53 protein-coding genes and 2 tRNA genes (1 of these 55 only partly in view) are annotated in these 57,671 nt (G+C 32.5%); 30 read left to right on the forward strand and 25 right to left on the reverse strand.

Translation table 11 applies throughout. The features are described 5' to 3' along the window. Positions 1-124: 124 nt before the first annotated feature. From ybeY to ACT53I_RS11030, 4 genes are read right to left on the reverse strand one after another with little or no spacing between them, the layout of a single operon-like run. On the reverse strand, positions 125-535 hold the full coding sequence (ybeY, locus tag ACT53I_RS11015; RefSeq protein ID WP_476079693.1) for an rRNA maturation RNase YbeY: 411 nt from the start codon (positions 533-535) through the stop codon (positions 125-127). A gap of 12 nt (positions 536-547) precedes the next feature. Beyond that, positions 548-2,704: a patatin-like phospholipase family protein gene (locus ACT53I_RS11020; RefSeq protein ID WP_476079695.1), complete on the reverse strand. Its 2,157-nt coding sequence runs from the start codon at positions 2,702-2,704 to the stop codon at positions 548-550. A gap of 35 nt (positions 2,705-2,739) precedes the next feature. Beyond that, complete coding sequence (locus ACT53I_RS11025) at positions 2,740-5,187, reverse strand: bifunctional UDP-N-acetylmuramoyl-tripeptide:D-alanyl-D-alanine ligase/alanine racemase (protein ID WP_476079696.1); 2,448 nt, start codon at positions 5,185-5,187, stop codon at positions 2,740-2,742. After that, entirely contained in the window at positions 5,187-5,771 is a 585-nt protein-coding gene (locus ACT53I_RS11030) for a thymidine kinase (RefSeq protein ID WP_069799881.1), read from the reverse strand. Before ACT53I_RS11030 ends, ACT53I_RS11025 begins: the two co-directional genes overlap by 1 nt. Before the next feature lie 59 nt (positions 5,772-5,830). Here ACT53I_RS11030 and ACT53I_RS11035 point away from each other — a divergent pair, with 59 nt between their 5' ends. The 9 genes from ACT53I_RS11035 to ACT53I_RS11075 all read left to right on the forward strand — a co-directional run bounded on the left by ACT53I_RS11035 (position 5,831) and on the right by ACT53I_RS11075 (position 13,221). Continuing rightward, complete coding sequence (locus tag ACT53I_RS11035; RefSeq protein ID WP_476079697.1) at positions 5,831-6,838, forward strand: hypothetical protein; 1,008 nt, start codon at positions 5,831-5,833, stop codon at positions 6,836-6,838. Between the two features lie 79 nt (positions 6,839-6,917). Further along, positions 6,918-8,285, forward strand: coding sequence for a UDP-N-acetylmuramate--L-alanine ligase (locus tag ACT53I_RS11040; RefSeq protein WP_476079698.1), 1,368 nt, complete (start codon positions 6,918-6,920; stop codon positions 8,283-8,285). Between the two features lie 9 nt (positions 8,286-8,294). After that, a complete protein-coding gene (locus tag ACT53I_RS11045; RefSeq protein WP_424307513.1) occupies positions 8,295-8,843 on the forward strand; it encodes a type II secretion system protein GspG in 549 nt (182 codons plus the stop codon). A 1-nt stretch (position 8,844) separates the two neighbouring features. Next, the gene (rsmI, locus tag ACT53I_RS11050) at positions 8,845-9,519 is read left to right on the forward strand and encodes a 16S rRNA (cytidine(1402)-2'-O)-methyltransferase (protein WP_476079699.1); all 675 of its coding nucleotides are present in this window, start codon (positions 8,845-8,847) and stop codon (positions 9,517-9,519) included. Between the two features lie 11 nt (positions 9,520-9,530). After that, positions 9,531-10,109, forward strand: a complete 579-nt coding sequence (locus ACT53I_RS11055) for a YdeI/OmpD-associated family protein (protein WP_476079700.1) — start codon at positions 9,531-9,533, stop codon at positions 10,107-10,109. Positions 10,110-10,112: 3 nt separating this feature from the next. Then, positions 10,113-10,502, forward strand: a complete 390-nt coding sequence (locus ACT53I_RS11060; RefSeq protein WP_476079701.1) for a DUF1398 domain-containing protein — start codon at positions 10,113-10,115, stop codon at positions 10,500-10,502. Between the two features lie 75 nt (positions 10,503-10,577). Next, positions 10,578-11,321, forward strand: coding sequence for a 3-oxoacyl-[acyl-carrier-protein] reductase (gene fabG / locus ACT53I_RS11065; protein ID WP_069799888.1), 744 nt, complete (start codon positions 10,578-10,580; stop codon positions 11,319-11,321). 1 nt (position 11,322) lies between these two features. Then, entirely contained in the window at positions 11,323-12,642 is a 1,320-nt protein-coding gene (locus ACT53I_RS11070; protein ID WP_476079702.1) for a DUF6056 family protein, read from the forward strand. A 6-nt stretch (positions 12,643-12,648) separates the two neighbouring features. After that, the gene (locus ACT53I_RS11075) at positions 12,649-13,221 is read left to right on the forward strand and encodes a 5'-methylthioadenosine/S-adenosylhomocysteine nucleosidase family protein (RefSeq protein ID WP_476079703.1); all 573 of its coding nucleotides are present in this window, start codon (positions 12,649-12,651) and stop codon (positions 13,219-13,221) included. Between the two features lie 226 nt (positions 13,222-13,447). Here the strand turns inward: ACT53I_RS11075 and ACT53I_RS11080 are convergent, their stop codons facing one another. The 4 genes from ACT53I_RS11080 to surE all read right to left on the reverse strand — a co-directional run bounded on the left by ACT53I_RS11080 (position 13,448) and on the right by surE (position 17,264). Beyond that, the gene (locus tag ACT53I_RS11080) at positions 13,448-14,491 is read right to left on the reverse strand and encodes a GMP reductase (RefSeq protein WP_104793001.1); all 1,044 of its coding nucleotides are present in this window, start codon (positions 14,489-14,491) and stop codon (positions 13,448-13,450) included. A 113-nt stretch (positions 14,492-14,604) separates the two neighbouring features. Further along, a complete protein-coding gene (locus ACT53I_RS11085) occupies positions 14,605-14,976 on the reverse strand; it encodes a hypothetical protein (protein ID WP_476079704.1) in 372 nt (123 codons plus the stop codon). Positions 14,977-15,722: 746 nt separating this feature from the next. Then, positions 15,723-16,265, reverse strand: coding sequence for a hypothetical protein (locus ACT53I_RS11090; RefSeq protein ID WP_476079705.1), 543 nt, complete (start codon positions 16,263-16,265; stop codon positions 15,723-15,725). A 231-nt stretch (positions 16,266-16,496) separates the two neighbouring features. Next, on the reverse strand, positions 16,497-17,264 hold the full coding sequence (gene surE, locus ACT53I_RS11095) for a 5'/3'-nucleotidase SurE (RefSeq protein WP_476079706.1): 768 nt from the start codon (positions 17,262-17,264) through the stop codon (positions 16,497-16,499). A gap of 475 nt (positions 17,265-17,739) precedes the next feature. Here surE and ACT53I_RS11100 point away from each other — a divergent pair, with 475 nt between their 5' ends. Next, positions 17,740-19,860 (forward strand): carboxy terminal-processing peptidase, encoded by a 2,121-nt coding sequence (locus tag ACT53I_RS11100; RefSeq protein WP_476079707.1) that lies wholly within the window; start codon positions 17,740-17,742, stop codon positions 19,858-19,860. 52 nt (positions 19,861-19,912) lie between these two features. Here the strand turns inward: ACT53I_RS11100 and ACT53I_RS11105 are convergent, their stop codons facing one another. Beyond that, the gene (locus ACT53I_RS11105) at positions 19,913-20,425 is read right to left on the reverse strand and encodes a methylated-DNA--[protein]-cysteine S-methyltransferase (RefSeq protein ID WP_476079708.1); all 513 of its coding nucleotides are present in this window, start codon (positions 20,423-20,425) and stop codon (positions 19,913-19,915) included. Positions 20,426-20,631: 206 nt separating this feature from the next. On the opposite strand from ACT53I_RS11105, the gene ACT53I_RS11110 reads away from it, so the two are divergent. Together ACT53I_RS11110 and feoB are read left to right on the forward strand one after the other, a co-directional pair. Continuing rightward, positions 20,632-20,886, forward strand: a complete 255-nt coding sequence (locus ACT53I_RS11110; protein ID WP_069799908.1) for a FeoA family protein — start codon at positions 20,632-20,634, stop codon at positions 20,884-20,886. A gap of 32 nt (positions 20,887-20,918) precedes the next feature. Then, positions 20,919-22,961 carry a ferrous iron transport protein B gene (gene feoB / locus ACT53I_RS11115; protein ID WP_476079710.1) on the forward strand — a complete coding sequence of 681 codons (2,043 nt, stop codon included), beginning with the start codon at positions 20,919-20,921 and terminating at the stop codon, positions 22,959-22,961. Positions 22,962-22,992: 31 nt separating this feature from the next. On the opposite strand, the gene ACT53I_RS11120 is transcribed toward feoB, so the two are convergent. Continuing rightward, positions 22,993-23,493: a ferritin gene (locus ACT53I_RS11120; protein ID WP_069799912.1), complete on the reverse strand. Its 501-nt coding sequence runs from the start codon at positions 23,491-23,493 to the stop codon at positions 22,993-22,995. Positions 23,494-24,051: 558 nt separating this feature from the next. After that, complete coding sequence (locus tag ACT53I_RS11125; RefSeq protein ID WP_476079711.1) at positions 24,052-25,764, reverse strand: M14 family metallopeptidase; 1,713 nt, start codon at positions 25,762-25,764, stop codon at positions 24,052-24,054. A gap of 55 nt (positions 25,765-25,819) precedes the next feature. Between ACT53I_RS11125 and ACT53I_RS11130 the strand changes: the two genes are divergently transcribed. Beyond that, positions 25,820-26,569, forward strand: a complete 750-nt coding sequence (locus ACT53I_RS11130; RefSeq protein WP_476079712.1) for a hypothetical protein — start codon at positions 25,820-25,822, stop codon at positions 26,567-26,569. Between the two features lie 4 nt (positions 26,570-26,573). Further along, positions 26,574-27,374: a hypothetical protein gene (locus tag ACT53I_RS11135; RefSeq protein WP_476079713.1), complete on the forward strand. Its 801-nt coding sequence runs from the start codon at positions 26,574-26,576 to the stop codon at positions 27,372-27,374. 38 nt (positions 27,375-27,412) lie between these two features. On the opposite strand, the gene ACT53I_RS11140 is transcribed toward ACT53I_RS11135, so the two are convergent. From ACT53I_RS11140 to ACT53I_RS11180, 9 genes are all read right to left on the reverse strand, one after another. Next, positions 27,413-28,903 (reverse strand): hypothetical protein, encoded by a 1,491-nt coding sequence (locus ACT53I_RS11140; protein WP_104792992.1) that lies wholly within the window; start codon positions 28,901-28,903, stop codon positions 27,413-27,415. A 104-nt stretch (positions 28,904-29,007) separates the two neighbouring features. After that, complete coding sequence (gene lepA / locus ACT53I_RS11145) at positions 29,008-30,804, reverse strand: translation elongation factor 4 (RefSeq protein WP_213190251.1); 1,797 nt, start codon at positions 30,802-30,804, stop codon at positions 29,008-29,010. Between the two features lie 96 nt (positions 30,805-30,900). Continuing rightward, positions 30,901-31,413, reverse strand: coding sequence for a hypothetical protein (locus tag ACT53I_RS11150; protein WP_476079714.1), 513 nt, complete (start codon positions 31,411-31,413; stop codon positions 30,901-30,903). Positions 31,414-31,420: 7 nt separating this feature from the next. Further along, positions 31,421-31,924: a hypothetical protein gene (locus ACT53I_RS11155; RefSeq protein WP_476079715.1), complete on the reverse strand. Its 504-nt coding sequence runs from the start codon at positions 31,922-31,924 to the stop codon at positions 31,421-31,423. A 22-nt stretch (positions 31,925-31,946) separates the two neighbouring features. Further along, a complete protein-coding gene (locus ACT53I_RS11160) occupies positions 31,947-32,498 on the reverse strand; it encodes an RNA polymerase sigma factor (protein ID WP_374450900.1) in 552 nt (183 codons plus the stop codon). Between the two features lie 136 nt (positions 32,499-32,634). Then, on the reverse strand, positions 32,635-33,276 hold the full coding sequence (locus tag ACT53I_RS11165; RefSeq protein WP_476079716.1) for a 50S ribosomal protein L25/general stress protein Ctc: 642 nt from the start codon (positions 33,274-33,276) through the stop codon (positions 32,635-32,637). Between the two features lie 55 nt (positions 33,277-33,331). After that, a complete protein-coding gene (locus ACT53I_RS11170; protein WP_213197173.1) occupies positions 33,332-34,270 on the reverse strand; it encodes a ribose-phosphate pyrophosphokinase in 939 nt (312 codons plus the stop codon). 87 nt (positions 34,271-34,357) lie between these two features. After that, complete coding sequence (locus ACT53I_RS11175; RefSeq protein ID WP_476079717.1) at positions 34,358-35,833, reverse strand: SGNH/GDSL hydrolase family protein; 1,476 nt, start codon at positions 35,831-35,833, stop codon at positions 34,358-34,360. Between the two features lie 11 nt (positions 35,834-35,844). Further along, positions 35,845-37,086 carry an OmpP1/FadL family transporter gene (locus ACT53I_RS11180; RefSeq protein WP_476079718.1) on the reverse strand — a complete coding sequence of 414 codons (1,242 nt, stop codon included), beginning with the start codon at positions 37,084-37,086 and terminating at the stop codon, positions 35,845-35,847. Positions 37,087-37,493: 407 nt separating this feature from the next. Here ACT53I_RS11180 and ACT53I_RS11185 point away from each other — a divergent pair, with 407 nt between their 5' ends. The 5 genes from ACT53I_RS11185 (at position 37,494) to ACT53I_RS11205 (ending at position 44,671) form a co-directional block, all read left to right on the forward strand. Next, positions 37,494-38,753 (forward strand): PSP1 domain-containing protein, encoded by a 1,260-nt coding sequence (locus ACT53I_RS11185; protein WP_476079719.1) that lies wholly within the window; start codon positions 37,494-37,496, stop codon positions 38,751-38,753. Further along, entirely contained in the window at positions 38,746-39,213 is a 468-nt protein-coding gene (locus ACT53I_RS11190) for a gliding motility lipoprotein GldH (RefSeq protein WP_104792984.1), read from the forward strand. Before ACT53I_RS11185 ends, ACT53I_RS11190 begins: the two co-directional genes overlap by 8 nt. 7 nt (positions 39,214-39,220) lie before the next feature. Continuing rightward, positions 39,221-41,584: a penicillin-binding protein 1A gene (locus tag ACT53I_RS11195; protein WP_476079720.1), complete on the forward strand. Its 2,364-nt coding sequence runs from the start codon at positions 39,221-39,223 to the stop codon at positions 41,582-41,584. 65 nt (positions 41,585-41,649) lie between these two features. Further along, the gene (locus ACT53I_RS11200) at positions 41,650-43,194 is read left to right on the forward strand and encodes a protein adenylyltransferase SelO (RefSeq protein ID WP_476079721.1); all 1,545 of its coding nucleotides are present in this window, start codon (positions 41,650-41,652) and stop codon (positions 43,192-43,194) included. 211 nt (positions 43,195-43,405) lie between these two features. Then, positions 43,406-44,671, forward strand: a complete 1,266-nt coding sequence (locus ACT53I_RS11205) for a DUF6080 domain-containing protein (protein WP_476079722.1) — start codon at positions 43,406-43,408, stop codon at positions 44,669-44,671. A 28-nt stretch (positions 44,672-44,699) separates the two neighbouring features. Here the strand turns inward: ACT53I_RS11205 and ACT53I_RS11210 are convergent, their stop codons facing one another. Further along, on the reverse strand, positions 44,700-46,070 hold the full coding sequence (locus ACT53I_RS11210) for a tetratricopeptide repeat protein (protein ID WP_476079723.1): 1,371 nt from the start codon (positions 46,068-46,070) through the stop codon (positions 44,700-44,702). A gap of 184 nt (positions 46,071-46,254) precedes the next feature. Beyond that, positions 46,255-47,637: a phosphoglucosamine mutase gene (glmM, locus tag ACT53I_RS11215; RefSeq protein ID WP_476079724.1), complete on the reverse strand. Its 1,383-nt coding sequence runs from the start codon at positions 47,635-47,637 to the stop codon at positions 46,255-46,257. A 216-nt stretch (positions 47,638-47,853) separates the two neighbouring features. Between glmM and ACT53I_RS11220 the strand changes: the two genes are divergently transcribed. From ACT53I_RS11220 to ACT53I_RS11240, 5 genes are all read left to right on the forward strand, one after another. Next, entirely contained in the window at positions 47,854-50,532 is a 2,679-nt protein-coding gene (locus ACT53I_RS11220; protein WP_476079725.1) for a carboxypeptidase regulatory-like domain-containing protein, read from the forward strand. Positions 50,533-50,685: 153 nt separating this feature from the next. Further along, positions 50,686-51,144 (forward strand): hypothetical protein, encoded by a 459-nt coding sequence (locus tag ACT53I_RS11225; protein ID WP_476079726.1) that lies wholly within the window; start codon positions 50,686-50,688, stop codon positions 51,142-51,144. Between the two features lie 160 nt (positions 51,145-51,304). Continuing rightward, positions 51,305-51,988, forward strand: coding sequence for a MotA/TolQ/ExbB proton channel family protein (locus ACT53I_RS11230; RefSeq protein WP_069797457.1), 684 nt, complete (start codon positions 51,305-51,307; stop codon positions 51,986-51,988). 34 nt (positions 51,989-52,022) lie between these two features. After that, complete coding sequence (locus ACT53I_RS11235; RefSeq protein ID WP_069797459.1) at positions 52,023-52,418, forward strand: ExbD/TolR family protein; 396 nt, start codon at positions 52,023-52,025, stop codon at positions 52,416-52,418. Between the two features lie 62 nt (positions 52,419-52,480). Further along, positions 52,481-53,350, forward strand: a complete 870-nt coding sequence (locus ACT53I_RS11240; RefSeq protein WP_476079727.1) for a ferric siderophore ABC transporter substrate-binding protein — start codon at positions 52,481-52,483, stop codon at positions 53,348-53,350. Positions 53,351-53,357: 7 nt separating this feature from the next. Here the strand turns inward: ACT53I_RS11240 and ACT53I_RS11245 are convergent, their stop codons facing one another. Together ACT53I_RS11245 and ACT53I_RS11250 are read right to left on the reverse strand one after the other, a co-directional pair. Beyond that, positions 53,358-53,573, reverse strand: a complete 216-nt coding sequence (locus ACT53I_RS11245) for a (4Fe-4S)-binding protein (protein WP_424307830.1) — start codon at positions 53,571-53,573, stop codon at positions 53,358-53,360. 18 nt (positions 53,574-53,591) lie between these two features. After that, entirely contained in the window at positions 53,592-53,873 is a 282-nt protein-coding gene (locus ACT53I_RS11250; RefSeq protein ID WP_476079728.1) for a GNAT family N-acetyltransferase, read from the reverse strand. A 179-nt stretch (positions 53,874-54,052) separates the two neighbouring features. On the opposite strand from ACT53I_RS11250, the gene ACT53I_RS11255 reads away from it, so the two are divergent. The 6 genes from ACT53I_RS11255 (at position 54,053) to ACT53I_RS11280 (ending at position 57,255) form a co-directional block, all read left to right on the forward strand. After that, the gene (locus ACT53I_RS11255; protein ID WP_476079892.1) at positions 54,053-55,237 is read left to right on the forward strand and encodes a bifunctional folylpolyglutamate synthase/dihydrofolate synthase; all 1,185 of its coding nucleotides are present in this window, start codon (positions 54,053-54,055) and stop codon (positions 55,235-55,237) included. A 53-nt stretch (positions 55,238-55,290) separates the two neighbouring features. Beyond that, a tRNA-Val gene (locus ACT53I_RS11260) sits at positions 55,291-55,365 on the forward strand. A gap of 32 nt (positions 55,366-55,397) precedes the next feature. Continuing rightward, a tRNA-Val gene (locus tag ACT53I_RS11265) sits at positions 55,398-55,472 on the forward strand. 123 nt (positions 55,473-55,595) lie between these two features. Continuing rightward, positions 55,596-56,216, forward strand: coding sequence for a hypothetical protein (locus ACT53I_RS11270; RefSeq protein WP_476079729.1), 621 nt, complete (start codon positions 55,596-55,598; stop codon positions 56,214-56,216). Between the two features lie 5 nt (positions 56,217-56,221). Next, entirely contained in the window at positions 56,222-56,824 is a 603-nt protein-coding gene (locus ACT53I_RS11275) for a hypothetical protein (RefSeq protein ID WP_476079730.1), read from the forward strand. Beyond that, on the forward strand, positions 56,824-57,255 hold the full coding sequence (locus tag ACT53I_RS11280) for a nucleoside deaminase (protein WP_461377214.1): 432 nt from the start codon (positions 56,824-56,826) through the stop codon (positions 57,253-57,255). The genes ACT53I_RS11275 and ACT53I_RS11280 overlap by 1 nt, the downstream gene beginning before the upstream one ends. 142 nt (positions 57,256-57,397) lie before the next feature. Here the strand turns inward: ACT53I_RS11280 and ACT53I_RS11285 are convergent, their stop codons facing one another. Then, a protein-coding gene (locus ACT53I_RS11285) for a type III pantothenate kinase (RefSeq protein WP_476079731.1) crosses the window boundary here: on the reverse strand, positions 57,398-57,671 show its final stretch. Its footprint extends 485 nt past the window's final position; 274 of the gene's 759 nt are visible here — the last part of the coding sequence; its start codon lies beyond the right edge, outside the window — the gene reads right to left on this strand; its stop codon occupies positions 57,398-57,400.

Here is a 57,671-nt window from a genome sequence, read left to right on the forward strand (position 1 = left end):
GGAGTGTAACTAGCCCCGATTATAGCATTTGTTTGAGCTCTTTTTATATTTTCTATATGGGCAAAAAGCGTCTGGAAAATATAAAAAAGCGAGTGCGGAAAGCGGGAATAGCTTCTAAAAATCTTTAGTTTATTTTTAATGACAAATAAAAATCTTCTTTTGCACGCATTGTTTTTTGTTCTTCTTCGGTTTTATCTTTATAACCACAAAGGTGAAGAATGCCATGTGCAATTACTCTTTTCTTTTCTTCTTCGTAATTTTTTGAAATAAGACTAGCATTGTCCTTAATTCGCTGCAAAGATACAAAAATCTCTCCTGAAATGGTTTTTCCACGAACTTGGTCGAAAGTAATGATATCTGTATAATAATCATGGTCTAAAAAATCTTGATTGATTTTGAGCAAATATTCATCATCACAGAAAATATAATTGATTTCTCCGAGTTTTTTTCCCTCAGAAACAATGATATTTTCGATCCAATTTTTAAGATTTTCGTCTATATTTTCGTCTATATTTTCGTAAAAAAAATGTATCATGAATGTATTATTTTAGAACCAGTGACCAAGAACTACAGTGAAAATTCCAGGTTTAGATTTGAAGGCGTGACTGTAATTAAGTTTCACCTGACCAAAAGGTGAATCGTATCCTAGTGTAATTGCGGCTGAATTATATTTCAAATCAATGAATTTAGAATCATCAAAGTTTTCAAAAATATTGGCCGAATTAATTCCTGCAATCACATAAAAATTTCTGTAAAAATTAAACTGAAAGTTATTAGAAACAGTAAAAATATTATTTCCTTTTTCTTCGCCAAGATTATATCCATTAAATCTTACAAAATTAACGATTCTTTGGTCAAAAACTCCTCCTAAATGATATTGGTAAAAATCATTAACAGGATTGATAGAAATTCCATAAAAAGTAGACAAACGATAAGTTAACCATTTTGTGATTGGAAAATTTCCTCGTAAATCTGCTTTGATTTGGAAAGCTCTTTTATTCTGTTCGTCATCAAATATGTTATAAATTTTTGCTTCTATGTTAGTATAAAATCCTCTTTTTGGGAAAGACTTACTGTCTTGATTATCCGCTCTCATAAACATGAAAGGATTGAAATAATTCCCGAATTTTTCATTATTGGTGATAATTTCTTTAGTAGAAAAATTATCATGACTTAAACCTAGACCAAAAGCAAATTTATCTTTCCAAATGGATTGAATAAATGCTTCATTTCTGTACCAATTCCATTTATTCACAGCAGTTCCATCTGCATTTTCTAAGTCAAAACTCATTCCAGAAGCATAGAAGCCAAATCCTGGAATATAACCGTTATCAATGAAATAATTGATGTAATATCTAGGTTTATCCCCGAAAACACCATCTATAGAGATATTAGAGTTCTTAAAAATAAGTCTTTTTATGGTAATATTGGCCAATAAACCAGATTTGAAAATCTCATCATAATGTAAACCGAATTTTAAGAAAAACCTTGTGTCATCTTCGCTAACATTAAGTTTAAGAATGTTCTTATTCTCGCGTTGTATTATATCGTAATTAATGATTTTATAATTGTTAGTAGCGTAGAGCTTGTCTACCATTTTATTAATCTTTCCATAGGTTTGTACTGATGGAATCAGGAGATTCATCTTTCCTTGAACGTAATATTTGCTGTAAATTTTGTTGTTTTCTAACTCTAATCCATCAATTTTATAAATATTAGAATAAATAGGGTTAACAGGAATTCTAAGATATTCAAAGCCTTTTTTAGGAAGTTTGTCAAAAACTTCTACATATTTCATCGCTTCTGTGTAGCCAGATTTTAGAATTTTGGCTTTATCATCAAAACTGGTTACTCCTAAACCTTCAAGATTAGGTTTTATATTTACGTCCGTAAATTTTATTTGATTTTTGGTTTCTTCTACAATCCCAAAATCAATGATTTGATTCAAAATATCTACAATGCTATTGATTTTATCCCTTTTATTAAGTCCTTGATTTAAATCTACACCTATCACAATGTCTATTCCTTTTTTCTTGAGAAATTCTGATGGATAATTCACCGTCATTGCTCCGTCTACATAAATACTATCGCCTATTTTCACAGGATCCATTAATGAGGGAAACGCAGAACTTGCCAAAATAGATTCTGAGAGATCTCCGTTTTCAAAAATTTTGATTTTTCCAGTTTCTAAATTGGTCGCTACACACATGAAAGGTATTGGTAACTTACTGAAATCGTTTATATTAGATACATTTTTGAATAATTCTTTGAGCAAGTATAGATTTTTTTGACCAGAAGAAATAGAAGTGGGAAGTGTAGCTTTTCCATTTTTTATGGGAACTTTTAGTAGATATTTATCAACGGATTTATTGAAAAAAGAACTTTCGGCGCGGTTATTTTGATTAGAAATCAAATTATAAAAATCGGTGTCTAAAATAATTTTTTCAATATCTTTTCCGGTGTAACCAGAAGCGTATAAACCGCCTACAATCGCTCCCATACTAGTTCCAGAGATGTAATCTACTTTTACACCTAGAGAATCCAGCACTTTTAGAACGCCTACATGCGCAAATCCTTTTGCTCCGCCTCCAGAAAGTGACAATCCAATTTTAGGATTTTTGGGAATTTTTAGATTTTCTTTCACTTGAGCATTTGCATGTAAAGTGAAGAAAATCAATAATATATAAAATATTAATTTTTTCATTTGTGAGAAATATTTGGGTGTTTTGGTGTGGTGTTTTAATCTTTTATGTAGATTCTTTTGACTCTTCTAGAAATAGAAGTAAGAACTTCATAAGGAATGGTCTGGCAATATCCAGAAAATTCTTCCAAAGTAGGATTACCGTTAAAAATAATCACTTCATCTCCTTCTTTGGCTTTAATATTCTGTAAATCAACCATTAACATATCCATGCAAATATTTCCTACGATGGATACTTTTTGGTTTTGAATGCCTACAAATCCTTTTTTGTTGCCAATTAATCTTGGAATTCCGTCTGCATAACCTACAGGAATAGTAGCAATTCTGGTGTCTTTTTCTGCTTTGTATTTTCTGTTGTAACCTATTGATTCTCCTTGTTTTACCTCAGAAATTTGTGAAATTACGGTTTTAAAAGTTACAGCACTTTGTAATTGTTTTTTCACTTTTGGATTAGCAGAAATTCCTACCATTCCTATTCCAATTCTTACCATTTCAAACTGATAATCAGAATAATAGGTAATTCCAGCAGTATTTAAAATGTGTCTGATGGGTTGATAACCCAAAGCTTCAGAAATTTTAGAAGAAACTCTTTGGAACGTGTGAATTTGCTCCATCGTGTAATCATCTTCTTCAGGAACGTCTGCAGAAGAAAGATGACTGAAAATACTGGCAACTTTTACATTGTATTTTTTAAGATTTTCAACCAATTCATCTATTTCATGTTCCTTAAATCCAAGACGATGCATCCCCGTTTCTACTTTGATATGAATAGGATATTTCTGCTGAATTCCCTTTAATTGCAATTGATTGGTAAAAAGTTCTAATACTCTTAAACTGTAAATTTCTGGCTCGAGATTATAATCTATAATCACATCATAACTACCTTGTTCAGGATTCATGACCAAAATGGGTGTAGTGATTCCATTTTTTCTAAGGTCTACTCCTTCATCTGCGTATGCAACTCCCAGATAATCAATATGATGATGTTGTAAAAATTCTGCAATTTCATAACCACCAAGTCCATAAGAATAGGCTTTTACCATTGCACACATTTTGGTTTCTGGTTTTAGTAATGATTTATGAACGTTAATATTATGCAGAATGGCATTGAGATTTATTTCTAAAACAGTATCATGTTTTTGAAGTTCTAAATGCGATTTTATTTTCTCAAATTCAAAAATTCTTGCTCCTTTAAGTAGAATCAATTGATTTTCAAGAGAATTGAGCTGTTGGCTTTCTAATAATTCTTTTGTGGTAGAAAAAGTATAGGTTTTAGCATTAAATTTTTCTTGAAATCTAGAAATTTGATTGCCAACTAAAAATATCTGTTTGAAATTTTGCTGATTGGTAATTTCTGCGACTTTATGATAAAGTGAAATATCATCATTTTTTACATCAAAAATATCCGAAAGAACTAAGGTTTTTTCTTCTCTATTATACTGATTAATAAACTGATATGCAATAATGAGCGAGTCTAAATCTAAGTTAAAAGAGTCATTGATAATCAAATTATTACGAACTCCATTTACACTTTCTAAGCGCATTTCTACCGCTTTCAGGTTGTTGATTTTTTCAACTATTTTTTCGTTGGTAAAACCAAATTCTTTTAAAATACATATTACCGCCAAAGCATTGGTCAATGTAGCTTCGTCTCTTTGGTTCGCAGGAAAACTCAATTTTTCCGAGAAATACTGAACTAAAATTTCTTGATTTCTATCTTTATAATCACAGATAATTTTTACATCATTATGAGTTTTTAGACCAAAGCTAATCAGTTTTTTATCAGAATATTGTGTTTTTATTTCTTTACAAACTTGCTCATTATCACCATTATAGATAATAATTTCTGAATTTTTAAAAAGAATCAGTTTTTCTTTAATCAGCTGAAGTTCATTTTCGAAATTAGAGGAGTGCGCAGTTCCAATATGAGTCAAAATTCCAATTTTAGGAGAAAAAATCTCTTCTAAAGTCTTCATTTCTTGTGGTTTAGAAATTCCCACTTCGAAAATTCCTACTTGATGTTTTTCCGAAGTTTGCAATAGAGAAATCGGTAAACCAATCTGTGAATTAAAACTTTTTGGGGATTTCACGGTGGGGAATTCATTCCACAAACATTGGTATAACCATTCTTTTACAATGGTTTTTCCGTTACTTCCCGTAATTCCTATGGTTTTAATAGGATGATTTTCAATATGATAATGCGCTAAATCTTGTAGAAATTTTACAGAATTTTCTACAATAATCCATGTAATTCCGTCGTATTCTGAATAAAAATTTTCAGAAATAATGACTTTAATTCCTTTTTCTATCGCTTGCGAAATGTATTTCTCACCAGAATTTTTGTGAGTATTGATGGCGATAAAAGCAGTTTTGAGGGTAGAATAAATATTTCTGCTGTCAAAAGCAATATGATGAATTTGCAGATTTTTATCCCCAATAATTTGAGATTGAGTAATTTCTGCTATTTCTTTTGTGGTGTAATTCATTATTTTTTATTCAAAACTTCGTCTATAAAAATTCTTCTGCTTACGGCTTCGTAACTATCGGTTTCCCCAAGTTGTACCAAGTCTTTGCTGCTAGAAGTTCTCATAGAATAGTTGGCCAAGTTTCCTGTGGTTTTACAAATGGCGTGCACTTTTGTCACGTATTCTGCGGTTGCCATTAAAAAAGGCATCGGTCCGAAAGGTCTTCCTAAGAAATCCATATCTAGACCTGCAATTACTACTCGTATTCCGTTATTAGCCAATTGATTAGCTACTTCTACAATTCCATCATCGAAAAACTGTGCTTCATCTATTCCTACCACATCACAAGTAGAACCCAGTAGTAAAATTTCGTTTGAACTTTCTACAGGAGTACTTCTAATTTTGTTGTGATTATGAGAAACAACTTCTTCCTCATCATAGCGAGTATCTATCTTCGGTTTGAAAATTTCTACTTTTTGTCCAGCCATTTCAGCTCTGCGCAATCTGCGAATCAGTTCTTCGGTTTTCCCCGAAAACATTGAGCCACAAATTACTTCCATCCATCCACTTTGTTTTGCGTGGTTTATTGTATTTTCTAAAAACATTGTCTAAATTAGCAGATATAAATAAGTTTCAAATTTACGCAAAAATTAAAAGATTTGCCATGCAAAAATTACAAGAAACACAAGAAAGATTATTCGCTGAAATTAAAGAATTGATTTCAAAGATTTCATCTTTTTCTAATGAAGAAGATTTTATAGCAGAAGTAGGAGTTTTCACAGAACTTCATGAAAAGGTTATTTCTTTGAAAAATTATTCAGAGATGCTTTCTGTTATTCGTACCGAAGAAAATGTAGAACAAGATGTTGAAAGACAGGTGATAAACTTTGAAATTGATACTAAAAAAGTAGATGATTTCAGTCAACCTGCTGCAGAAATTGAAGAAGAACTAGAGGAGGAACCAGCAGTTGAAGAAAATGCAGTGTCAGAAAAACTTGACGAAGAATATTTCATTGAAAAAGAACAGAATATCAATGAATTAGCTGAAAATATAGAAAAAGAAAAAGAGCAAGAAATTTCTGAAATTACTTTGGCTAAAGAAGAAATGGAGAAAAAAGATGAAGAAGAAAGACTTCATGAGGAAAGAAGAAAAATTATAGATATTCCTGCTCCTGTTCATCATCACGAAGAAAAATCTGAGCTAACTTCTGAAGAAAAAACCGTGAGCCAAGAAGAGTCTCATCACGAAACCAAAGAACATCACGAGAAAAAATTTAAATTGGCGCATATTAAAGGACTGAAAGCTACTGTTCAAAGCCTTTTTGATGATGATCCTTTAGAACATATTCAAGAAAAAATAGATGTTACTCATCTTCCAGAAGAGAAAAAAGCACCAAGTTTACTGAAAACTAATCTTCCTACAGATTATATGGAAGCCGAAAAAACACTTCCAGATTTTAAGTTAGATATTAATGACAGAATTGCTTTTACCAAAGTTCTTTTTAACGGAAGTCAGGTAGAACTGAATCAAGTGGTGAATCGTCTGAATTCTTATGCTACTCTAGAACAAGCGAAGGAATATCTCAGTGAAGTTTATTATGAAAAAGGTTGGGAAAAAGTAGATGAATACGCACAGAGATTGTGGAGCTTAGTAGAAAATAAATTTATGTAAAATTGGTTGTCTGTTGAAGGTTGTTAGTTGATAGAAGAATTCCAACAACCATCAACCATTAACCATCAACTAAAAAATAATGAATATTTCAGATTTTAAAAATCCTTTTTTCATAGGTGTTGCAGGAGTTGGGATGAGTGCAATTGCTCAATACTTGCAGGGAATTGGCAAAAATGTATCGGGAAGCGACCGATATTTTCATCCTGATGAATACAATAAAACCAAGGAACAACTTGAAAATGAAGGAATAAAGTGTTTTCTACAAGACGGAAGTGGAATTACAGCTGAAACCGATTTGGTAGTGGTTTCTACCGCGATTGAAGACACCGTTTACGAAGTAAAAAAAGCCAAAGAACTCGGAATTCCGATTATTAAAAGAAGCCAACTTCTCGCGATGATTGCGAAAAGTAAAAAAACGGTTGCAGTTGCGGGAACTTCTGGAAAATCAACTACTTCGGCAATGCTTTTTCAAATTTTGTTGGATGCAGGTTTAGAGCCGTCTATTATTTCTGGAGCGGGTTTAACGAGCATTATCAAACAAGGAAAAATTGGCAATGCTTACGTTGGGAAAGGAGATTGGCTGATTATAGAAGCTGATGAAAGCGATGGTTCGGTTGTTCAATACGAACCAGAAATTGGTTTGCTTTTGAATATTGATAAAGACCATCAAGAAATTGATGAATTGATAGAACTTTTTACCATTTTTAAAAATAATACTAAAGGTTTATTTGTTGTAAATCAATCGAATGCATTAGCAAAAACTTTGTCGGCGAATATAAATAACGATTTCGGTTTTGAAACTGAGGCAGGTTTTACAGCTAAAAACTTCAAACAAGAAGGTTTTAAATTAAGCTTTGAAATTGATAATCAAGAATTTACAATGAACGCAATCGGACAGCACACTGTAGAAAATGCTACAGCTGCAGTTGCGGTTGCCAATCAAATTGGGGTTGATTTAAAAACTTGTGCCGAAAGCTTATCAAAATATGAAGGAATTTATCGTCGTCATCAGATTCTAGGTCAAAAAAATGGAGTTTGGGTGATTGATGATTATGCTCACAATCCTGCAAAATGTGCTGCAAGTATTAAGGCTTGTCAACCTTTGGCAGAAAAAGTGGTGGCTTGGTTTCAACCGCATGGTTATGGACCGACAAGATTTTTGAGAAATGATTTTGTAGAAGAAATCTCGAATACACTTCGTGAAAATGATGAAATCTGGATGAGCGAAATTTTTTACGCAGGCGGAACCGCTGTGAAAGATATTTCTGCAAACGATTTAATTGAAGACATAAAAGCGAAAGGCAAAAAAGCCTACTTCGTAGAAGATAGAAATCTATTTTTAGAAAAAGGAAGACCTTCATTATCAAAAAATTCGGTTTTACTATTGATGGGAGCGAGAGATCCTAGCTTGGAGGAATTTTGTAAGGATTTGTATGAGAAATTGTAAAATTTTGATATGTTAGAATTTGAAAATGCAAATCCAAAGAATGTTTCAAAAGAAATGAATAAACCTCCTTATTTGTTAGGTTTATTAGGTTTTATTCCTTTAGTTGGTTTTTTTGTTGGAATTGGTTTAACTCTTTATGGATTAATTAAATACAAAGACAAAAAGCTAATTATTATCGGAGTTTTATGCATGGTTTTTACCGTTTTCGTGTATTCTTTCATGTATTTCGGAATTGAAAAGTCTAGTAAAGTAAGAGAAAGTTGGGCAGAATTATCACAATATCAAGTTAATGAATTAGTTAAAGATATTGAATATTTTAAGTTAGAAAATGGAAAATATCCAGATAGTTTAAAACAGCTTCAAAATGGTGATACTCTTGTTAATATTCAGGATCCCATAAAAGGCTTAAATTCAAGTGAAAAAGATATCTTTATTTATGAAAATTTGGGAGATAAATATTCACTTTATTCTGTTGGGTTAGATGGAGTTGCTAAAACAAAAGATGATATTTTTCCGAATGTGAAGAGTGATAGTAAAGTAGGCTGGATAAAAAAATAAAATGAGCGGAATCCTATATTTTGTTCCAACACCGATTGGAAACCTAGAAGATATGACTTTCAGAGCGATAAAAGTACTGAAAGAAGTAGATTATATACTTTGTGAAGACACCAGAACTTCGGGAATTTTGTTAAAGCACTACGAAATTTCTAAACCTCTAAAATCGTATCATCTTCATAATGAACATACTGCAACGGAAAAAGTAATTTCAGATTTGAAATCCGGACAAAATATTGCGATTATTACCGATGCAGGAACTCCAGGAATTTCAGATCCTGGATATTTGCTTGGGAAAGCTTGTGCAGATGAAGATTTGGAGATGATTTGTCTTCCTGGTGCAACTGCTTTTGTTCCAGCTTTGGTGGTTTCTGGTTTACCGAATCACGATTTTTATTTCGCAGGGTTTTTACCTCAAAAAAAAGGCAGACAAACCAAACTAAAACAACTTGCTGAAGAGAAAAAAACCATTGTTTTATACGAAAGTCCGCATAAAATTAATACCACTTTAGAACAGATTAAAGAATTTTTCGGAGAAAATACCAAAGTAAGTTTAAGCCGAGAAATCTCTAAAAAATTCGAGGAAACCAAGCGCGGAACAATTGATGAACTCATTGCTTTTTCTAAAAGTAAAACACTAAAAGGCGAAATTGTTTTGATTGTGAATAACACTTTGTAAATTTTTCTGACATGAAACCCACCGTAGAAGAACTTATTGGCAAAAATAAAAACTGGAAAGAAGAACTTGCAAAACTTCGTTCCATTGTTTTGGATTGTGGTTTAACGGAGGAGGTAAAATGGTATCAACCGTGTTATTCTTTTAATGGAAGCAATCTCATTATTTTGGGTAGTTTCAAAGACTTTTGTACATTGAGTTTTTTCAAAGGAGTTTTGCTGAAAGACGAACATAAAATCTTAGAATTTGCAGGTCAAAACACTCAATCAGCAAAAATCGTAAAGTTTACTAATCTACATCAAATCATTGGATTAGAATCTATTTTGAAAGACTACATCAAAGAAATGATTGCCCTCGAAAAATCTGGAGCAAAAGTTACTTTCAAAACAATAGAAGAACAAAAATTACCCGAAGAATTAGAAGAAATTTTTAGCCAAGATAAAGATTTTGAAAAGACGTTTAAATCTCTAACTCCTGGAAGACAACGCGCATATTTACTGCATTTTTCTTCAGCAAAACAATCGGCGACTAGAATTTCAAGAATAGAAAAACTAAAACCAAAAATATTTGAAGGAAAAGGTTTAAATGATTAAAAAATGTTTACAGTACAACAAATAGAATTAGCCCTCGAAAAAGTAAAAACTGGTGCGGATTTTCCTAAATATATCCAAGACATTAAAGAATTGGGAGTGATTGCTTTTGAAACTTTTGTAAAAGATAGCCATACTCAATATTTTGGAGAGAATAATTTTAGCATAAATTCTCATCCTCAATATGAGGAATTATACATTGCAGAAATTACAGATGCACATAAATTTATGGCACAACTAAAATTGCATCAACAAGGAAAAACGGATTATTTTACCTTCTGTAAAGATTGTGCAGAAGCGGGAATTGAGAAGTGGAAAGTAGATTTAAATCAGATGACTTGTACTTACTATGATCAATCTGACCATGAAATTTTAGTGGAGGAAATTCCAAATTAATTATCTTTGACAAATTATTTATGAATTAAGCGAAAGCGAAATCCATAGCACAAATTAAAAAAATAAACAATTGTTATGAAACTACTTGAAGGAAAGGTGGCTCTTATCACAGGAGGAACTCGCGGAATCGGAAAAGGAATTGTAGAAGTTTTTGCAGCACAAGGTGCGAAAGTGGCTTTTACTTATGCAGGTTCTGTAGAAAAAGCACAGGAATTAGAAAAATCATTAAGTTCTGTTACCCAAATCAAAGGTTATCAATCAGATGCTTCAGACCATGAAGCAGCTCAGAAATTGGTAGATGATGTAATGGCAGAATTTGGAAAAATCGATATTTTAATCAATAACGCCGGAATTACCAGAGATAATTTAATGCTCAGAATGTCAAAAGAAGATTGGGATACGATTATCAAAGTAAATCTAGATTCTGTTTTCAACTTGACTAAAGCCGTGATTAAACCAATGATGAAAGCAAGAAGCGGTTCTATTATTAACATGACTTCTGTAGTTGGGGTAAAAGGTAACGCAGGACAAGCGAATTATGCAGCTTCTAAAGCTGGAGTAATTGGTTTCACGAAATCTGTAGCTTTGGAATTGGGTTCTAGAAATATCAGATGTAATGCAATTGCGCCAGGATTTATAGAAACTGAAATGACGGCTGTTTTAGACGAGAAAACCGTACAAGGTTGGAGAGATGCTATTCCTTTAAAACGTGGCGGAACTCCAGAAGATGTAGCAAACGCTTGTGTGTTCTTCGGAAGCGAAATGTCTGCCTATGTTACCGGTCAAGTCATGAATGTAGATGGCGGAATGCTTACTTAAAATGAAGCTTTTTCAAAAAATAATTTTTGGAATTTCTATAATTATATTTATCGGTCTGTGTTACATTAGTTCTTTTAATGTATTTCAGACCGATGATTATATCTATGCATCACAAACTCGTGATTTAGGAGCTTTAGAAAATGCTTTTACCTTATATAAAAACTGGGGAGGTAGGTATTTCACCTATTCTTTAAATACAATAATTCCAGCAGGAAAATCTGAATTTTATTGGCTTCCGAAAGTTTTACCTATTGCATATTTTACTCTGTTGATTTTTGGATTTTACAATAATTTGAGGTTTTATTTTAAACAAAAAAAGACCGAAGCGTTAGAAAAATCCTTTATTCTGTTTCTTTTTTACACTATTTGTTTATCTAGTATATCAGAACATTATTTTTGGATAAGTGGAGCCAATGTTTATTTTCTATCCTTCATTTTAGCTAATTTTTTAATTTATTTTTTTGGAAAATTTCAGCATAATAAAAAAGTAAAGCCCATAATTTTTTTACTTATAATTTTATTGATGGGTTCTAATGAATTTATCGCGATATATTTCTTATTATTCTTAATTTTTAATTTTTTTCTGAATAAACATAAAAACAATCTTATTTTTTTAGGAATAGGAATTTTTGGATTTTTATTGAGTTTTTTAGCGCCAGGAAATTTTAATAGAATGACAGAATCAGATACTAATTTTTGGATTACAAATGTTAAAAGAATTGGTGTTTTTATAATAAATTCAGGCTACGTTTTTTTGAAAATAATTTTGATTCTTCCTTTATTTATTAAAATTTTCGAAATAGAAATTAAAATTATTTTGAGCAAAATTTCTATTAGTAGACTCAAGATTTATCTGGCTTTTAGTGTGGTAACACTTTTATTTTCAGGGTTTTTATTTTTGTTAAACTCTAGCAGAACTCTGGATATGATCACATTTTATACACTATTATTAAGTTCACTTTTGGTGTATCATTATCTTGAAAATTTAAAAAAATTATTTTGGATAAGTGCTCTTATTTTGCTTATGCCTACTATAAATGTATTTGAGTTGAAATCTACAAAATTTCGATTGAGTTATAATCTCAACGAAATTTTTCAAGAAGTAATGTATTCAAAATTAGCTCAATATGAAGAGAAAGTCAATGCAAGACATCTTTTTTTGAGAAATAGCAAAGAGTCGAAAATTTATTTGCAACCCATCCCATCAAAACCAAAAATTCTTTATTTTCAAGAGTTAGGAACAGAGGATAAGACAAATTATATTAATTCACAACTAGAAAAATTCTATAAAAAAGAACATATTTTTCTTCAATCTCAATAATAATGTATGATCATAATTAACAATAAAAAATACCAAAATCCTCTTTTAGTTTTTGCTTTAGAAGTAGAAGCACAAGAAAAGTTTAATGATTTTCAGAAAATTTTCACTGGAGTAGGGAAGATTAATGCAGCGTATCATCTTTTTAAAGGCATAGAAAAGTACAATCCAGATATTATTATTAATCTGGGAACCGCTGGAAGCACTGCTTTTAATAAGGGAAATGTGGTGTGTTGTACCCAATTTATTCAAAGAGATATGGATGTGATGGCGCTTGGCTTTAAAAAGTTTGAAACGCCTTTTGCAAATGGTGAGATTATTCTAGAACACGGCATCGCTTTAGAAGATGTTCCGAATGGAATTTGCGGAAGCGGAGACCAATTCGAAATGGAACACAATAATACAGAATACAACGTGATAGAAATGGAAGCGTATGCTCTGGCTAAAGTGTGCAAAGAAGAAAAATTACCATTTCTGTGTCTTAAATATATTTCTGATGGTGCAGATGGTAACGCAGTAGACGATTGGAGTACAGAAGTAAAAAAAGCAGCCCAAAAACTCAGAGAAACCCTTATAAAATAGAAAATCCTCGATTAATTCGAGGATTAAGCCATTATAATTCAAAGAATTATATTTTATTGGAGCACTTGTGTTTTCGGGTGCAAATATAAAAAGAATATTTTTTACCTCCAAAAATATTGATTAGAAATCCTTTGATTAACAGTCATTTAGATAATAATTACCATTTTGTAATTCGCTGCAAATAAAATAATTGCATTAGTGCGAATAAAAAGTTTTTTTATCTAAGCTATTCATTGCCAAAGACTTCGTTATGCTGTTCTTGCACTCTGATAAAGGTGGTTCTTTTTGATAATTCCTTCAGTTGAGAAGCACCAACATACGTACAAGTAGAGCGAACTCCGCCTAAAATATCTTTCACCGTTTCAGCAACAGGTCCTTTGTATTTTACTTTTACGGTTTTCCCTTCAGAAGCGCGGTATTCTGCAACGCCACCACTGTGTTTTTCCATAGCGGTTTTAGAACTCATTCCGTAGAACAATCTGAATTTTTTACCGTTTTCTTCCACCATTTCACCACCACTTTCGTCGTGACCAGCAAACATTCCACCAAGCATTACAAAATCTGCGCCTCCACCAAAAGCTTTGGCAACATCTCCCGGAACTTTGCAACCACCATCACCGATGATATGTCCGCCCAAACCATGCGCTGCATCTGCACATTCTATAATTGCCGAAAGCTGAGGATAACCCACTCCAGTTTTTACTCGGGTAGTGCACACAGAACCAGGGCCAATTCCTACTTTTATAATATCAGCACCGGCTAAAATGAGTTCTTCTACCATTTCGCCAGTCACCACATTTCCTGCGATGATGGTTTTATCTGGAAAATCTGCGCGAACTTTTTTCACAAAATTCACAAAATGTTCCGAATAACCATTGGCTACATCGATGCAGATGAAATCTATCTTCGGGAATTTGCTGATAATTTCTTTAATTTTTTCTTCGTCACTGCTTCCTGTTCCAGAGCTGATGGCGATATATTGGTAAATGCTTTCTGGAGAATTTTCTAGAAATGCCGACCATTCTTCTAGCGTGTAATGCTTATGAATGGCTGTAATGATTTTTTCTTTTGCCAATTCTAAAGCCATTTCAAAAGTTCCTACCGTATCCATATTGGCAGCGATAATGGGAACACCTCGCCAAGTTTTTTTAGAATTTCTAAAGATAAATTCTCTTTCCAGACTTACTTGTGAACGAGATTTAAGAGTAGAACGTTTTGGGCGAAACATCACGTCTTTGAAACCCAATTTTATATCATATTCTATGCGCATTTGGTAAAATTATTTTGTTAAAAATAAGGAATTTTTGGATTTGTTGGCAGAAAAAAATCCGCAATTTGCGGATTTTAGTTTTTGTCTTAGAAAAGTTCTCAAATTAAGAGATATTATTTATTTAAGGCATTTATTCTTGGTTGAATAATCCAAATTCCTAAAGGAAATATCCAAATTAAAATGGCATCTAGAAAGGAATCTTGAGTACTGACTTCTTTTTCTAATTCTACAGATTTGATGGTTTTAGCAGTAGTAAGTACTAGATAAATCATAAATCCCAGATAAGTGAAAGCTCCTAAAATAAGTAATAAAACATTATTTTTGATTAAATTATTTTCAACTTTCCAAAGAATCCAAATCAAAATAGAGATGGTCATTAAAAATATAATTCTAAATTTCCAGATGTTAAAAGTTTCTTTTGTGGGCAACTTGTGATAGAGCACATTTACCACTGACCAAATCCAACCAAATATTGATAAAATCATTATAAGCATGCTTATCATCTTAAAATCTTGATTTTTATTTTCAAAAAAATTAAAAGAAGAAATAAGATTAGGTAATACAAATGATAGTAGAAAAAGTTGCCAATTTTTAAGAAGAAAAAAAAATTTCATTAGGAGATGATATTAGTTTTTAAGGAGATAGCAATATTATGTAAAAAGTTGTTTAAAAATAAGGAATTTTTGGATTTGTTGGCAGAAAAAAATCCGCAATTTGCGGATTTTTGAGTTTATGTTTTTATTGTAGTTTCTGATTTGTTATCCGAGACATCTTGTTTCTTACTTCACTCTAATTTCCCAAAGAATAAGTATGATTATAACAAACAAACTTGTCAAGGCAGTATATTCAAAAAAATTAATCAAGTTAGTCAATTCCTGCGCTTTTTGAAGCAAATTCCACAAAAAATCACTTGAAACATTTTCATGTGAAATCATGGCAGACATTTCCACCTGATCTTTATACAAAGAAGTAAGATTAAAAATCTCAAGAAGTGCGAATAGGAAGTAAATTGCCAATAAGCCAATTAACAAATAAATTATTGTCCGTTTCGTTTTTAAAGTCATATATTAATTGCGTTTTCATCTAATATTGCTAGTAACGTTCCCACGATTGGCGTAAGTTGCGAACTTCGGAACTGATTATTTTCTATTAAAGATAAAATTTCTTACGAAACGTAAATCTACCACACAATATTCGCAATTGCGCCAAACGTGTGTTAGCGGTTGTGTTTTTATTCGGTTGAGTATAAAATTCCCCACGCTCCATAATTCATTTCTTTCTCGAAAATTTCTCCAACATAATATTCTCGATAAACTTCTAAATGAATTATTTCTTGTGTTTTCGGATTTCTAAAATCAATGTAATGTCTTAATCTTCCATTTTTTGTTATATACGGTTCGTATTTTTCAACACTTTCGTTAATTTTTACAATTTCAGATTTTCCGAAAAATTTATTTGTTGTAATTATTAGAGAGAATGCAATTCCAAACAAAATTCCTGTCGAACAAATAATCATCATAAAAATTGAAAATACATCTCTCGCTTTTTCTTTAAATTTATTTTTCGGTATATCTTTATCTAAAGTTTTTACACTTTTATAATAAAATTTTGGTCCAAATATTAGCAAAAAAAGAACAATTGGTAACAGTAAAAATTTTGCTGTAATTTTTAATGCTGTTGAAGTTTCAAAATATTTAATAGTAAAGAATGGATATCCAATTATAAAAGCACAAATAATTATAATTAACCAAACATTTGATTTCCATTTTTCCATTTTATTCGTTTCGTTTTTTTAACATAACCGTTGTGGCGTAATCCGCTCAGCGGATTTCGCCACAACATCCAAATATACGAAAGTTTTACAATAGTGTATATGTTTTGTGAAATTTGAGTATAGTGCTGTAAATCAGTTTTTTTTATTTATGTTTTGTTTCGTATTTTATGTAGAATTATAGAAAATGAGTTGCGCTCTATTTTTACACTCTACATAAAATGCGAATCTTTTTTAACTATTCAAAACCTTTCCCAATTCCTGTAAATATTCATGGGCGGTTAAATCAAATTTCACGGGAACTACAGAGATGTAGCCATCGGCAAGTGCGTTTTCATCGGCATCTTTTCCTTCGTCTTGGTTGTTAAAATAACCAGTAAGCCAATAGTATTTTTTACCATGAGGATTTACACGTTCATCAAAACTTTCTTCCCATTTTGCATTGGCTTGTCTGCAAACTTTGATGCCTTTTATTTCTTCTTTTTTCAGTTTCGGGATGTTCACATTCAGCACAATTCCTTTTGGCAAAGGATTTTCTAAAACTTTTTTTACAATATTCTGGATATAGTCTTTGCATTGTGAGAAATCTGCATCCCACGCAAAATCCAGCAGAGAAAATCCTATAGACTGTAAACCTTCTACACCTGCTTCTACTGCGGCAGACATGGTACCAGAATAAATTACATTGATCGAAGAATTGGCACCGTGATTAATTCCCGAAACCACTAAATCTGGTTTTCTGGTCAAGACTTTATCTAGAGCAAATTTTACGCAATCTACAGGAGTTCCGCTCAGTGAATAATCACGCTGAGGTCCTTCTAAATTTATTTCTTCGAAAGTAAGGGTAGAATTGATGGTAATGGCATGTCCTTTTCCAGATTGAGGTGAATTAGGCGCTACTACAACTACTTCGCCTATTTCGTTCATAAAATTCACCAAATTTCTAATTCCTGGGGCGGTAATTCCGTCATCATTGGTTACCAATATCAAAGGTTTTTTCATATAAATTTTAATTTTAGACAAATTTAATTAAAAAATTAGCGCTATTTTTGAATAAGGCATTAAATTTGGTGCTTATTTTGTTATAAATTTACCAGTCAAAAATTTATTTCTTAACACATAAGTTGATTAAAAAACAAGATAAAGAAACATGAGAACACATTAGTTTTTGAAAATCTTTGATTTTCTTCTTATATGTTCTATTGTATATTTTTTAGTTAAATCTTTATGTGACTTATGTGTTAAAAAATAAAATGCTTGAAAAAATAAAACACATGAGTTGATTATAAAAACTGGATAAATAAACATAAGAACACATTAGTTTTTGAAAATCTTTGATTTTCTTCTTATTTGTTCTATTGTATATTTTCAATTTTAAATCTTTATGTAACTTATGTGTTAAAGAAAAAATGCTCATTAAATAATTGTAACAAACTTTATCAATATATAACTTATACCCAATAATACTTTTAACAATATGTTCAAAAATTTCAAACTCAATAAATTATTATTTTTCGCACCATTAATCACGCTCATGTTCTGTTTTAATGCACCACAGAATGATGACGAGAAGATGCAAACGATTATGATAAGTGTAAAAAACACACTTTCTTATCTGCATTATTCGCCTAAGCCGATTAATGATGCTTATTCTGCTGATGTTTATGATAAATACATGGAGATGATAGACCCAGGAAAAAGATTTTTCTTGCAGTCAGAAGTAGATGAATTCAGTAAACACAGAACCAAATTGGATGATTATCTGAACAGAGGCGACCTAACTTTTTATAAGTTGACGGTTGATAAATTGTACGACAGAACCGCAGAAATTGAAAAATATTCTCAGGAAATCTTGAGCAAACCGATTAATTTTGAAGAAAATGATGAATTAATTCTGGAACCAAAACTGAAGAAATATCCTCAGAATCAAGAAGAATTAAAAAACGAGTGGAAAAAATTCATCAAGTACAATATCCTTCAAGAAATAGAAACACTCAATGCGAAAGAAGAAACGCAACGTGAGAAAAAAGACAGCGTAAACCGTCTGAAACTGAAAGATACCATCAAGTTAGAAATTCTTACACCAGCGCAGAAACAAGTAAAAGCTACGGAAGAAGTAAAAGATCTAATGACTTCTATGTTTAAGAGATTCCAAAAACGTAAAAAAATGGATTGGTTCTCTGTTTACATGAACGCTTACACAGAAGTTTTTGATCCGCATACCAATTATTTTTCACCTCAAGACAAAGAAGATTTTGATGTAAACTTCGTAGGAAAAGTAATTGGAATTGGGGCAACGATTCAAGAAAGCAAAGGAAAAATAAAAATCGGAACATTGGTAGTTGGCGCTCCAGCTTGGAAATCGAAACAGATTTCAGAAGGAGACGAAATTCTAAAAGTTCAGTCTAAAAAAGGAGAAGAACCAATTAATGTAACGGGAATGTTGGTAGATGAAGCGGTACGTTTTATCCGTGGCGAAAAAGGAACAGAAGTAGTTCTTACGCTCAAGAAAAAAGACGGAACCATCAAAGAAGTGAAAATGATTCGTGAAGAAGTAGCGATAGAAGATACTTTTGCGAGAAGTATCATCATCAATGGAGCGAATGGTAAAAAATATGGATTCATCAATTTGCCAAGTTTCAATGCTGATTTTGAAGATGCTAAAGGAAGAAATGCTTCAGACGACATAAAAGCAGAGCTTATTAAACTAAAAGCTCAAAATGTAGAAGGAATTATCCTTGATTTAAGAAATAACGGAGGAGGTTCTCTCACCGAAGTGGTAGATATTATGGGACTTTTCATGAATAACGGACCTGTTGTTCAAGTAAAAGACGGAAACGGTAGAGTTCAGGTGATGAGAAACAAACAAAATGACCCAATTTGGACTGGGCCTTTGGTAATCATGCAAAATGAACTTTCGGCTTCGGCTTCTGAAATTTTAGCAGGTGCGATGAAAGATTACGGAAGAGCAGTGATTGTAGGTTCTCCTAATTCTTTCGGGAAAGGAACGGTGCAAACTTTCGTAGAACTGAATAGATTTTTAAACAGTTCAGATGATTTTGGTTCACTGAAATTAACCATTCAGAAATTCTATAGAATCAACGGAAAATCTACCCAATTAAAAGGTGTAGAGTCTGATATCCCAATGAAAGATGTATTCTCTTATGAAGAAATCGGCGAAAGATTTGATAATTATGCTTTACCTTGGGATCAAGTAAATTCTAGCAGTTTTACGGTGAGTAATCCAATAAATGTAGCAAATTTGGCGAAAAACAGTCAGTCAAGAATGGCTCAAAATAAATTTTATCAATTATTGCTAGAATCTGCACAGTGGAGAGAAAAATTAGACAAAGAAGAAAAGATTTCTCTTAATCTAAAAGAATTTGAAGCGGTGATGAAAACCAGAAAAGCACAGATTGATAAATTCAAACCATTGATTAAATACAATAACGGATTAAATTTTGCGCTTCACGCAGACGAAGTTGCCAGAGGAAAAACCGATGAGGTTTTTGCTAAAAAATCTGAAAACTGGATGAAAAATCTGAAAAGAGATATTTACCTGCAAGAAACCGTAAATATTATCTCTGAACTAAAATAAACATCTTTTATGTATTTATAACTCCTCCAAATTTTTGGAGGAGTTTTTTTATTTAGAACTTTAATTCAATTCCTTCAAGTTTTAAAAGTGCGGCTTTTCTATCGACACCACCTGCATAACCCGTTAATGAAAGATTTTTGCCAATTACTCGGTGACACGGAACCACTAAGCATAATTTATTTCTAGAATTGGCATTGGCAACTGCTCTTACCGATTTTGGGCGTTTCATGGCATCGGCTTGAGATTGATAACTTCTGTACTCTCCAAAACTGATGTTCTGCAATTCTTCCCAAACCTTTTTCTGAAAATCTGTACCCGTAAATTCTACAGGAACGGTAAATTTTGTCAATTTTCCTTTGAAATATTGGCTCAACTCCTTTTCCAGAAGTTTCAAAACTCTGTTATTAGATGTTTTGATAACGCCATAACCTTGCGAAATTTCTTCCATGTGCTTTTCAAAATATTTAGAATCTTCAAAATCGAGAAGAAGCAAGGCATTTTGATTGGCAAAAGCCACCATTTTACCAAGAGGAGTTTCGTATGATTTGGTGTACAGCATATTCATAATGAATGAGTTTTCAACAAATTTAGGAAGAATTTTTGCGAAAAGAGGGTTTAATTTTTAAAATACTTTTTCATTTCATCAATTTGAGAATCGTTTTTCGTGAGAATATGTTTTTAATCAGCAATTCTTTTGAAAAAAACTACGGAAGTCTTATTTAGAATTAAAATAAATAAAGTATATTTGCTCCTCAATTAATTATAGAAATCTTGCAGACAAATATTTCAAATAAATTGTGCTGTTTTCCTCGAAATAAAAAGGGGAAAATCAAAGGTTATGATAACGAAAACTTGCAGATGCCCAATAAGATTATCGAAATGGGATTATTGCCAGAAACATCATTTGTTATCTTACATCAAGCGCCTTTTAGCGGTCCTCTGTACATAGAATACGGAGAAGAAAAAACGAGAGTTGCCCTTCGTGAAGAAGAAGCGAGATTTATTTTCGTAGAACCAGAAAATTAAACCAAAATTTCTACTGAAATTTGGAAAATTATATGCCGAACTCAGCAAAAAAACAAAAACATATTCTTTTGGTAGGAAATCCCAATGTAGGAAAATCTACCATCTTCAATTTGCTTTGTAACAAAAACCAAAAAACCGGCAATTACGCTGGCGTTACTGTTGCTTCACACGAAGGAACTTACCTATACAAAGACGAAGAAGTAGAAATTGTAGATTTGCCAGGTTCTTACAGCATTTATCCCACTTCTGAAGACGAGGCTATTTTCACCAAATATTTGATTGAGGAACAAGAAAAATACAGCGGCGTTATTTACATTGCAGACGCGCTGAACCTCAAAAGAAGTTTACTGCTTTATCAGCAAATCAAAGATTTGGGAATTCCTGTTTTGATGGTGATTAACCAAGTAGATTTAGCGGAAAAAAGAGGTTTACACATTGATTCAAAAAAATTGGGCGAACTTCTTGGTCAAAATATTCTAGAAACCAATGCCAAAAAGAATATCGGGATTGAGGAAATAAGAGAATCTATTTTTAAAGATGAATTTTCGGTTTCGGATAAGCCTTATTTTGATATTCCTTCAGAAAATTTAGGATTGGTTTTCAAGATTTCAAGACAAATTGAAGAGAATAATTTCTATAAAGTGTGGACGCTTATTGCAGCAGATACTTATCTCGGCAAATTAGAAAGTGTAAAAACACAATTGAATCAAGAAGACAGAAAATGTATGGTTCCGAAGCGTTTACAAGTGCAGGAAACCATCAGAAGATACCAACAAATTGACGGAATTATCTCTCAAACGATTTCTAAAAAACCTCAGTTCAAGGAACTTCTCACCGAAAAATTAGACAAAGTTTTAGTACATCCTATTTTAGGATATTTGGTTTTTGGGATTATTTTACTCACCATTTTCCAAAGTGTGTTTTTCATCGCAGAATATCCCATGAATTGGATTGATGCCGCTTTTGCTTGGTTGTCTGAAACTTCCAGAACTTGGCTTCCAGAAGGTCCTTTGAATTCATTAATTTCTGACGGAATTATCCCAGGAATTGGTGGAATTGTGATTTTTGCGCCACAAATTGGGATTCTTTTATATTTCTTGTATTTATTAGAAGATTCTGGTTATATGGCAAGAGTTATTTTCTTGATGGACAGATTCTTACGACCTTTTGGTTTAAACGGAAAAAGTATTGTTCCGCTCGTTTCGGGAACAGCTTGTGCCATTCCTGCAATTATGAGTACCAGAAACATTGAAAACGTAAAAGAACGACTCATCACGATTCTCATTACGCCTTTTATGACGTGTTCTGCAAGACTTCCGGTTTACAGTATCATTATTGCGCTTATTTTTACTGATGGAACTTTCTTTGGTGTAAAATATAAAGCGATTGCGCTTCTGGGAATGTATTTCTTAGGATTTGCGACTTCGCTTATAGCTGCATTTATTTTAAAATATTTCATTAAAAATAAAGGAAAAACCTTCTTGGTAATGGATTTGCCGACTTATAAAATGCCACTTTGGAAATATGATTTCAAATTGGTTTTAGGCAAAGTTTGGGAATTTATTACAGGCGCTGGAAAAATCATTTTGGCGGTAAGTGTAATCCTTTGGTTTTTAAGTTATTTCGGACCGAAGGATGATTTCCATATTTTGGAACATCATTCAGATGTTAAATTAGAAAATTCTTATTTGGCTAAAATCGGGAAGCAAATGGAACCTGTGATATCACCATTGGGTTACGATTGGAAAATGGGAGTGGGAATTCTTACCAGTTTTGCAGCGAGAGAAGTGTTTGTAGGCACAATGTCAACGCTTTACAGCCTTGATGATGATGCTCCAGAAAAATCGGTCATCGAAAAAATGAGAAGTGATGTAAAACCGAATGGCGAAAAAGTATTCAGTTTTGCAACAGGACTTTCGATTCTTATATTCTACGCTTTTGCGATGCAATGTATTTCTACGATTGCTGTAGTCTACAGAGAAACAAAATCTTGGAAATGGACGGCGATTCAATTGGTTTTCATGTCTGGGTTAGCTTATCTAGCTTCCATGTTGGTTTACCAATTTTTCAAATAAAAAAAACTGCTTTTAAAAGCAGTTTTTCATTTTATTCAGCGACGAAAACGCGTTTCGCCAGTTCTTGATCAAAAAGATACAAAGCAGAAGGATTGTCTTTCACCATTTTAATTTTCGAAATCAATTGAGAAGCATTGGCTTCTTCTTCTACCTGTTCATTCACGAACCATTGTAGGAAAGCAGCAGTAGAGTAATCTCCTGCGTCATTAGCAGCTTTTACAATGTCAAAAATACTTTTGGTTACTAATTTTTCGTGCTCTAAAGCTTTTTCAAAAATTTCTAAAGCATCTTTGAAATCGTGAGGAGGTTGTTTTACTTCTTGTAGCACAATTTTTCCACCGATATCGTTCAAATAATCAAAGAATTTTTCTGAATGCATCAGTTCTTCTTTAGATTGAACTCTGAAATAATTGGCAATTCCGTCTAAATCTTGTTCTAAAAACCAAGCGCTCATGGATAGATACAATTGCGCCGCATATTGTTCTTTTGCAATTTGCTGATTCAGCAAATCAAATATATAATCTCTGTTCATGATAAATGAATTTATTCAAAGATAAGAAAGAAATGTGATTTAGGTTTATGAAATTTTATCTCTTCCTGGGCATTTTTTACATCTTTTCCCTTTCTTAAATTTCTTGCAACATTTCTTTTTACCACAATATTGTTCGTAGTTTTTGCTCTCCAAATTTGGAACAATAAGATTGAAATAGGGGTTAGTTCTGAAATCCATGAGACAAAATTAATCTTTATTTAGAATAGTTCAAAATAATTATGTAATTTTGTAATAAGATTTTTGTCATGGAAAGTTTAGTCCTTCAATACGTTATCATTTTTGCAGCTTTATTAGCGGCATCTTATTCTATTTATAAAATCATCAAAAAAACTTTTTCTCCAAAAAAATTCGATAGTAAAAGAACGCATTGCGATAAAGATTGCGGCTGTTCATGATTTTTAAAACATTGAAAACATTTTTCTAACATTAAGAGTTTATTAAGGAATTAAGAAAAATAAGTTTCAATTCTTCGAGTTTTTTTCTTAATAAACTTATTCTCTTAATTCTTGCTTAATGGTTTAAAAATCTATTTTTAAATTACCGAATTCTATAAATAGGATATTGATTTACAGAACCTTCGTAATATTCAGAATTTTTATAAACCCAATCTAATTGCGCAGCTCCATCTTCTGCAAATTTAGCATCTGAAGCTTTTTTCAGTTCAAAAGCAGTTTTCAAAGCTTTGTTGGTTTTCAATAATTCTGCGGCAGTATCTTCGAAAACATAGTCAGAAAAATACTCTTTTTGCCCCAAAATTCCATCAAAATAGTTCCAGTTAAAGTAAGAGTCTACTGCTTCTGGTTCCAGAGTTTCTAAAAGGAATTTAACGCTTTCTTGTTTTGTGGAAACCAAATAATCTCCTTTTCTAAATTTTTTAGTCTTTAATTCTGATGAAACTTGAGTATCAAAATGCAAGTAATGACCTTCGTAAGGATTTTTTACGGTTTTAAAATCTACGATTTTATAAGACTCAACCGTTATCAAAGAATCTGATTGTAATTCTTTGAATTTGATTTGATTGCGTTTTAAATTTTCTATGATTTTCCCTTCAGATTTTGGAATCACGTAATAAGTTGGGATTGTAATTTCTTTGTCAGCTTTGTAGGTATCAAAGAATTTTACTTTTCTAGTGAAAGGTTTATTTCTATCATAAAAAAGGCGAAGTTTTCCTGAAATTCCGCTTGGTTTTTTCCCAGCTTCATAGCCTTTGAAGTCGATATAACTGTATTTGGTGCTGTCTAATTTCCAACGAATTGTGTATTTCTTGTTCGGTAAATAATTGGTCAATTCTTCCATCATTTTTTTAGAAATATCCAAGTAATTTTCATCCACAAAATTGATGGAGTGCTTCATGTATTCATACGTTGCTTTTACACGGTCTTTGTAAGGTTTTAGCATGTGCGTTTCTGCCACTGTTCCCGGAATGTTGAAAAGGGTAGTGTAACCAGTTGCATAACGTGGAGAATCCATAAAAGCTGGAAATCCTTCATCGGGAGAATCTCCGTGAATATTAACATAAGGAACGTTCAAAATGTTAGATTTCTCCATATTTTGAATCAATTTTGGTTGCATTTCTTGATGAAAATACGTTCCAAGATAAGTTCCTAATCTTTCTTTATTGGTAGAAATATAGGTAAAAGTATATTGATAATCTGCGCCGTTACTTACATGATTATCAATAAAATAAATAGGTTTTAGCCAATGAAAAATCTCTTGAAAAGCTTTGGCATTTTCTGTGTCATTTTTGATAAAATCTCTGTTCAAATCGAAATTTCTCGCATTTCCTCGGAAACCATATTCTTCTGGCCCATTTTGATTGGCTCTTGAAAATTTCCCGCGTCTTTGCATTCCCGAAATATTGTAGCATTCTATTGCGGCAACTTTAGTGTTTTTTGGAACTTTTATTTTTCCTAAAGCCAAATCTCGCATTAGCATCATTGTAGCATCAATTCCGTCACTTTCACCAGGATGAATTCCGTTGTTGATAAGAATTACAGGATTTAGATAAGTAAATTTACTCCTTGTTTTAGAGGTGCTAAAAATCACTACTTTAATTGGTTCTCCGTTGTCATCTTTTCCTTTTTCTACAACAGAAATGCTTTCGAAGTTTTTGTCTAAATCGTCATAGAATTTTACCATTTCTTCATAAGTGGCGGTTTGATTTCCGTTGCCTTTTTCGTAAGGTGTTTTAAAATCTTGAGCAAAAGAAAATACAGTTTGAAGGAGAAAAAGTAGTGTGATTTTTTTCATTGAGAGGAAATTTTAAACGAAGGTATTAATTTTATATCTTTGATAAAACTAAACAATGAAAACATTCTATCTTCTTTTCGTTTCAGTACTGATTATCAGTTGCCAAGAAAAAACTTTTGCAGATGATATTACTTTGGTTTACCCGAAAAATACTCAAATGAAAATTCAGGAGTTTAATGAAGATTTAGATGAATTTGGAACAGAAATAATCTATTTTGGAAAACATAATAAAAAAATTGAGGTAAAATATTATGAAAATTGTTGCACTCCTCCTATTGAAATAAATGAAACTGAGAAAAATAACACACATCTATTACCATATTTTAGAAAACAAAATTTAAAACAAGGAGAAACTCATTATAAAGAAATGTCTCAAGAACTAAACTCGAAAAATCTTGAAATTATAGTAAAAGAAAAAGATACTATCCCTCTTTATAAAAATAATGGCTTTGAAAACAAATTAAAAAAATACAAAGCTTTTCCAGTTTTTATAAAGAATATTTCTTCTAAAACTTTAAAAATTCCTGTTACTACAATATTCTCATTTCTTTTTTTTAAAAACGAAAATAATAAATGGCAATCGGTAAGAAATAGCAAATATATGATTGAAGGGTATGGAAACGAAAATCATCCATTCTTCGAACTCAAACCCAACGAAATTCTAGTTTACGCTTATCCTTATTTCAAAAAGGGAAAAACACATAAAGCTAAAGTAAAATTTTATGACGCTTCATCAAAAGAATTTAATATTTCTATTGATGAGGAGATTATAAAAAATCAATATGAAGTATATATAGAACAATAATAAAATGAAAGCACACCATCTTCTTTTCGTTTCACTATTCATTATCAGTTGCCAAGAGAAAACTTTTGCTGATGACATTACTTTGGTTTACCCGAAAAATACCATAATGAAAATTCAGGAGTTTAATGAAGATGGTAATTTAGGAGGCGATAATTTAATATATGTTGGAAAAATTATTCCAAATATTGATGTGAAATATTATGAAAGTATTTTGCCTCCCCCACCTCCACCTATGATAATCAATGAGATAGATAAAACTTTCAATGAAAGAATAAAGAAAGAAATTGACTCAATCAATTTAAGTCAAAAACCATATTTTAAACGAAATTTATTGAAAATTCATTTTTCTAAAGAAAATGAGCCTTATGATTCTTTAACAAATAAAAATCTTGAAATCATTGTAAAACAAAAAGATACCCTTCCTCTTTATAAGCAAGATTATATAACTCATCAATTTAAAACTTTCAAAGCATTTCCCGTTTTTATTAAGAATATTTCTAACAAAACTTTAAAAATCCCAACTGAATCTAAAGGTGTAGCCTTTTATGCTTATGATAATGAGAGAAAAAATTTCTATTATCTTCGAAATAGTAATTATATGATTTGCGGAACAGGAATTAATTTCTACAACTATTTCGAACTCAAATCCAACGAAATTTTAGTTTATGCTTATCCTTTCTTCAAAAAAGGAAAAGTGCATAAAGCTAAACTTAAATTTCATGACGCTTCTTCAAAAGAATTTGATATTTCTATTGATGATAAAATTATTGAAGATCAAAGAAATAGATATATTATGGATTTTTAGAAATAAAAAAATCCACAGAAATTTCTGTGGATGGCTAATTAATTAGTTTCTATTTTCTTGAGCGTAAATTCTGCTTGTTTGTTTAGTTTTTTTGCTTTCCCCCAATAAAATTGTTCTTTTAAAACTATATAGCCAGGTTTAGCAGCCATAAAATATTTGTCTTCATCATTTTTTTGGATTTGCATCTTTCTTGTTACAAAAGATTTGTCATTATCATTGTAAATGATTTCGTTTAGGAAAATCATTTTTTCTTGGTTTACTTCATTTGTAATAAAAATAGAACTAATCCCCGAATTGTCAGAAAGCACTTGGGTATATGCATACTTACTTCCTGCGGAATTGTTTACATTATGTGATTGCATTTTTTCAAGTTTGAAATCGCCATTGAGCTGAATAGAAAATAATTCTGTGTAAGTATTGATGGCCAAAATAGATTCTGGTCTATAGGTTTCTGCTGTTATTACATTATTGCCATCTGGACGAATCTCAAAACTTCTTATTAATAAGATACCTTCTTTTTTAATTCTTCCGTTCTCATTTATGTCCACAAATTTTGACATTTCTGTAAACGGGAGATAATTTTTAGAAATAATTTCTCCTGTGGTCTTATTAATTTTATATCGATAAAGGCCTAGTTTATTATCTATAAATGGACTTTTGTTGTTTTTATCTTGATTTTTTTTAAAATACTCTCCAATCAGAAATATATAATCATCTACTATTTTTGCTTCTATGTAATTTAACAAGTAATCATTTTCTTCAATAGGCTTAAAAGAAAGTTGTTCACCCGTTTTTGTATCAAGAATTAACATATTGTCAGAAATACTTCTTTTATTCTTGTAATATTCTAAATATAATAATGTTACTTTTTCATCACTTACCAAAGGAGTGTATTCATAAAAATGATCTTTACTTTCAGTGGCTATTTCTTTGTTTTGCCAAATTTTTTCGCCATTTAAATTTATGAAAATGGCATTTTTATAGTAACCATAAGATCCTTTTTTCTCTACTTCATTTATAATAAACCCTGAATTTGGAATTCTTGAAATCCTAAAACCATAATTGAGAAATGGAGAATCTTGATTCTTTAATACAAAATCTTTTGGATTGACAATATTATTATTTTGAATTGTTTTTGATTCTGTTGCTAAACCAGTAGCCACATCAAGTATTACAAATGTGTCATTCAAATAAAATCCTTTCCCAAAATTATATTCATCTAAATTTATGATAATTTTACCATTATTATAAAGAGTTCTTCCTATGTGCGGAGTTCCATTTGTAATTTTGTTAAGAGAAAATTTTCCTTCTGAAATTTTTTTAAAATCTGGGTCGAGTACAATAAAACTAAATTTTTGAGTTTTGTCAATTAATTCATCTTTATGAATTTCTATGTATCCAAAAAATTTATCTTTATCCCAAAGTGAATTAAATCCGATTAATTCTCCTGTAGATTTAGGAACTACATATGTTTGAGCGTTAATTCCGTGGAAGAAAATTGCAAAAAGCAATATAAAAAAGTGTTTCATATTTATCAATTTTTAGTTTTTATAAAAGTACAAAAAAACCACAGAAATTTCTGTGGATTTTATTTATCTTGATTCTTGGATCTGAAATCTTGAATCTATTTTATTTAATCATTCAATTTCAAAACTGCCATAAATGCAGATTGTGGAACTTCGACTCTACCAATTTGTTTCATCTTTTTCTTTCCTTCTTTCTGCTTTTCAAGGAGTTTACGCTTTCTGGAAATATCACCACCGTAACATTTTGCGGTAACGTCTTTTCTCAGAGCTTTTACGTTTTCACGGGCAATAACTTTTGCACCAAGAGCAGCCTGAATCGCAATATCAAACTGTTGACGAGGAATCAATTCTCTTAATTTTTCGCACATTTTTTTACCAATGTAATACGCGTTGCTGTCGTGAATTAACGAAGAAAGTGCATCTACCATATCTCCATTAATCAAAATATCCATTTTCACCAATTTTGAAGCTCTAAAACCAATTGGATGGTAATCAAATGAAGCATAACCTTTAGAAATTGACTTTAATCTATCATAAAAATCAAAAACAACTTCTGAAAGCGGCATGTTAAATACCAATTCTACACGGTCTGAAGTCAAATAAGATTGGTTTACAATTTCGCCACGTTTTTCAATACAAAGCGTCATTACAGCACCCACAAAATCAGATTTTGTAATAATGGTAGCTTTGATATAAGGTTCTTCTACACGATCTAGAGCGATAGGATCCATCATTTCTGAAGGGTTATTTATCAAAATCGGAACATTCGGTTCTTTTTTAGAATATCCGTAGTAAGAAACGTTAGGAACCGTAGTAATTACGTTCATATTGAACTCTCTATCAAGACGTTCCTGTACAATTTCCATGTGAAGCATTCCTAAGAAACCACAACGGAAACCGAAACCAAGTGCCGCTGAACTTTCTGGCTCGAAAACCAAAGAAGCATCATTCAGTCTTAACTTTTCTAAAGAAAATCTTAATTCTTCAAAATCTTCTGATTCTATAGGATAAATTCCCGCGAAAACCATTGGTTTTACATCTTCGAAACCGTCAATTGCTTCGGTTGCAGGATTTGCCATAGAAGTAATGGTATCACCTACTTTTACTTCTCTAGCATCTTTAATCCCAGAAATAATATAGCCTACATCTCCGCATTTAATTTCAGATTTTGGAGCTTGTTTTAGTTTTAGCGTTCCTACTTCATCTGCTTCATAGACTTTATCCGTTGCCATGAATTTTACTTTCTCTCCTTTAGAAATTTTACCGTTTACTACTTTAAAGTAAGCTTCAATTCCACGGAAAGGATTGTAAACAGAGTCAAAAATCAATGCTTGAAGCGGCGCATTTTCGTCACCTTTTGGTGCAGGAATTCTTTCTACAATTTGTTCAAGCAATTCATGAACGCCAGCTCCAGTTTTCCCAGAAACACGCAATACATCTTCAGGTTTACAACCCAAAAGATTTACGATTTCATCTGTAACTTCTTCTGGATTAGCAGAAGGTAAGTCTATTTTATTCAAGATTGGAATAATCTCTAAATCGTTTTCTAGCGCTAAATATAAATTACTAATTGTCTGTGCTTGAATGCTTTGTGCAGCATCTACAATCAGAAGTGCACCTTCACAAGCAGCGATAGAACGAGATACTTCGTATGAAAAATCTACGTGTCCCGGTGTATCGATCAAGTTGAGAATATATTTTTCGCCTTTATATTCATAATCCATTTGAATGGCGTGAGATTTTATGGTAATTCCACGCTCTTTTTCCAAATCCATATCGTCAAGAGTTTGCGCTTGCAACTCTCTTTGAGAAACCGTATTGGTATATTCTAAAAGTCTGTCAGCAAGGGTAGATTTCCCGTGGTCGATATGTGCGATTATGCAAAAATTTCTAATGTTCTTCATTCTTCTTTTTCAATGATTTGCAAAGATATTGATTTTAAGGTAAAATCCTAAAAATAAAAAACTCCGAATTGATTTTCGGAGTATATTTTAAAGATTTTAAGGATTTGGCATCGGTTCGCGACCTTTTGGTGGTCCCATTTTTTGTCTGCGTTCCATAAATTTTTCGCGCATTCTACCTTCTTGATTAAAAAGTTTCAGCACTTGTTGAGGTGTTAAAATTTTGAGAAACTTATCAGCATAGACTTTTCGGTTGTTGAGCAGTTGTTGGCCTAAGTCAAAGCTTTGGTTCAGCATTTTCTTGGCTTCTGCATCAGAAAGGTTTTCTTGAGAGAAATCTGCTCTGAATTTATTTTTGATGGTTTTTTGACTTTCTAAATATTCTTTGAGAAGGGATTTAAAAGTTTCTTGTTTTTCGGCAGGAACTTGTAAATTTTTGATGGCCATCATGGTAGCGGCATCTTCCATCAATTGTTTTCTTTGTTCAGGAGACATTTGTCTGATGTATTCTCTGCGCTGTTCTGGTGTCATGTCTCTGAAATTTGGCTTTTCTTGAGCTTTAAAACTCATAAAGGTTCCAAAAAATAGGAGGATATAGATAAAATTTTTCATAATGGATTTAGTTATAAAGGTCTAAATAGATGTCGTGACTGGTATTTTTTGATAATTCTGCCAATTCTTCTTGAGTCAAAGAATTAAGAAGTTGCTCATAATTTTCATCAGTGTTTTTAGAATTCACAATCTGTTCTGTAATTTCAGGGTTTGGGATATGAGCAACTTCACTTTTGTTTTCTTCAACAATGTCTGGAGATGAATTTTGGGTGTTATTTTGTTCTAGTTTTGGTTGTTTAGTTTCTACTTTGGTAATGGATTGCGCTGAATCTTGACTTGGTTTAGAAAATTCGGTTTGGTTGGTTTTCCATAAGAAAGTAAAGCCAAAAATTAATGCTAAAGCGGCAGCAATAGAAGTCACCATAGAAAAATTGATTTTAAAAACCTTCGGTTGATGTTCTTTTTTTCTTACTGTTTTATTAAGCACGTTTTCCTGCATTTCCTCGAATGTGTTTTCGGGAATTTTGTAGGGTGTTTTTTTAGCTAATTGTTCTATATTTAAATCTTTCATTTTCTAAAAATTTTAAATTTTCTTATGATTCGTAGTTTTCTCTGATGTAGTTTTCTATTTTTTCTTTGGCGTAGTGGTAATTGGTTTTGCAAGTACTTACGCTCATTTCTAGAATGTTACTTATTTCTTCGAAAGGCAATTCATCATAATATCTAATATTGAAAACTAATTTTTGTTTTTCTGGCAATGTCTGTATGGCTTTCTGCAGTAAAATCTGAATTTCTTCTGCGTCATGTTCTGCATTTTGGGCGACTAAATTTTGCATATAGTATTCTGCATCTTCGTCTGTTTTTTGCATTTTTTTCAATTTTGCCAATTGCTGAAGTGCTTCATTGGTAGCGATTCTGTAGAGCCAAGTGTACAATTTACTGTCTTGCTTGAATTGGCCAAAATTGTTATATGCCTTAATAAAAGTGTCTTGCAACACATCTTGCGCAAGGTCATGTTGCACAATTAATCTTCTAATATGCCAATAAAGCCGACTTTGGTAGGTATCCATCATCGCACGAAGTCCTTTTTCCGAAGAATTGGGCTGTAACATCAAGCTGATGATTTCGTCGTCTTTACACTTCATAATTTAGTTTTCAATGGTTTGATTGTTCTTTTTAAGGAAAGTTAAATTTAAAAATAAAAAATTACAAAAGTTTATAAAATAAAAAAACCATCCCGATATTCGGAATGGTTTTATATGTAGAAAAAAGATTCTCTAATTATTCTGCTGCAGGAGCTTCTGCTTCTGGAGTTGCATCAGTTGCTACTTCTTCTTCATCTTCATCATCTTCTACCATTGCACCAGCATTTTTCATAGCATTTCTAGACATCTTCACAGCAGCTACTACTGCGTTATCTGGATGTAAGAAAGTGTATTGATCGTTTTTGATGTCTCCAACATATAATTTGTTACCAATTCTAAGTGGAGTAACATCTACTACGATTTCGTCTGGTAAGTTAGCAGGAATAGCTTTCAATCTTAATTTTCTGAAAGATTGTCTTAAAACACCACCCGCTAAAACACCTTTTGCACGACCGGTAATTCTTACAGGAACTTCCATAACCACTGGTTTATCAGCGCTTAATTGATAGAAGTCTGCGTGAAGAATTTTGTCTGTAATTGGGTGAAATTGGATGTCTTGTAAAACAGCATCAATTTTTTGACCATCTAGCTCAATTACTACCGTGTGTGCATCTGGAGTGTAAACCAAGTCTTTGAAAGATTTCTCAGTAGAAGAGAAATTGATTGGTTGCTCACCTCCATAAACAACACAAGGAACTAATTCAGCATCACGTAGAGCTTTGGTAGACTTTTTGCCCACGCTTTCTCTTTTTGTACCTTGAATTGTAATAGATTTCATTTAAAAAATATTTAAGTGTGTTAAATTTTTCAGGCTGCAAATATAGTGAAAAAAATTATATAATAAACTTATCACTAATTGATTTGTGCTCGTGTACCATTTTCATTACGTCTGCAAAAAGCGCTGCACAAGATAAAACCTTGATTTTAGAAGAAAGCTCTGATTTTACTGGAATCGTATCAGTTACAATAACCTCGCTAATCTGAGAGTTTTCTATATTTTCATAAGCTTTACCAGAAAGAACGGGGTGAGTTGCCATAGCTCTTACTGATTTTGCTCCGTTTTTCATTAGAATTTCTGCTGCTTTGCAAAGTGTTCCGGCTGTGTCTATCATGTCATCAATGAGGATAACGTTTCTGTCTTTTACATCACCAATCAAGAACATTTCTTCTACTACATTTGCTTTTTTTCTTTCTTTATAAGCAATTACTACTTCTGCACTTAGGTATCCTGCGTAATTTTTCGCTCTTTTTGCGCCACCCATGTCTGGTGAAGCAATGGTAAGATTGTCTAAGTTTAAAGACTTAATATGATCTACAAAGATGGTAGAAGCATAAAGATGGTCTACAGGAATTTCAAAGAAACCTTGAATTTGGTCTGCGTGTAAATCAATAGTCATGATTCTGGTTGCGCCTGCTGCAGTTAAAAGATTAGCAACTAATTTTGCTCCGATTGGTGCTCTAGGCTTATCTTTTCTGTCTTGTCTAGCTAATCCAAAATATGGAATCACTACGGTAATACTCTTTGCTGATGCTCTTTTTGCTGCATCAATCATTAAAAGAAGTTCTAGAAGATTGTCTGCTGGTGGAAAGGTAGAGCCGATAAGAAAAACTCTTCCTCCTCTTACAGATTGATCTAATACGGGTTCGAATTCCCCGTCACTAAACTGTTGGAAATTAATTTTCCCTAATTCTTGCCCATAGTGATTTGCAATTTTTTCTGCTAAATCTCGACTTGTTCTGGTGCAAAACAAATAGGTTGCTTGATCAGCCATTTTTACTTTTTTTGGTTTGGCAAATTTAAAAAAAATAAAACCACCTGAAAAATATCAGGTGGTTTTTATAAAAATTATTTTTTATTATTATGGGAAAGTTACTCCAGAATAAGCATTAATGTCAACCCAAGGCAATGTAGAGCCATAAGTTTTATTTATTGCGTCAATAAAAGTGTTTGCAATAAGTGCATATCCTCTTCCGTTAGGATGAACACCATCTAGAGAGAAAGCTCCTCCTGTTACAAATGAAGCTGTATATTTTACTCCATTGTATTGAATGCCTGTAGCTCTTCCTAATTCTTTCATTTTTCCATTAGCATCTACTAGAGCAAGACCGTAAGCAGTAGCTAAACTTGAAATTGAAGCGTTGTAAGCATCAGTAGCGGCAATTACTTTAGCTGCTTCTTTTTCACTAAGTACATATTTGTCTGCAAGTGGAGTTGCTGTTCCTCCTTTAATTGTAGTATCTCTTAGTAAAGTTAATGCTGGTAAAAGGATTAAATCATTAGCTGTAGTTTGCCTAAGTGAAGGTAATCCTAATCCAGAAAGGTTTGTTAAATCTTTGTCAACAATAACAGCACCATTAAAACCAGAATTAAAGTTAATTCTTCTTTGGTTGAATTCTGCTTCTGAAATTAAGTTAGCAGTTTTTGCTTGACCAAGACCAGCGTTATAAGCAGCGTATGCAGCATTTAGCTGTGTGATTTGAGTAGCAGATAATCCTGTAATAGGCTTTGCTGGAACTGTTGTAAAGTAAGGAATTGATGTTACATAAGGTATGTTTGCAATTGCTCCTTTTGAATTTGCGTTCGCTGTTTTTAGACTTGTAATAACTGTCTTAATAACATTTGCAACTACATTAGGGTCAGAAATATCGTTAGAACCGTAAGTAGATGGGTCTAAGTTACCTTTTCTATCAACGCCAGAACCTCCAGAAGTTGCATAAGAAAGAACGTCATTATTACCAATCCATAATGTATAGAAACTTGGTTTTTGAGCAGCAGCATCAGCTAAAACTGTTGTAGTAGCAGATGTAGCAAATCTTACAAAGTAAGGGTTTGCTTTTCCAGCAGCTAAATTAGCAGCGCTACCATAACCTGGAGTTACTAAATGAAAAGATTTAGCACCAGGAACACCCATATTGTTAAAGTATTTTCCTGTCCCACCAATAACGTCAAGGTTTGCACCTGGAGCTGAAGGAGTAGGAGAAAGAGTTGGGCTTAGAGTAAGTTTTCCATAAAACTCTGTATTTCCTGAGGCAGCAAATAAGTCTTTAAATCCACCTACATTATTTGGCATTAATGGTTGAGTGAAAGTTTGTGTACCTCCAGCTAGTCCCATTTGTTTTGCGATCATTGACGGAAATGATTCGTTTTGTCCGTCTAGATATAAGGCACCATCTCTGAAACCAGATGTTAATGAATTTCCTACAGATACAAATTTTGAGAAATCTGCTTTACCAGTAGAAACAGTCATGTTATTTACGTCTCTTTCGAAATCTGTATTACAGCTTACTAATGTTAAAGCCGAAATTGCGAAAGCTGATAATATTATTTTTTTCATAATTTTTTTAATTAAAATGCATTGTAAGTGAAACCTAAACCAAGATACATTGCTTTAGCTTTAGCTTGTCCTTTGAAGTTCAAGTAAGCATTGTCTACTTGTCTTGCTTGTGGGAATGATAAAGCAGCTGCTAAATCTACTCCTAACTTTCCAAATTTATATCCAAGACCAGCTGTTACTACGCTTGCATCAAAAGATGGAGTTTCTGGGATGAAATATTTGTCTTCATAAGGAGATTCATCAAAATAATATCCTAATCTACCGGCTAATTTATCTGTTAGCATATACTGAGTTCCAATTCTAAATGTCTTAGCGTTTTTGAAGTTTTTAGGAGATACTAAAACCGTTTTATCTGCTTGGTTTCCAACTTGAGCATTTTCAAAGTCTAGCGTTAATTTGCTGTATCTTTCCCAACCATGGTAATTGAAATCTGCAGATACTAACCATTTTGGTGTGATTTTATAAGTAAGACCAATTGTGTACTCATCTACAAGTGGTAATTCTGCTGTAAATGCATCTTGACCATCTGCTCCTACATTTAATTGAGGAGAAGTAAGTACAGCTTCTGGTACTCCTGTAAATGTGGCAACTCCATTTTCTGCTTTCATGATAACAGCTGAACGATAAGCAATACTTAAATCTAAATTACTGCTTGGTTTAAGATAGAAACCTACTCCAAAACCAGAACCTGTTGCTTTTTCGTCATTAATATTAAGAGTTCCACCTAAATTGGTAACTGCTTTATCCCAATCTACCATTCCTTTTGCATAGATATAGCTTACACCGATAGAAGCCCAATCATTAAATTTATAAGAAACCATAGGTTGGAAATAGAAGCTTTTCAATTCCATTTTTTGAACAACTTCTCTACCTGTCCAATCATCTGCCCATTTTACTGTACTTCCGAATGGTGTAGTTACGCTTAAACCTACAGAAACATTATTTGTAACTTTATATGCAATCGCTGCATATAGTGGTGTTCCCACAGGATTTTCTGTTTTGTAAGATTGTAAAGTTTCTAGACTTTGGTATTCTACTTCAGAAATAGCACCAAAACCGCCCACTGCAACACTCAATTTGCTAGGGATAAAAGAGATACCTGCGGGGTTAAAAAAAGCTATACTCGCATCTTCTGTATGCGCGCTAGTGTGAGCCATTGCAAGCTGTTTTACACCTTGTAATGATACTCTAAAACCTCCTGCGTAAGAAAATACGCCAGCTAAAAGAGCTGTAGTTATTAAAATTCTTTTCATGTTAATTAATAATTATTGCGCCAAATATAGAATTTATTTATATATAAATGTTAAAATTTTATTAAAAAAATTAAACAAAAATTAAATTTAATTTATTTTTTATAATTTTTTATTTGAATTGAAAAAAATAAATAATTGATTATCAAATATTTGGAAAACTATTCAAAAAGAATTATTAAACGATTGTTTAATTAAAATACTATTAAACAATAATTATGTATTGCATGTAAAGCTCAAAAAATAAAATATGAATAATTTAATAATATTACATAATGTTTATTAATATTGTGCAAAAATATTATTTTTATATAAAAATATGATAATTTAGACTTCCTGATGATAGACTTATTGTTTTATGATACATTGTTTAAAAATTATACTAAATTTGCAAGAATTAAAATATTATTATGAGTTGTGGATGTAATTCATCCGGAGATTCTAAACATTCTTGTGCTACTAAGAGCGCTACAGGTTGCGAAAATGTTAATACTTGTGGGAATAGTTATAAATTAAGCGTCTTTGATTGGCTATCTACAATACAGGCACCTAAACAGAATAAGTGCAATTTTGTAGAAGTGAGATTTAAGAATGATAGAAAATGCTATTACAATAATGTAAACCAGTTGCCACTTCATATTGGTAGCGTAGTTACAGTAGAATCTAATCCGGGTCACGATATAGGTGTAGTTAGCTTAACAGGAGAACTTGTTAAAATTCAGATGAAAAAGAAACATTTTTCTGAAGATGCTGCCCTAAAAATTTATAGAGTCGCTACACAAAAAGATGTAGAGATTTGGCAAGATGCCAGAAAAAAAGAAGACCAAACAAAGATTCAGGCAAGAAAAATTGCTAAAAATCTAGGTTTGGAAATGAAAATCACCGATGTAGAATATCAAGGAGATGGCTCGAAAGCTACTTTTTATTATACCGCAGAAGGTAGAGTAGATTTCCGCCAATTGATTAAAGAATACGCTTCATCTTTCAAAACAAAGATTGATATGAAGCAAATAGGCTACAGACAAGAATCTGCCAAAGTAGGTGGAATAGGTTCTTGTGGTAGAGAATTATGCTGTTCGACTTGGCTTACAGACTTCCGTTCAGTAAATACCAATGCGGCAAGATATCAGCAGTTAAGTATCAATCCGCTGAAATTAGCAGGACAATGTGGTAAATTAAAATGCTGTCTTAACTTTGAATTAGACAGTTATGTAGATGCATTATCAGATTTTCCTTCTTCTAATACCATCATCGAAACCGAAAAAGGAAGAGCTTTTTGTATTAAAATAGACGTTTTCAAAAAGAAAATGTGGTTTGCTTATGTAGATAATTCTATGGCTTGGTATGATTTAGACGTTGCTGAGGTCAAAAAAATGATGAAAATCAATAGCAAAGGTCAAAAATCTATCCCATTAGAAGAATTGAAAACCTTCACAGGAGCAGATAAAGTGGAAACTGTAGATTTAATTCAGGAGAATAATCTGGATAGGTTTGAGAAAAAGAAACCGAACAAGCATAGAAATAAAAATACAGGGAATAATAGAGCAGAGCAGGTAACCAAAGAGCCAGAAGCTCAAAAGGATAATAATAAACCTGAAAAAACCAATGCTCCTAAAAAGTTTAATAAAAACAAAAAAAGATTTCCTCCAAAAAGAAATAATAATGATTAAATATTTTCAGATATTTTTCGTTTCTATAATGCTTATTTCATGTTCCTATAATAATGAAGTGGTTTCTATGAATGAAGTAAACGGAACTTGGGATAAGAAAAAGGAACTGCTGTTTACTATGAATATAGAAGACACCAGCACTCCTAAAAATATTATATTTGTTGTAAGAAATAATAACGATTATCCTTATAGTAATCTGTTTTTAATTACTTACCTCAAAGCTGAAAATGAGAAAAATTTTAAAATAGATACGCTTAACTACATCATGGCAAAACCTAATGGAGAATGGTTAGGAAAAGGTTTTGGCGAGACTAAAGAAATATTATTTCAATATAAAAACCAATATAAATTCCCGAAAAAAGGAAAATATATTATTGGTGTAAAACAAGGAATGAGAACCAATAGTCTGGTAGGGATTGAAGATTTGGGCGTAAAATTAGAAAATTCAACACAACCATAATCATTATATGGAAAACACTGTAAAACAAGGCAGCACACTTAATTTTCCGTTGCCACCCAAAAAGCAAAAAAACTTCGGTTATAAAAAATGGGTGAAATTCATTTGGCTTGGCTTAGGAGGAATAATTCTAGGAACAGCATTTTTGTTTTTTGCTGTATCTCAAGGATTTTTGGGAGATATGCCAGATGTAAAAGAATTAGAAAATCCAGATATTTACGTGGCTTCAGAGATTATTTCTTCTGATGGAGTTACCTTAGGGAAATTCGAGAAAGAAAAAACCATTCCGGTTACCTATAAAGATTTGCCGCCGCATTTAGTATATGCATTGATGGCAAAAGAAGATGAACGTTTCCGTGAGCACTCAGGAATTGATTTACAAGCTTTTGCAAGAGCGGTAGCATTCCGTGGTAAAAGAGGTGGTGGTTCTACTATTTCTCAGCAGTTGGCAAAACTATTGTTTACGAAAAAACCCGCAACAAATTCTTTAATGAGAGGCATTCAAAAATTAAAAGAATGGTCTGTTGCGGTAAGCTTGGAGAAAAGATATACCAAGGAGGAAATCATCACTATGTACTTTAACAAAATGGATTTTAATTATAATTCCAAGGGTATTGAATTAGCTTCACGAATTTATTTTAATAAATCTACTAAAGACTTAACTCTTTCAGAAGCCGCAACTTTTGTTGCAATGCTAGAGGCTCCAATTAGAAATAATCCCATTAGAAATCCTGAACGAGCTAAGGAAAGAAGAAATGTGGTTTTAGAGCAAATGCTTAAAACCAACTATATAGACCAAGCTACTTATGACAAAGTAGTAGCGGAACCCATCGTAGTAGATTTCCATCCTGTAGAATCTGTAGACGAAGGATATTCTGCTTATTACAAGCATTATTTGAGAAAAGAAATCAATAATTACCTAGAAGAATACGAAAAAGAAACCGGTAAAGATGTAAATATTTATAGAGACGGTCTTAAAATCTTTGTAACCTTAGATTCTAAAATGCAGAAATATGCAGAAGAAGCCATTAAGGAACACATGACCAGTCTTCAGAAAAGTTTTGATGATGAACAACGCAGAAATCCTAATAGACCTTTCTATTTCTTGAAAAAAGATCAAATAGACGGTATTATGATGGCTGCAATGAAAAGAACCGGCAGATATAAACAATTGGCTGCAGAAGGGGTTTCAGAAGATTCTATTATGATGGATTTCAAAACGCCTACCAAAACCACCATCTTTACTTGGGAAGGAGAAAAAGAAACCGAAATGTCTCCGTATGATTCTATCAGATACCACAAGCAAATTGCACAAGCCGGCTTAATGTCTATGGAACCTGCAACTGGTGATATCAAAGCTTGGGTAGGAGGAATCGATTGGAAACATTTTCAATATGACCACGTAAAACAAGGAAAAAGACAAGTAGGATCAACGTTTAAACCGTTTGTATATGCTACAGCAATCATGAATTTAGGAATGACTCCTTGTTCTACTGTTTCGAATGCTACTTATACTAAAGGAGATTGGGTAGTAGAAGGTAATGGTGGTAATCTTACTTTGAGAGACGCTTTAGCACATTCTAAAAACCCTGTTGCAGTAAGATTAATAGAATCTGTTAGTCCTAAAAAAGTAATTCAGTTGGCTAGAGATTTAGGAGTAACAGAAGAAATGCCAAATGAATATGCAATCGCTCTAGGTTCTACAGATATTACCATTTACGAAATGTTGGGAGCTTATAGTTCTTTTGCTAATTTTGGAAATTACATTAAACCAGAAATGGTTTGGCGTATAGAAGATGCTAATGGTAGAGTAATTAAAGAAGTGAAAAACGAAACCAAAGAAGTCATGAACGAAATGTACGCTTATACCATGATAGATTTGATGAAAGGTGTTGCAAGATTCGGTACAGCTTCTGGTCAGTTAAGAAGAATGGGAATTCCTGATACTGTAGAAATAGCTGGTAAAACTGGTACTACTCAGAACAACTCAGATGGTTGGTTCATGGGAATTACGCCTAATCTAGCAACTGGAGTTTGGGTAGGCTGGGAAGACAGAGCAACCCACTTCTGGAGTACAGGAGAAGGTCAAGGTGCTAGAATGGCATTGCCAATTTGGGGAATTTTCATGAAGAAAATTTGGGCAGATAAAGAACTCGGGATTACACCAGATGATAAATTTGCTAAACCTTCTAATTGGACGGGAGATTGTGCAGATTTACAGGGACTTGGCGGTTATGGAGACGATGGCGGATTACAAACCATAGACCAAATCAAAAATCCTAAACCGAAAGACAATCAGCCTAAAAATAATAAACCGAAAGATGAGAATCTCAACGAAAATCTGAATAAAGACGAAGTAGATTTCAATCAATAAAAATGATAAACCGTTTCAATCTTATTTGAAGCGGTTTTTTCTTGAAAATCATTTAGCTTTGCAAAATGAATTTAGATAAAATCACACAGAGATATTTTGACCTTTTTCCAGGAGATTTTTCAGGAAATCCTGTACAAAGACAAACGCCCAATTTCTTTTTTGCACTTACCGATATTTATGGATTCAAAAAAGCGCAGTTATTGCACTTTAATGAAAATTTAGCCGAAGAAATAGGCTTGGGAAAAATGGAAAACCAAGAAGATACAGACTTTTTGAATGCTACCAAGCTTCCAGAAAATGTAAAAACATTTTCTACCGCTTATGCAGGTCATCAGTTCGGACAATGGGCTGGTCAATTAGGTGACGGAAGAGCCATTTATGCAGGAGAAATTCAAAATTCTGAAGGAAAATCTACAGAAATTCAATGGAAAGGAGCAGGAGCGACTCCATATTCTCGTCATGCTGATGGAAGAGCTGTTTTACGTTCATCTATCAGAGAATATCTCATGAGTGAAGCCATGTTTCACTTAGGAATTCCTACAACCAGAGCGCTTTCTTTTTCTCTTTCTGGAGAAAAAGTGGCGAGAGATATCATGTACAACGGAAATGTAGATTTCGAACAAGGAGCAGTTGTCATCAGAACTTCGGAAACGTTTCTTCGTTTTGGGCATTTTGAGTTGTTAGCTGCCAGAAATGAATTGGATACTTTACAAAAATTAGCAGATTTTACCATCGAAAATTATTTCCCAGAAATCGATAAAAATTCAACGGAAAAATATCTGGAATTTTTCAAAATAGTGGGCGAAAAAACCGCCGATATGATTGTAGAATGGATTAGAGTAGGATTTACACATGGCGTAATGAATACCGATAATATGAGTATTATTGGCAATACGATAGATTACGGACCATTCTCATTTTTAGATGAATATAATCTGAATTTTACCTCAAATACAACCGATTTACCAGGAAGAAGGTACGCTTTTGGTAAACAAGCGCACATTGCTCATTGGAATTTAATTCAATTAGCGAACGCACTTTTCCCTTTAATTAAAGATGAAGCTGCGCTGGAAAAAATCTTAATTGATTACAGTGAAATGTTTTGGAAAAAGCATGATGAAATGATGGCTAAGAAATTTGGGTTTGAAAAACTAGAAAGATATGACGCCGATTTTTTCACTTCTTGGCAAAAACTAATGGAAGAAATTTCTACAGACTATACGTTGTTTTTCAATCAGTTAGAAACACTTGAAGAAGGTTTAAATATTGTAGAACATTTCAAAAAATCTTTCTATCAAAACTTGGATAAAGAACAAGAAACTTTGGTTATAGAATTTGTTGAAAATTACAGACAAAGACTTTCAAACAATCAAATTTCTAGGGAAGAAAGCAGAAAATTGATGCAAAAAACCAATCCAAAATTCATTTTGAGAAACTATTTGCTGTACGATTGCATTGCAGAAATGGAAGAAGGCAAAACAGAACTTTTTGACAAACTTTGGAACGCTTTACAAAATCCTTATGAAGAAATCTACCCAGAATTTTCGGAAAAAAGACCAGAAAAATATGAAGGAGTAGTAGGTTGCAGTTCCCTTTCTTGTTCTTCATAAGAATCTAACCACAAAAGAGACAAAAGAATGGTTTGAAAACAAGAATTTCAAAAGTAAAAAAAAGAATTTTTTTTACTTTTTTTTACTTTTGGATGGCTTAAAACGAATTTTATCTTTTTTCGCTCTTGTAGTAAAAATATTTTTAGAAAAAAATTTCTGTGAAAATCTGTGTAATCTGTGAGAAACCAATACTTTTGCAAAAATTTTATCCTTGAAAAAATTCAAAGACACTTTAAAACTGATTTTCCCAAGCAATGGGGTAGAATGGATTTTGTTTGTTATTTTCCTCACTTCTTACGGGATTTTAGGAAGCTATATCGCCCTGAATTACAGAATTATATTTGATGATAGAATTCCTTGGGACGCTTATTTCAGTTTTGATAATCGCTCGATTGTGATGACAGGTGGTGGTTTCGAGAGACATCCGCTTTCTAATTATTTCTTCGATTTTATCAGAGAATTTGCGCTTTGGATTTCAGAGGGTAAAAAGAATGAAATTTTCCGTTTGGTTTTGGCTTGGTGCAGTAATTTTGCTGTGAGTTTGGCTTCGGTTCAATTATTCAAATATTTAAGAAATATTGTTAGAATTCCATTGAAAATCAATGTATTAATTACGTTTTTCTTTGCTTTTTTCACGACTCCAATTCTGCTTTCCTTCACGCCAGAAACTTATACTTATACTTTGCTGTTTTTGGTGGCTTTTAACTATTACGCAGCGGCAAAACTCAAAAAAGAAAAGAAAATTTCTCTATTTCCGCTCACTTTTGCTTCGGTTTTGGTAGGAGGTTTAACCATTACGAATATTGTAAAAGTCTACATTCCTATCCTTTTTGAAAAAGGTCTATTCAAGAATTTTAAAAACTTTTTCAATGCCGCGATTAGAGTTTTGATTTCAGCAGCGGTTTTCGTTTTGTTATTTTTATACCGATTAGATTGGGATTACATGAGGATTTTCACTAAAACAGGTGAACAATACGAGAAATTCTCAAAACCAAAAGTTACACCACTTTGGGACATGATTTCGTCTTGGTTTTTCGGGGGAAATATGATTTTTTCAAATTTTGTGGTGAGAGATTATCACAATAAAAAAGGCTTTCATTACAACGCCTTATTTATGGATGTTTTCACATCTGTAGCTCCATATATTTTCGTTGGCGCAGTTCTGGTTCTTGTTTTTTGGAGTTATTTTAAGAATTTCAAAAACAAATTCGTGCAGATTTTAATGCTTTCATTTTTCGTAGATATCATTATTCATTGCGTTTTGAAGTTTGGGTTACACACTTCTTACATTTACGGAGGACATTTTATTTTTGTAGTTCCGATGATGTTGGGATGGTTGTTTTTTGGGTATAAAAATTCTCCGAAAATGCTTTCTTTTCTGACGGTTTCTGTAGGGATTTTATTCGTTTTCTTAGTGGCGAATAATATGTATAGAATGGAAGAGTTCTTTTGGTTTTTAGAACAGAATTATAAATAAAAAAATCCCGAGAAATTCTCGGGATTTGCTATTTATTTTTACTCTTTTCTTTAGAAATTTGCTCCTTAATAAAAGGATATTTTTCTTGCATATCGCTCGAAAGACTTTCGTCTAGTTCTAGGGCTTTTTGCAATGCTTTTTGTCCGTTTTCCACATCATTTAAGTGAAGATAAGAATTGCTGAGCTGATAATACAATTCTGCTCTCTGGTGAATTTTGGTAGCTTGTTCTAAAACGGTAATCGCATCTTCATATTCACCAATAAGCATGATTACTTCGCTGTATGCATACCAATTGTAAAATCTTTTTGGCTCTACATCTACCAATTTTTTAAGACAAGAAAGTGATTCTTCGAATCTGCCAGAATCAATATATAGAAAAGCTAATTTCTTCTGAAATTCTAAGTTGTTTTCATTCAGCGCTACTGCTTCTTTAGCAAAGTGTAAAGCTTCTTTCATGCTTCCCATTTCCAAATAAAGGTCGCTCTGTTCCATCATCGAAAGATAAAACTGCGGGTCTTCTCTTAAAGATTTCTGAAAAGCACGAAGCGCTTCCATATTTTTTTTGGCTGCTTTGTAGCACAATCCAATTTTGTAAAAAGTAAAAGCTTTGGTGTATTCTAATTCCAGCTGTTCTTCATAAACCTCAATCGCTTTATCCCATTGCTCCATAGCTTCATAACAAGCTGCTTTATTGGCGTAAACTCCAGCTGCATCAGAATTAATCGCTAGTAAATAATCGAAAGACTGAATTGCTTTTTCGTAGTTTTTTCGGTTGAAATAGAATTGTCCCATTTCAAACCAAGCGGTTTCCGAAAAAGGAAATTGATTGATATAATTTTGCAAAAATTCTTCTGCTTCTGCATGACGAGTCATTTCGCCATAACACATCATTGCACTTTCAAGTGCATATTCATCTTGAGGATCGTGTTTTAATGCTAATTTATAGTTTTTCAATGCATTAAAAGGATCTTGGAGATTGTAATATTCATCTGCAATGAAATTATGCAAGAAACTTTCTTCCTCTTCAAGTTCTAATGCTTTTTCGCAAAATTCTATTGATTTTCTAGGATTTCCGTTGTTAGAATAATATTTGGCACAACAAACCAAAAAGTCGGTGCTTTCTGAACATGAAAGTTTCAACTCTTCAATTAATTGACGAGCTTGAACATATTTTTCGAGTTCTAAAAAGACTTCTAATTGCTTAACTTTTAGTTCGATAGAATTAGGGTGAAGATTTAAGCCATAATTCACAGCCATTTCTGCAAAATTGATGTCTCCCATTTCTAAATAAAAAATAACAATATCTTCTACTTCTTCTGTGTCAAAGTAGAACTGTTCGTTATTTTCTATCATGTCTTCGAACTTTTTAGCAAGCTCATTTTCAAAAAATTCTTCCAAATTATTTTATAGATATTAGATTTTAGATTCAAGATTTTAGACTTTTATTGGTCTGAATTCTTGTTTCAGAAATCGAATTTTAATATTTTAAATTGATTTTCAATGCTTTATTTGATGTGTCAGGTATTTGGGTTTCAAAGAAAATTTTTAAAACTTCCATCTTCTGACTTCCATCATCCAGCAATTAAATCAAACTTTTAATTTTTGCTATCATTTTGTCTGCCAGTTCATCTGCTTCTTGCTGAGAAAAGGCTTCTGTATAAATTCTAATAATAGGTTCTGTGTTTGATTTTCTGAGGTGAACCCAATTTTCAGGAAAATCAATTTTCACACCGTCAATCGTAGAAATTTCTTCATTTTTGTATTCTTCCTGCATTTTTACCAATAATGCATCTACATCTATTTCGGGAGTAAGTTCTATCTTCTTTTTACCCATGTAATACGCTGGATATGTAGATCTTAACTCAGAAACGGTTTTGTTTTCTTTAGCCAAATGCGTTAAAAATAATGCAACGCCAACTAAAGAATCTCTTCCGTAATGCAAATCAGGATAAATAATTCCACCATTTCCTTCTCCACCAATAACTGCATTTTTCTCCTTCATTAAAGTCACCACATTTACTTCTCCTACAGCACTTGCAAAATATTCTGAATCTAGATTTCTGGCAACATCTCTCAAAGCTCTGCTCGAAGAAAGGTTAGAAATCGCAACTCCTTTCTTATGTCTCAGCAAATAGTCTGCCACAGCTACCAAAGTGTATTCTTCGCCGAACATTTCGCCATTTTCGTCAATAAGTGCCAATCTGTCAACATCTGGATCCACTACAATTCCTACATCTGCGCCTTCTTTTTTGATTAAATCACAAATATCTGTTAAGTGCTCTTTCAAAGGTTCTGGATTGTGTGGAAATTGTCCGTTTGGTTCGCAATATAACTTCACGACTTCGCAACCTAATTTTTCTAAAAGTGGTGGAAGCGAAATTCCACCGGTAGAATTTACAGCGTCTAAAACTACTTTGAATTTTTTAGCTTTCACAGCTTCTACATCTACCATTGGTAAATCCAGAATCTTCTGAATATGAATGTCAAAAGCGTCTGTTCTGGTTTCGTATTTTCCTAAATCGTCAACTTCGGCAAAGTTGAAATCTTCTTTTTCGGCGATTTCTAACATTTCTGCGCCATCTTTACCACTGATAAATTCTCCTTTTTCGTTGAGCAATTTCAGCGCGTTCCATTGTTTTGGGTTGTGAGAAGCGGTTAAGATAATTCCGCCATCAGCATTGAGTTCTGGAACCATCACTTCCACAGTTGGCGTAGTAGAAAGTCCTAAATCTACTACATGAATTCCTAAACCTTGTAAAGTAGCGGTAACCAATGAATTAACCATTGCGCCAGAAATTCTGGCATCACGACCAATCACTAAGGTTAAATCTTTTTTATTTTTATTTTTTTGAAGCCAAGTTCCAAAAGCTGCAGTAAATTTTACCACATCTACAGGTGTAAGATTATCATCTACTTTACCACCGATGGTTCCACGGATTCCTGAAATACTTTTGATTAAAGACATATGATATTGAGATAAATTTTTATTTGAAAATTAAATTTCTGCAAAATTACTGAATTTAGCAACAGGAATACGTTTCTTGTGGAAAAATAAACCATTTTCAATATACTTAAATATCAACAAACGTTAGTTTTAACATTTATCCGAAATGATTATCTAAAAATTTTGTAACACAATATCCTTTTCTTTTACTAATACTTTAGTGATAAACTTTTAAACATGAAAAAAATACTTTCATTTACCTTTATTTTATTATTTTCAATTGTAATTTTTGCTCAAAAAACCATTTCTGGAACTGTAAAAAATGATGATGGAAAACCGCTTGCAAGTGCAAGTGTAACCATAGAAGAAATAGGTAAAAATGCCATTTTAGAATATGCAATTACCGATGCCAAAGGAAATTATAAAGTGACTTTTACAAGTAATGACGAAAAAATTCTTGTAAAAGTTAAAGCTTTTAACCACCAAACCATTACCGAAAATTATAATAACGCAACTCAGACTTTGAATTTTGTGCTTCAAGAAAAAGCCACAGAAATCAAGGAAGTAAAACTGAAAACTAAACTCATTACCAAACGTGGTGACACCATTTCTTATGATTTAAAATCTTTCGAAAGTAAGGCAGATAGAAGTTTAGCAGATGTTTTGAAAAAAATTCCTGGGATTGAAGTAAATAAAGATGGTTCTATTCTCTATCAAGGTGAACCGATTAACAAATTCTACGTAAACGGAAAAGATTTAATGGAAGGAAGTTACGGTGTAATCAATAATTCTCTCCCAAAAGATGCTGTGCAAAAAGTAGAAGTGCTTGAAAATCACCAACCTGTAAAAATTCTTCAGGATAAACTTTCTTCGGAAAATGCGGCGATTAATGTGCAGCTCAAAAAATCTATAACCATGACAGGAAGAGGAGAAACTTCTCTTGGTGTGGCGCCATCTCTTTGGAATGTAAAACTTTCTCCGATGCTTTTTACTCAAAAATACCAATGGGTTTTGAATTACAAAACCAATAATATGGGAGAAGAAGTAGAAAAAGAGAATAATATTCTGGCTTTTGGAAATAGATTTGAAGGAATGAGAAGAAATTTTTCTGAAAATTCTTGGCTTTCTGTAGAATCTTCATCTCCGCCTCAAAATGTTCCAGTAAAAAGATATTTATTTAATAATGTGCACTATTTATCTGCTAATGTTTTGACCAATCTTTCGAAACAATGGGAGCTAAAGGCCAATGCAAATTATGCCAATAATGCAATTGATAAAGAGAGTGTTACGAAAGTTTATACCGCTGATAATACTTTGAGAAATGTTAATTTTGCGAGAAGCAATCATTATACTAATCAAGCAAAAGGTGAAATTATTTTCTCTAAAAACGCCAATAAAAGTTTCTTTAAAAATACCACTACGTATAACGGACTTTGGAACGGAGACGAATCAAGTGTGAGCAATAATAATAAATTTGCTAATCAAAAAGTTAAAACACCATCTAATAGTTTCCAAAACTCATTAAGCGCCATTATTCCTTGGAAAGAAAGATTAGTAAATGCCATGTCTTTCATCAGTTATAGAGATGATAAGCAAAATTTAGGAATTAATCCTGCTTCATATTTAAATAGTGATAATGAAAAAATTAACACTTCAGATCTTGTTGATCAATATTTAAATTTAAAAACATTCGAAGCGGTACATTCTGCATCTATTGGTTTGTCTAAAAAGAATTGGACTTTTACTCCAGAAGTTGGGCTTAATTTTACTCAAAACAAATTAGTAACTGATTTAAATGGCGAAAAAAATAATTCTTTAGTAGATTTAGGTTCTGATTATGAGAACGATATTAAATTCAAAAACATGAAACCTTATGTACAAATGATGGTAAATTATAAGAGAGAAGGTTTAGATGTGAATTTAAGTTTCCCTGTTAATTTTAATAATATTGCTGCTACAGGAGCCAAGAATTTAGATAAAACAATAAATAAAGTAACTTATGAACCAAGATTGTTCATGAGATATGATTTAACTTCGTTTTGGAAATTTTCAACTTTCGCGGGAATTACTAATTCATTTGGAAGTATTAATGATCTTTATAACGGTTTTATTTTGCTTTCAGCAAGAAATATTACCATGAAAGATACTGATATTCAGCAAACAAAATCAAATTTTGTGGGTTCAAGGTTGGAATACAGAAATCCATTAAATAACATTTTCTTTAATGTAAGTTATAATTTTAATGATAGAACAAATAATATCACATATCTTACTAAATTAGATGTTGATAATCAACAATTTACCGTAGAAGGATATAATTTAGAGAACAACAGCAAAACCAATTCTGCAAGAACAGAACTCGGGAAATATTTCCCTAAATTTAAGACCAACGCTTCTGTAGGATATAATTACTCATTGAACAATTACCAACAGTTACCAGCCAATTCTGCACCTACAGAATCTAGTTTTATAGATGTAGAAGGCGTAAATCAAGGAGTAAGTGTTAAATTTAATAACAATTATTTCTCTTGGTTAAGTGTAGATTATAATGCCAATTGGAATTTTAACAACACAAAATCTCCAGACGATGCAAGATTTAATAACAAAACCAATTTATTTAATCACGCACTTTCTGCATATGTTTATCCTTTCAAAAATCACACATTAGGATTCACTTGGGACGAACTGCATTCTAGCAACAGAGAAAGAACGGCTAAAAATGCTTTCTTTGACCTTTCTTACCAATATTCTATGTCCGAAGAAAAAATAGATTTAGAACTGAAAGTGCTGAATATTACCAATAATAATGTATTCGAAAATGTAACTTTTAACTCTACTTTTAATCAGACTTCTTACACCACGGTTAACATTAGACCGAGACAAGTGGTACTCACGCTGAAGTTTAACTTCAAATAAATTTTTCAAAATAACGAACGCAGTAAATTTTTTACTGCGTTTTTTATGATTTTTAACGAAAAACCTTTTATGGTTTTATAAATTTTTTATCTTTGTTAAAGACAATCATTTTTTTTTAAACTTAAAAACAAACATTCTTTTTAACACACCATCATGAAAGGGATTTTAAAAATCTATCACCCAGAAGAAACCCTTAAATACCATATCTCTAGCACATATTGCAAGGCGGTTTATCTCAATTCAAAAAATTTTCTGGAAGTAGAAATCATTACAGATGATTCTTTAGACCATGTAGAAGACGATTCTCTACAATATAATTTTCCTCAGCTATCCTTAGACGTATTTGAATTTCCTATTGATTCTAATGAATTAGAAGGGAAAACATTCCGTATAGAAGATACAGACGAAGAAACCTATACAGAAGTAGACCTTTATGACGACGAAGAAGCCTATCTCTACGAGAATGAACTTAGTTTTTCTAAAGATGAAGACAATGTGTTACAATTATTCTGGCAAGGGAAAATAGATGATTTCTATACCGGTTCTGATGAACCAATTCCTTTTAAATTGAAATGTCATTTCAAAGCAGATGATATCGAAATAGAAGAGTAACTTTCTGCTGTTTTCTTTCCCGTTTAAAACCATCAGAATCTTATTTTATTTTTAGAGTTTTTTTGAAAAGTATTTTTCAAAAAACATTCATTGCTACGAGAAATTCTACAATTTTTCACTAAATTTATCGTTTAGAAATTCGAACTTAACATTTTTCATTATGTTTTTACAAGCCACGACTACTATCATTAACAATAAAGTGACAGAGAAACAAGTATTTTCGCTTTGGGATGTACTTTTCAGCGGAGGAATTATAGGAAATACCATTATGATTGCTATTTTTCTTTTGGGAATTTTAGCATTATATGTTTTTTTCGAAAGATATTTTTTCATCAAAAGAGCATCAAAAGAAACGCCTAATTTTTTAGAAAATATTAAAGACTGCATACATGACGGAAGAATACAATCTGCCATAGATTTATGCAGAAGAACAGATTCGCCAGAAGCCAGAATGATAGAAAAAGGCTTAACCAGAATAGGAAGACCCATTTCTGATATTTCAAATGCAATGCAAAACCAAGGACAGTTAGAAGTTTCTAAACTGGAGAAGAACCTGAATATTCTTGCTTCAGCTTCTGGAGCAGCGCCTATGTTAGGTTTCTTGGGAACGGTAGTCGGAATGATAATGGCGTTTTTCGAGATTTCTAATGTTACGGGAGCAGTTTCGCCGAAACTATTGGCATCGGGAATTTATACTGCGATGGCCACTACTGCAGTGGGTTTATTTGTGGGAATTCCTGCCTATTTTTTCTATAATATTTTGGTGACCAATGTAGACAGATTGGTTCTGAAAATTCAAACTCACGTGAATGAGTTTTTAGATACGCTAAACAAACCACTTTAATTCTTCTAAAACCTAACCTCAAACTTTTTTAAGAATGGAATTGAAAAGAAGAAATAGAGTAAGCGCCGAATTTAGTATGGCTTCGATGACAGATATTATCTTTCTGTTATTGATATTCTTTATGATTACCAGTTCCGCAATTAGTCAAAGTGCAATAGATGTGAATTTGCCAAAAGCTGCAGCTCAAGATCCTAGTGTTACAGACCCTACAACTGTTACAATAAATGCAGATGGCAAGTATTTTGTAAATGATTTAGAAACGCCAAAAGAACAATTAGAACAAAATATTGTAAAATTGGTAGAAGGTTCACCTAATCCTACTTTCACCATTAGAGCAGACGAAAATTGCAAGCATAAAGATGTAGTTTATGCCATGGAAATCGCCGAAAAACACAAATATGGTTTAGCGATTGCTACCGTTCAAGAATAATCAATTGGAATGGACTTTAGTCCATTTATAGAAATTAAAATCAAATTTAGCCAAAACTTATATTGGAAACGATAACTCAACATAAACGAGACGAAAGAATAGACAAGCTAAAAAGTGCAACACTTACTGCGCTGATTTCGGCATTGTTGTTTTTGTTGATTTTTTATTACCAATTCGTGAGAGAAATCCCAAAAGAAGAGAAAGTAACCACTATGCTGATTAATTTCGGCGACAATAGAAACGGAATCGGAGCAGAAGAACCTGCTAATCAAGAAGGAAGTTTAGCTTCGGCAGATATTTATATCCCTGAAGAATTAAAAACTCCTGAACCACAACCTCAAGAAATTGTAGAAACCCCAAAAGCTGTAGAAAAACCTGCAGAAAAAATCATCACAGGAAAATCTGAAAAAACTACTGCCGTAAAAACAGAGAAAACCGAAAAAAAATCTACTAAATCTTCGGAAACTACTGCGTCTAAAGCAACCACTTCTAAAACTTCATCTACCAGCAATACCGCTACCAAAAATGCTCAAGGTGATGGACAAGGAACCGCCGCAATTGGCAATCTTATCAAAGGAAGAGGAACGAAGACTGGAACGCAAGGAACTGATGGAACTGTTGGGAATTCTGGCGATCCTCTTGGTGGAAAAGGAGATGGTGACAGCAAAATTGGCGTAGACCGAAAACTTATTTCTTTTATTCCTGGAACCATGGGAAAAGGTGGAGAACAGCCCTCTCATAACTGTACAGCAAACGGAACCATTACCATTTCTTATACGGTTGACAAAGCTGGAAACGTGATTTCAGCGCGCAGAAGCAGTGGAATATCGGATCCATGTGTCGTTACTGCTGCGGTAATTTGGGTAAAAAAATACGTAAAAGCCGAAAAAGCCTCGACTAATTCTACCGGAACATATAAAATTACCTTCTAAAAACTTCTTATTTTTTCAAAGATAATGCTCCAGATGGGCACTTATTTACGGTAGAAATAATGTTCTCCGAAGTAGAATTTTCCATTTGCACCCAAGGTTTTTCTTTAGGTTTAAAAACTTCTGGAAGGTTTTTTACACAGTTCGCAGAATGAATACATTTTGAAGCATCCCAAAGAACCGTTACTTCTCCATTTGAATATTCTTTTATGTTTTGATCAGGCATTTTGCAAAAAATTAAGGGTTAAAAAAGTACGTCTTTATATTCTTCAGTTTTATCAAAAACTCTTTTCGCAAACGGACAAAGTGGAAGGATTTTAATATGTTTTTCACGAGCCATTTCTACTGCCTTATGAACCAATTGCTTCCCGATTCCTTTTCCTCCAAGTTTTTCTGAAACCTCAGTGTGATCTATGATAATTTTGTCTTCGCCAGACCAAACGTAAGTCATTTCAGCAATGATTTCTCCGTTTTCTTCTATGAAAAAAACACCTTTTTTGCCATTATCTTCATGTTGAATTTCCATTTTTTAATATTTTGTGGTTTATTCAAATGTAACAAAAAATATTGAGTTTTTATTTTTAAAATTTCAAAATAAAATGGGGTTTCGTTATCTTTGAAAAAATTTTTTTTGTGTCAAAAAATACTCCAATTCTTTTTACTCCAGAAGCTTATCAAGAAGCATTAGATTGGCTTTTTGTACAAATGCCTAATTACCAAATTGATGGTCAAAAAGCGTATAAACCAGGTTTAGAAAACATTACAAAACTTTGTAATTTTTTCGGAAATCCTCAGGAAAAACTGAAGATGATTCATATTGGCGGAACGAATGGAAAAGGTTCTACCAGCAACATGTTGGCTTCGGTTTTACAAGAACAAGGATACATCGTTGGTTTGTATAATTCCCCTCATTTAATTGATTTTACGGAGAGAATTAAAATTAATGGAAATAATTGTGAGAAAGAATTTGTCTTTGATTTTATTCAAAAATTGAGGAATATTCCAGAAGAAATTCTTCCTTCTTTTTTTGAATTTACCACGATTATGGCATTTGAATATTTCTATCAAAAAAAGGTAGATTTTGCCATTATTGAAGTAGGTTTGGGAGGTAGATTAGATTCTACCAATATTATAAAACCTTTGGTTTCTGCTATTACCAATGTAGATTTAGATCACCAGAATATTTTAGGAGAAACTCTGGAAGAAATTGCCACAGAAAAAGCAGGGATTGTAAAGCCAAATATTCCCATTATTTCTGGCGACGAAAGAGATTTGGTTAAAAATATTATTCAACAAAAAGCAATTCGAATTCATTCAGAATTCATAGATGCAACCGAAATTTCTACTGATTTAGAAACTGATTTGAAGGGGAATTATCAAAAGAAAAATATAAGAGTGGTTCTGGCTTTGGTAAATGAGCTGAGGAAACAAAACATAAAAATTTCTGAAAGTTCTCTTGAAAATGGCTTGATGAACGTTCACCAAAACACCAAATTTATTGGAAGATGGTTTCAATTTTCAGAAAATCCATTGATTATTTGTGATACCGCTCATAATCAGGCTGGTTTAGAAATGGTTTTTGCTCAATTGAATGCCATTGACAAATATAAACACATTGTCCTTGGTTTTGTTAATGATAAAAAAATAGATGAGGTATTGAAAATTTTACCCAAAAATGCTCAATATTACTTTGTAAAACCGTCTATTAGCAGAGGAAGAAGTCCAAAAGAGTATGAAAATTCACTAATTTCTGCAAAAATAGATTTTCAAATTTTTGAAACAGTAGATGCTGGTTTTCAGGCAGCTAAAATAAAATGTAAGTCAGAAGAAATGATTTTTGTGGGCGGAAGTAACTTTGTAGTGGGAGAATTTTTAGAAAAAAATTTGTAGAAATCGCAATAAGTTGTATATTTGCACCACTCAAAACGAGAAATCGTGAAAGAGGGTTCTTAGCTCAGTTGGTTCAGAGCATCTGGTTTACACCCAGAGGGTCGGGGGTTCGAATCCCTCAGGACCCACAAAAAAGGAACGAAACCTTTTCAAAAAATTCGGGTTCTTAGCTCAGTTGGTTCAGAGCATCTGGTTTACACCCAGAGGGTCGGGGGTTCGAATCCCTCAGGACCCACAGAAATAGAAATCTCACAGAAATGTGAGATTTTTTTTGTTTAAAACCTTTCTCAAAAGTTAAAAATCTATAAAAATTTCGTAATTGTTTTTAATTTGTTATTTTTGTAACAACAAAACACAGATGAAAACTATTCTTTTAACAGCATTCCTCTTAGCAGGAAGTATGCTCTTTGGCCAACAGAACGAAGAGTTTAGGCTTATCAAGCAACATTTTGATCGTCAAGAAAATCTATTGAAAATTGAGTTTGTCAAAAAGTATAATAATGCTTTTACGGCTCAAGAAAAAGAAACCGTCAAAAAAGATTTTACAGAATTTATGCTCAAATTAGACAGTATAAGGAATACTGCGTATCTTGGTGCATTAATAAGAGTGAAAAATGTAGAAGAACTTGAATATTTAAAAGGTCAATCTTCTTCTAATGCTAAAGCTTGTCATACAGAAATAGACGAAGCGCCAGAATTCCCCAATGGAATAGATGCTTTGAGAGAAAAAGTAGCTTCTTTATTTTATTCAAAAGGAATTGAATATTGTAAAAATGAACTCAATACTACCGTGAGTTTTGTGGTAGATGAAAATGGTTCAATTACAGATATCAAAGCAGAAGGTGAAAACATAAGTTTTAATAAACAAGCAGAAATTGCCATGTATCTTATTTCAGAAAAATTTACTAAGCCTGCTCTTCAAAAAGGAAATGCTGTAAAATATGCTTTCAGAATGCCTTTGAGTATTAAATTCGAATAATTTTTATGCTAAAAATCTTTTTCTTTCTTCTTTTTTCTTGTGGGATAAATGCTCAACAATTAGAATCTTTAAAAATTCTAAAAATAAAGCATGACAGCATAGAAACTCAACTGAAACTAAAGTATCAGGAAGAAATTAAAGGAAAATCTGATTCTGAAATCAGCGAAATTTATTACCAAAATCTACTTAGCAGAAGAAAAAATAATAGAGAACGTTTTAACCATTATTTTTCGGTGGTTCAAACGTATTTAGAAACTCAAAAACTGATTGACCCAAGTCCAGAAGCAGCCCAACAAGAAATTCCTGATAAAGCAGCGAATTATTCTCAAGGTTTTCCCGTTCTTTATCAAGAAGTGCATGATTTTATCAAAAATCAATATCAAGATAGATTAGATGATTATTTTACCAAATCTGCTAAAATCCATTTCATTGTTCAAAATGACCATTCACTTTACATAGAAAAAGTTGAAGGTACGGAGAAAGAATTTAACGATTTAGCTTTGCTGGCATTTTTAATGACCACTGGAAAATGGGAAAGTGCTTTCCAAAGAGGAATGAATGTAAAATCTAAATTTGTCTTGCCTGTAAAATTTGTAGTAGAAGAGTAATGTTTACACCAGAATATTTCATGAAACAGGCTTTGCAAGAAGCCGAAATTGCCAAAGAAAAAGACGAAGTTCCTATTGGTTGCGTGATTGTTTTCAAAGATAGAATTATCGCGAGAGGTCATAATCTTACAGAACAATTAAATGACGTGACTGCGCATGCAGAAATGCAGGCCATTACTTCTGCTGCTAATTTTTTGGGTGGAAAATATTTAAAAGATTGTACCATGTATGTTACGCTAGAACCTTGCGTAATGTGTGCGGGAGCTCTAACTTGGTCGCAGATTTCAAAAGTTGTCATTGGTGCGAGAGATGAAAACCGAGGCTTCATCAATCAAAATGTGAAACTTCATCCTAAAACAGAAATAGTTTCAGGAATTTTAGAAAATGAATGCTCAGAAATCGTGAAAAATTTCTTTAAAAATAAAAGATAATTTTTGGGCAGCTTTTCCGCCTTCCGTTCCCGCTTTTTTACTTCACTGCGTTTCGTAAAAAGAGCTTCACTCAAGTCGGGCTGCAAAATTTCGTCTAAAAAATACAGTTTTCCTCAAAAGAAAATTCTACAGATTTTTGAAATTATTTGTCTTTCCCTAGGAAATAAAGACCTTTTAAAGTGTGTAATTTATCGGCGATGTCTATTTTATTAGTCAAAGGTTGATAAACATGAGAAACGCCACCTGTTGCAATCACGAAACAATCATCATTTACTTCTTCGTTTATACGGTCAATAAAACCTTCTACCATTCCTAAAAAGCCATAAACCATCCCCGAAGTCATACAAGAAACCGTATCATGTCCCAGAACAGATTTTGGTTTAGTAAGTTCTATTTCAGGAAGTTGCGCGGTTTGT

The organism is Cloacibacterium sp. DMC96 (assembly GCF_056313765.1).

Excerpts from the sequence above, each read along its gene's own strand:
- ACT53I_RS11080 (WP_104793001.1), bottom strand. The coding sequence starts at position 14,491 with ATGCGCATAGAATATGATATAAAATTGGGTTTCAAAGACGTGATGTTT.
- lepA (WP_213190251.1), bottom strand. The coding sequence starts at position 30,804 with ATGAAGAACATTAGAAATTTTTGCATAATCGCACATATCGACCACGGG.
- ACT53I_RS11135 (WP_476079713.1), top strand. The coding sequence starts at position 26,574 with ATGAAAGCACACCATCTTCTTTTCGTTTCACTATTCATTATCAGTTGC.
- ACT53I_RS11040 (WP_476079698.1), top strand. The coding sequence starts at position 6,918 with ATGAATATTTCAGATTTTAAAAATCCTTTTTTCATAGGTGTTGCAGGA.
- ACT53I_RS11155 (WP_476079715.1), bottom strand. The coding sequence starts at position 31,924 with ATGAAAGATTTAAATATAGAACAATTAGCTAAAAAAACACCCTACAAA.
- rsmI (WP_476079699.1), top strand. The coding sequence starts at position 8,845 with ATGAGCGGAATCCTATATTTTGTTCCAACACCGATTGGAAACCTAGAA.
- ACT53I_RS11120 (WP_069799912.1), bottom strand. The coding sequence starts at position 23,493 with ATGAACAGAGATTATATATTTGATTTGCTGAATCAGCAAATTGCAAAA.
- ACT53I_RS11230 (WP_069797457.1), top strand. The coding sequence starts at position 51,305 with ATGTTTTTACAAGCCACGACTACTATCATTAACAATAAAGTGACAGAG.
- ACT53I_RS11030 (WP_069799881.1), bottom strand. The coding sequence starts at position 5,771 with ATGTTTTTAGAAAATACAATAAACCACGCAAAACAAAGTGGATGGATG.
- glmM (WP_476079724.1), bottom strand. The coding sequence starts at position 47,637 with ATGTCTTTAATCAAAAGTATTTCAGGAATCCGTGGAACCATCGGTGGT.
- ACT53I_RS11255 (WP_476079892.1), top strand. The coding sequence starts at position 54,053 with ATGCCTAATTACCAAATTGATGGTCAAAAAGCGTATAAACCAGGTTTA.
- ACT53I_RS11090 (WP_476079705.1), bottom strand. The coding sequence starts at position 16,265 with ATGGAAAAATGGAAATCAAATGTTTGGTTAATTATAATTATTTGTGCT.
- ACT53I_RS11035 (WP_476079697.1), top strand. The coding sequence starts at position 5,831 with ATGCAAAAATTACAAGAAACACAAGAAAGATTATTCGCTGAAATTAAA.
- ACT53I_RS11105 (WP_476079708.1), bottom strand. The coding sequence starts at position 20,425 with ATGAATATGCTGTACACCAAATCATACGAAACTCCTCTTGGTAAAATG.
- ACT53I_RS11195 (WP_476079720.1), top strand. The coding sequence starts at position 39,221 with ATGGAAAACACTGTAAAACAAGGCAGCACACTTAATTTTCCGTTGCCA.
- ACT53I_RS11085 (WP_476079704.1), bottom strand. The coding sequence starts at position 14,976 with ATGATTTTATCAATATTTGGTTGGATTTGGTCAGTGGTAAATGTGCTC.
- ACT53I_RS11165 (WP_476079716.1), bottom strand. The coding sequence starts at position 33,276 with ATGAAATCTATTACAATTCAAGGTACAAAAAGAGAAAGCGTGGGCAAA.
- ACT53I_RS11175 (WP_476079717.1), bottom strand. The coding sequence starts at position 35,833 with ATGAAAAAAATAATATTATCAGCTTTCGCAATTTCGGCTTTAACATTA.
- surE (WP_476079706.1), bottom strand. The coding sequence starts at position 17,264 with ATGAAAAAACCTTTGATATTGGTAACCAATGATGACGGAATTACCGCC.
- ybeY (WP_476079693.1), bottom strand. The coding sequence starts at position 535 with ATGATACATTTTTTTTACGAAAATATAGACGAAAATATAGACGAAAAT.
- ACT53I_RS11045 (WP_424307513.1), top strand. The coding sequence starts at position 8,295 with ATGTTAGAATTTGAAAATGCAAATCCAAAGAATGTTTCAAAAGAAATG.
- ACT53I_RS11055 (WP_476079700.1), top strand. The coding sequence starts at position 9,531 with ATGAAACCCACCGTAGAAGAACTTATTGGCAAAAATAAAAACTGGAAA.
- ACT53I_RS11185 (WP_476079719.1), top strand. The coding sequence starts at position 37,494 with ATGAGTTGTGGATGTAATTCATCCGGAGATTCTAAACATTCTTGTGCT.
- ACT53I_RS11160 (WP_374450900.1), bottom strand. The coding sequence starts at position 32,498 with ATGAAGTGTAAAGACGACGAAATCATCAGCTTGATGTTACAGCCCAAT.
- ACT53I_RS11020 (WP_476079695.1), bottom strand. The coding sequence starts at position 2,704 with ATGAAAAAATTAATATTTTATATATTATTGATTTTCTTCACTTTACAT.
- ACT53I_RS11060 (WP_476079701.1), top strand. The coding sequence starts at position 10,113 with ATGTTTACAGTACAACAAATAGAATTAGCCCTCGAAAAAGTAAAAACT.
- ACT53I_RS11125 (WP_476079711.1), bottom strand. The coding sequence starts at position 25,764 with ATGAAAAAAATCACACTACTTTTTCTCCTTCAAACTGTATTTTCTTTT.
- ACT53I_RS11275 (WP_476079730.1), top strand. The coding sequence starts at position 56,222 with ATGCTAAAAATCTTTTTCTTTCTTCTTTTTTCTTGTGGGATAAATGCT.
- ACT53I_RS11280 (WP_461377214.1), top strand. The coding sequence starts at position 56,824 with ATGTTTACACCAGAATATTTCATGAAACAGGCTTTGCAAGAAGCCGAA.
- ACT53I_RS11100 (WP_476079707.1), top strand. The coding sequence starts at position 17,740 with ATGTTCAAAAATTTCAAACTCAATAAATTATTATTTTTCGCACCATTA.
- ACT53I_RS11190 (WP_104792984.1), top strand. The coding sequence starts at position 38,746 with ATGATTAAATATTTTCAGATATTTTTCGTTTCTATAATGCTTATTTCA.
- ACT53I_RS11140 (WP_104792992.1), bottom strand. The coding sequence starts at position 28,903 with ATGAAACACTTTTTTATATTGCTTTTTGCAATTTTCTTCCACGGAATT.
- ACT53I_RS11180 (WP_476079718.1), bottom strand. The coding sequence starts at position 37,086 with ATGAAAAGAATTTTAATAACTACAGCTCTTTTAGCTGGCGTATTTTCT.
- ACT53I_RS11270 (WP_476079729.1), top strand. The coding sequence starts at position 55,596 with ATGAAAACTATTCTTTTAACAGCATTCCTCTTAGCAGGAAGTATGCTC.
- ACT53I_RS11170 (WP_213197173.1), bottom strand. The coding sequence starts at position 34,270 with ATGGCTGATCAAGCAACCTATTTGTTTTGCACCAGAACAAGTCGAGAT.
- ACT53I_RS11220 (WP_476079725.1), top strand. The coding sequence starts at position 47,854 with ATGAAAAAAATACTTTCATTTACCTTTATTTTATTATTTTCAATTGTA.
- ACT53I_RS11070 (WP_476079702.1), top strand. The coding sequence starts at position 11,323 with ATGAAGCTTTTTCAAAAAATAATTTTTGGAATTTCTATAATTATATTT.
- ACT53I_RS11250 (WP_476079728.1), bottom strand. The coding sequence starts at position 53,873 with ATGGAAATTCAACATGAAGATAATGGCAAAAAAGGTGTTTTTTTCATA.
- ACT53I_RS11225 (WP_476079726.1), top strand. The coding sequence starts at position 50,686 with ATGAAAGGGATTTTAAAAATCTATCACCCAGAAGAAACCCTTAAATAC.
- feoB (WP_476079710.1), top strand. The coding sequence starts at position 20,919 with ATGCCGAACTCAGCAAAAAAACAAAAACATATTCTTTTGGTAGGAAAT.
- fabG (WP_069799888.1), top strand. The coding sequence starts at position 10,578 with ATGAAACTACTTGAAGGAAAGGTGGCTCTTATCACAGGAGGAACTCGC.
- ACT53I_RS11025 (WP_476079696.1), bottom strand. The coding sequence starts at position 5,187 with ATGAATTACACCACAAAAGAAATAGCAGAAATTACTCAATCTCAAATT.
- ACT53I_RS11150 (WP_476079714.1), bottom strand. The coding sequence starts at position 31,413 with ATGAAAAATTTTATCTATATCCTCCTATTTTTTGGAACCTTTATGAGT.
- ACT53I_RS11235 (WP_069797459.1), top strand. The coding sequence starts at position 52,023 with ATGGAATTGAAAAGAAGAAATAGAGTAAGCGCCGAATTTAGTATGGCT.
- ACT53I_RS11245 (WP_424307830.1), bottom strand. The coding sequence starts at position 53,573 with ATGCCTGATCAAAACATAAAAGAATATTCAAATGGAGAAGTAACGGTT.
- ACT53I_RS11130 (WP_476079712.1), top strand. The coding sequence starts at position 25,820 with ATGAAAACATTCTATCTTCTTTTCGTTTCAGTACTGATTATCAGTTGC.
- ACT53I_RS11075 (WP_476079703.1), top strand. The coding sequence starts at position 12,649 with ATGATCATAATTAACAATAAAAAATACCAAAATCCTCTTTTAGTTTTT.
- ACT53I_RS11200 (WP_476079721.1), top strand. The coding sequence starts at position 41,650 with ATGAATTTAGATAAAATCACACAGAGATATTTTGACCTTTTTCCAGGA.